Raw genomic sequence first — 49,093 nt, 5'->3', positions numbered from 1 at the left:
TCCTGCGCTCGACTTGCATGTATTAGGCACGCCGCCAGCGTTCGTCCTGAGCCAGGATCAAACTCTCCATAAAAGTTAGTTTGACTTGCTCATTTGCACACCGAATGTGCTTGTTTTACTTCCTTCTTTAGTAGAAAGAAGACTTGACGTACTGGTTGGTTCGTTCAGTTTTCAAAGATCAAATGTTGTTTGCCGCTTCAAAACAGCGACTTAATAAATATATCATTTATAGTTATTTAAGTCAACAACTTTTTTTAAATGATATTTTGCTAATTTGTGTTAGCTGCTGACGCGCTTTTAACGCGACAAGAAATAATATACCATGCGTGAAAAATATACGCAACCCTTTTTAATAAAAAACTATGAAACTTTTAAAAAAGGATCTGTTGCATTTCATTTCTGAGTTGATAAGACCCCTTATCCTGAAGACTCAGTTTCAATATATTCAGTCCGTTTCTGTGACTAAAGATAGTTCTTAAAAGTCCGGTTGGGCGGACGGTGAGCTTCTTCAGGCTGGCGCTTAACAGGATCTCAACATAAGATCGATGAGACTTTTACTTTCCTCGCCCCTCTAAAATAAAACAAGGGCAAATAAAAAACGAGCAGAGTTTTGATCACTCCACTCGTTTTTATAAGACCCATAGATGAATAGCGACAAGAGATAGAACTCCAGGGATCCCCAGGACCGCAGAAGCGATCGCCGTAAAGCCATTGATAGGAATATGAAGTCCAAACTGAGCACCAAATAGATTTACGAAGAATAATAGAATGACTGCAATGACAACTCTCATTAAAGCCTGTCCCAACCACTTAATGGGTGAAGCAGGCATTCCTACAATGAGCAATATAGGAATGGCGAGACCTATCAAAAGAATGACGAGCACCGGATCCATTAAAAAACCCCCTGGGTAAATAGCATTTCTTAGTACAAGTTATGCCTTTCTCCAGAGAGTTATTCCTTTTGCTTATGAAAGAGCGTTCACTTTTCTGTGCCTTGCTTCTCTCAATAGATAAAAATATTTAGCTTTGGCTAGAGATACATCCAGTATACCTTCTTCACTCGGCTCGATACTGTGTTCAATAATATTTTCTAACGTTTCCCACTCGTGCTTCATTCGTTTGATGTCAGCTAAGAGCTGCTGATCCATAGCTTTCTTTTTGGCTTTTTTCTTCGTTAACACGATCCATCCACCCTTTTCCCCAATAGCGGTAAGTACGACCACATTGTTGTACATATAGGAAGAAACACGGAAAAAGCTCCCTTAGCCTGCCGATTGAAATTATAAATCTCTTCTTCCTTCAAGAGCTTTAGATAAAGTGACTTCATCTGCATATTCTAAGTCCCCGCCAACAGGCAGTCCGTGGGCAATCCTTGTCATGCGTATCCCGGACGGCTTCACTAATCGTGAAATATACATAGCCGTAGCTTCTCCCTCGATATTCGGATTGGTAGCTAAAATCAATTCTTCCACACCTTCATCTTTCAGACGGTTGATGAGACTTGGAACATTGATATCCTCAGGTCCAATTCCATCCATTGGAGAGATAGCTCCATGAAGGACATGATATTTACCGGTGAATTCCTTCATTTTTTCCATAGCGATTACGTCTTTAGGGTCCTGGACTACACAGATCACTTTTTGATCACGGCTTTCATCCTGACAGATGGAGCATGGATCCTGATCTGTAATGTGGCCGCACGTAGAACAATGCGTTAGTTCCCTTTTTGCATTAACGAGCGCCTTCCCAAAATCGAGAACATCATCATCTTCCATTTCAAGGACAAAAAAAGCCAGGCGGACAGCCGTCTTAGGGCCGATCCCTGGCAGCTTTGTAAAACTGTCAATCAGTTTTGATATCGGTTCTGGGTAGTACATGAAAACTCCTCCTAAAACATTCCTCCAGGCATACCCTTCGTGAATTCTCCCATAGTATCGTTCGTTTTATCATCAACTTGTTTAATGACATCGTTCATAGCCGTAATAATTAAATCTTGAAGCATTTCAATATCATCAGGATCGACAACTTCTTCATTAATTTCTACATCTGTAATCTCTTTCTTACCATTAGCTGTAACCTTAACCATTCCGCCGCCGGCTGCCGCTTCAAAAGTTTCTTCGTGAAGTTCCTCTTGAGCCTTCATCATTTTCTTCTGCATTTTCTGCATTTGTTTCATCATATTGTTCATGTTTCCTCCGCCACGCATAATAAAACTCCTCCTTTTATTGTTTACCTTTAGTCTTGAATCTCTATAAGATCATCACCAGCTAATTTCCTTGCTTCAGAAATAAGGGGGTCTTCTTCCTCTTCCCCATCTTCAGCCGATGATTGGCTTCCTTCCCCATCACCATCATTTTTTTGCTTGCGTACATATTCTTCACGCAATTCCTTCCACTTTTCTACTGGAATCGGAATGAGGTTCAATGGTTTCCCTGTGAACTCTGTAAGCAGAGGTTCAATCGTTTTCTGGTGCTCTAACGCCAGAGAACAGTGAATGTCATACCGGAACGCTAGAATCAGGGCTTTTGATGAAGCCGCACTCGGTCTGCTGTTCAATAAAGTAGCATGAGCCGGGGCGTTCGTTTGTTTGAGCCGCTCCATAAAAGCGGGCCACTGGGCCTGCACTTGTTTCAATTCTTCCTTAGAAGCTTCACTCAATACAATCCGAATCCGGTCATATGGTACATTATAACCGTTTCTATTCGATCTTGCAGGACTGCGCTTCTGAGGCTGTGCCGCTTGAGCTGGAGCTTGACCTCCAGCTGGGGGATTAGCTTTCAATTCAGCTAATTCTTTCTCCAGTTTATCAAGTTTTTGTGTAAGCTTACTGACGGCTTCCGAATCCATACCGGCTTCTGCAGCCGGCTGGTGGTCGACAATATTCAAGATGGAAATTTCGATAAAAACCTTCGGGCTTGTCGTCCATTTCATTTCCTGCTGACATTGATTCAGTTCACGAATCGTCTGCTGGATCCATCCTGCTGACAAACTTCCTGAAAGAGCCTCAAAAGACTCATCTGGAATCGCCCTCTCTAAATTATGCTTTAAGTCAGGGGCACTTTGATATAACAAAATATCGCGCAAGTAATAAATTAAATCAAATACGAAGCGGCCTGGATCTTTTCCACTCTGGATTAAATCATCCACCGCACCAAGCGCTTCATTCACCTGCTTGTCGTTCAGAGCATGAATGACCTCAGAAAGTTTCGCCTGAGATACAGAACCCGTTACAGCTAATACATCTTCCACGTTGACTTCATCTTCACTGTAAGACACGGCCTGGTCCAATAAGCTGAGTGCATCACGCATGCCGCCTTCTGCAGACAGCGCTACGATTTCCAGAGCTTCACGGCCTATCGTGATTTCTTCGGCATGTGTGATTCTTTCCATACGTTCGACCATCGATTGCTGGGTAATCCTTTTAAAATCGAAACGCTGACAACGGGAAATAATCGTAAGCGGAATTTTATGCGGTTCCGTCGTAGCCAAAATGAAAATGACGTGCTTTGGCGGCTCTTCTAATGTTTTCAGGAGAGCGTTGAAAGCTCCCATAGAAAGCATGTGCACTTCGTCTATGATGTAAACCTTATAAGAGACAGCGCTTGGAGCATATTTTACTTTATCTCTGATTTCACGAATTTGCTCGACCCCGTTATTAGAAGCGGCGTCGATTTCAATGACATCAGAGATCGATCCATCCTGAATCCCAAGACATGCCGAACACTCGTTACACGGCTCCTTGATCGGGGCCTTTTCACAGTTCACCGCTTTAGCAAAAATTTTCGCTGCACTTGTTTTTCCCGTACCACGCGGTCCGGAAAATAAATAAGCATGAGAAAATTTACCCTGCTCAATTGCATTCTGCAATGTACGAGTAATATGAGTTTGTCCAACTACGTCTTCGAAGTTCCTGGGGCGCCAAACTCGATACAGTGCCTGATAACTCATTCAACCGCTCTCCCTTTTTAGTCTCTTTTATATTATAACTGAATTAAGGATTGGATGTGAACCTTAAGAAACGGCCTTAAGATTGCAAATTGAAAAATCCTTACATTAAAAAAAGAACCGCTATGAAAAATCTCATAACGGCTCTTTGTGTGCGTATATGTATACCGTGCACCCACTTTCGATGGCTCGATCCCAAGCGTTACTCATGTTTATGGCTCGACCCAGGCGACCCCGCGGCACACAAGATGATCAGCTTACTGCTGCTTCCTTCCGGATCTGACAGGGTTCACTGGTTCTCGTTGCGCGGGACCTGGGTGTCAACACCACTCTCATGAGGCAGACCTTGAAAACGAACCACCTGGAGTGGGGATTCGGCCTCGCTATAGCGGATTGCGAGTACAGGGCACCGCTACCTCCCCGCTTAGCACGGTATTTCCTAGTATAGCGAGTTTTGTTTAAAATTGCAATGATTTCGAAGGCTTAATTGTTTCCATTTTTATTTCTCTTTCTACTTTCCCGTAATCCTTTGAAAAATGAAGTTAATAGCTCTCCGCACTCTTTTCCTAATACGCCGCTTTCCACTTCTGACTGATGGTTGAATCTTTCTTCCTGTAATAGATTCATAAGAGTCCCGGCGCAGCCCGCTTTAGGATCGAAAGCCCCGAACACGACGCGAGGTATTCTCGATTGAACGATAGCTCCCGCACACATAGGACAAGGCTCAAGCGTTACATACAACGTGCAGTCCTCGAGCCTCCAGCTTCCTAATGCTTGATTTGCTTGTTCAATCGCTATCAATTCCGCGTGTGAGGAGGACCGCTGAGACGTTTCCCTTTCATTATAGGCTGATGCAATCACTTCATCATTATGTATAATCACTGCTCCGATCGGTACTTCTCCAATACTCTGCGCACGATGGGCCTCTTCTAAAGCCAGACCCATATAATGATCGTCCTTATTCAAAAAAATCTCTCCTTTTATAAATGATCCGTATAATTGAACCAAGTTGTTTCATATATTCATTATAGTTGAGGAAGGAGTGCTTGTTATGCAAATTCACGTCGTCTCTGAAGGTGAGTCGGTATTTTCCATTGCCGGTCTATATGAAGCCGTACCTAATCAGATTATTGAAGCGAATGAGTTAGAAACACCGGGAAATTTAGTCATTGGCCAGGCACTTGTAATTCCAATTGACGGCGAGTTTTATTTTGTGCAGCCAGGAGACAGCTTATTTGAAATCGCTCAGCTTTTTAATACGACCGTCGATGAACTTATTCAAGTCAATCAGCTTCAGCCTGGATCTACTCTGCCAGTAGGATTCCGTCTATATATCCCACAAAAACCGAAAACCGATACCACATCGAATGCTTATATTGAGCCGTTCGGGGGAGAGGTTTCCGAGAATTTAGTCAATGCTGCAGAAAGCAGATCAGCATTATTGACGTATTTGGCACCATTCAGCTACCGGATACAGGAAGACGGTTCCTTGGAAGCGCCGCCGCTGGACAATTTCCCTGCTATCGCAGAGGCCAATGATGCGGCACTCATGATGGTCGTGACCAATCTGACGGATGAAGGGTTCAGTGATGAGCTCGGCCGCACTATTTTAACCAATGAACAGCTTCAGGATACGCTTCTTGATAATATCATACAAACTGCCCAATCCGTCGGCTTCAAGGACATCCACTTCGACCTTGAATTTTTACCTCCAGAATTAAAGGAAAACTATAATCAATTTCTTAGAAAAGCGAAACAGCGTCTTGCTGCAGAAGGGTTATTGATTTCAACAGCGCTTGCACCAAAAATAAGCGCCGATCAGGTCGGTGCCTGGTATGAAGCACACGACTATAAAGCGCACGGGGAAATTGTCGACTTTGTCGTTTTAATGACGTATGAGTGGGGCTACAGCGGGGGCCCGCCTATGGCCGTATCTCCTATAAATTCTGTCAGAGAGGTCGTCGACTATGCGTTGACGGAGATGCCTGCGGACAAAATCCTGCTCGGTCAAAATTTATACGGCTACGACTGGACACTTCCTTATGAACCTGGAGGGGAGTTCGCAAAAGCCATCAGTCCACAGCGGGCTATTCAGATCGCTCGAGAAAATAATGTGCCGATTGAATACGATGAAGAAGCTCAGGCTCCTTTTTTCACTTATACAGACGCCGAAGGAAATGATCATGAAGTTTGGTTTGAAGATGCCCGGTCGATCCAGGAAAAATTTGATCTGATCAAAGAGTTGGGATTAAAAGGGATCAGTTATTGGAAGCTCGGCCTGTCTTTCCCTCAGAATTGGGAGTTATTGAATAGCAATTTTAATATTTCAAAAAATGTCTAGACATAAAAAAACAGCGCCTGAAACCTGTACCCCGATGGATAAAATTCATAACCATCAAGGGTACAGGTCAAGGCAGCTGTATTTTTTTATGAAGAATGTATGAAGGTCACCTGACGTTCTTTAACATCCGCTTCATGATAAGCGGCTGCTAATCCTTTCTCTTCAACGGCTTGCTTAGTGACGATTCGATAAGGTACGCGGACTTCAAACGAGCGTTCAAAAGGAAATGGATCGAGGGATACATGACTTTCATCAATCCAATGAGGCATCACTCCATCCGGAGCTATATCGAACTGCTGTCTGAACCCGTCCTTGAACCAGGAATTTTCCTCATCCTTTGAAACGCCTGGCTCCTGCATACAAATATAGAGCGACAGATCATCACCAAATTGCAATCGATCAAAATGGAGCTGATAAATATCTGATGGAACTTCCATTTTCATGAACTGGTGAAGCTGCTGCACCCGTTTTTCTTCGTCTGCGAGAAACTTCATGATCAGCGGGTCACGGCTGTCCTTGGAAAAGAAGGATTGATAATGCTCACTGCATAATATAGCGGCATAGGACGACCGCTCCGCAACCTCTTCAATGCCTTGCTGATAAGCTTCCAGCTTTTCCTTTAAAGGATAATCAATAAAAGAATACGGTCGCTGCTTTTCTTCATTCCAAACAGGCTCCTCATCAAGCGCGATCCAGGCTCGATCGTGTTGAGACACCGCCCAATCAGCTTCCTCCCTAAGTTTGGAACGCAATAAGAATTTGCGTTTCCAATGCAGGACGATTTCCCCTGACACTAAGGCATGATCGTGTTGTGCAATCATTAAGAAATGATCTTTACGTTCGTTCACAATCATTTCTCTCACCCCCATCTTTTTAACATACGTATCCCTATTATAATTTATTCTACGAACAGACTCTATACGACAAACAGAAAAAATAAAACCGCTAAGGAGCAATATCCTTAACGGTTTTACCTCATTCCCATAAGTTTATTCCCTAGCTTAGAAGTTTATTAGCTTCTTCATTGAATGCAGGGATGTCATCAGGCTGACGGCTCGTAACGAGCTGGTTTCCACAGACCACAACTTCCTGGTCTTTGAAATCGACACCTGCATACTCCATATCTACAGCAATGGATTTAAAACCAGTCGCTGAGCGTCCTTCTAAAGCTTTCGCTGTGATAAGCAGCTGAGGACCGTGGCAAATTGCAAATACAGGCTTTTTCTCATCCATGAAATGCTTCGCAAACTTCACGAACTTTTCGTCCCCGCGAAGCTGGTCTGGAGAGAAACCACCAGGTATAAACAATGCATCAAAATCCTCCGCTTTAACATCGTTGATGGAAGAATCAATCGTTACGGTTGTTTGTCCTTGTTTACCAGTTACTTCTGTTCCTGCTTTCCATTCAATAGTAGTCACCTCATGGCCTTGTTTAGAAAAAGCATCTACAGGCTGAGTGTATTCTACATCTTCAAACAATGACGTCATGACGCATGCAATCTTACTCATATCTTTACCACTCCTTGAATGTTTTAATATACGAAGTCACAGAAGTTATGTTCCCCCATACCCCAGCAATAAAACGTAATTATTCAAGAAAATGGATATTATCACTGCATATGATCTTTCATAGAGAACGTTTGAAAAGCCGTCTGCTGTTGATTCTTATAAATTTGTTTCCCAGCTATCGTATTGATGATATGAACGTTCCGGTGTACAGATAAGCCAAGATTGGTGGCCCCGGCACCATGAGAATGGACAAGGTCCGTCAGAGTGAAAAAGCGATGCTCTCTATCATCTTTAAACACCAGCTGATAATCTCGCGTCACCTGATATTTTTTCTCATCTTCCCATTCGATTTCCTCTTGAAAACGATCAAAAAACCATTGGGGAATATGAGGCTTGTACCCTGTTGCTAATATGACTTTATCAGTAGAATAGGAGAACTCGATTTCCTCCTGCCACTGCTCGCAGTGAAGAAGATAACCAGCTCCTTGCTTTTCAATGGATTTAACCTCTGTCATCGGATTGATGAACACTCTGCTCTCCTCACCACCTGCTGTTTTGTGATAAAGCTGAGTATAAAGTCTCGTCAACGTATCAGGATCAATCCCATTTCGTAGGGCTCCCAGTGTTTCCAGGTTTTTCTGGCGCTGGTCAAACGTAAGGGAATGAAAGTAGTCGACATATTCCGGAGTGAAAAATTCCTGAGCGAATTTCGCTTGATCGAGTTGGAACAATCCGCCCGTCCGAGAAAGAAGCGTCAATTTCATATCACTTCGTCTCTGCTCTTCCATTAAGTCTAAAAAGATCTCCAACGCACTTTGGCCCGACCCGACCACTGTGACATGCTTGGAATCGAGAAGGTTATCTTTTTCATAAGTATACCGGCTCGTGTGCAAGACGTCTTCGGGTGGATGTCCATCCATCCCATCTAAGATAATCGGTTCACTTCCTGTTCCAAGGACAACATTTTTAGCAAAAAAGCTTTCCTTACGACCTGTTTCCTTTTTTAAAGCAATGACTTCATAATGAGGTTCGCCAGCCTCTTTATGATCGATCACGTCAATGATCTGCTGGTCAAAATAAAGGTTATCAAGCTGCCTGACTATCCATTGCAGATAATCATTATATTCCTGACGCGGCACTTTAAAAGCCTGATGAAAGAAAAAAGGAAACATGCGATCATTTTCATATAAGTAATTCATAAACGTATAAGGGCTTTTAGGATCTGCAAATGTTGCTGCGTCTGCCAGAAAAGGCACCTGTAAATCCATTTTTTCAATTAACATTCCTGGATGCCATTCAAAATGTGAAGCCCCATCGAAAAAAGCACCAGATAATTCAGTTTGGTCTAATAACGCGGCTAAACCGAGGTTATAAGGTCCGATTCCAATGCCGATGACATCATACACATGCTTTGACAATTCCATCACTTCCTTCACAATCCATCTATAATTTTTTCGTAACTAACTCATGTATCGCTATCAGAGGGCAACGTTATCCTCCGCTCATAAAAGTTCTCATTTAAAAAGGGGTTTTTCATATGAATCACCGCGTCAGATGTTTGCATTATTCTCACAATCGCAAGAAGGTCCGTTTATTAGTCACGCTCTTCTCCCTCTTATAAAAACAACAGCCTTATTTTAAAATAAAAAAACCCCTTCACAAGCGGGGACATAAAAGTCATACACAAAGCTAGTAAGAGCCTCCAAAACGGGTTCTCAAGACTTCTACCTTGTTATTTCCCGAATCGACTCGTGAATATGCCAAAACAATAGAAATACTTTCGGATAATCCCTATTTTTTACCTTTTTCTCTCTCCTATTACAATAATGTTCCACGTGGAACATCATTAGACAAAGAGAAGCACACAGTTACCAACTGTGTGCTTCGATAGAATTATTCTTCCAATGTAGATGTGTCTCCTGTTGGCAGCCCAAGTTCCCAGGACTTCAATAGACGACGCATGATTTTACCACTACGTGTTTTAGGAATCGTATCTTTAATTTCAATTTCACGAGGTGCGGCGTGAGCACTTAATCCATTTTTCACGAACTGACGAATATCTTCAAGCAATTCATCGGACTCGCTATATCCATCTCTAAGCGTAATGAAAGCTTTAATGATTTCTCCTCTTTCAGGGTCCGGTTTTCCGATAACGCCGGCTTCCGCCACAGCTTCGTGTTCAATTAATTTACTTTCTACCTCAAAAGGACCGACTCTTTCTCCAGATGTGTTGATCACATCATCAAGACGCCCCTGGAACCAGAAATACCCATCTTCATCTTTATAGGCACTGTCACCTGAAACGTACCAGCCATTGATGAAATAACTTTCATATTTTCCTGGGTTGTTCCATACGGCACGCATCATAGAAGGCCACCCTTCTTTAATTGCCAGGTTCCCCATTTGATTGGCAGGAAGTTCATTCCCTTCATTATCCACGATTGCCGCTTCAATTCCCGGGAATGGTTTACCCATTGAACCAGGACGCATATCGACCGATGGATAATTACAAATGAGCATTGCTCCTGTTTCCGTCATCCACCACGTATCGTGAATTCTTAAATCGAATGCTTTCAGCCCCCACGTAATGACTTCAGGGTTCAACGGCTCGCCGACACTTAAAATATGTCGAAGCGAAGAAAGATCATGCTTTTGAGCCGCGTCTTCCCCGGCGCTTAGCAGCTTACGGAAAGCGGTTGGCGCAGAATACCAGACACTCACATTTTTTTCAGCGATCGTCCCATACCAATCATCAGGGCTGAAGCGGCCGCCGCGAACAACATTCGTTACGCCGTTCAGCCATGGAGCGAATATCCCATAGCTTGTACCCGTCACCCAGCCAGGGTCAGCCGTACACCAATACACATCGTCGTCTTTAAGATCGAGCACCCACTTTCCTGTCTGATAATGCTGGATCATAGCATTATGAACATGATAAACCCCTTTCGGTTTACCAGTGGAACCTGACGTATAATGAAGAAGCATGCCATCCTCCAATTCGACCCATTCTAAATCGAATTCTTCTGAAGCTTCTTCCATTTCTTTTTCAAAACTGATGTATTCGTCCGATCCTGAGTCTCCTACCAGAATGATTTTTTCCAAGTTTGGAAGTTCACTTTGGGGCACTCGCTCTAATAAATCAGGTGTCGTAATGAGCATTTTCGCTTCACTATCTTCCAGACGGTCTCTTACAGCCTGCTCCATAAACGCCTCAAACAAAGGTCCCGCAATGGCGCCGGTTTTCAAGATTCCAAGGAAAGCAGCGTAAAACTCAGGGCTCCGGTGCATAAATAAGAAAACACGGTCCCCTTTTTCTATATCATGCTTTTTCAGCACGTTAGCAAATTGATTACTCTTTCTCTTTAATTGATCGAAACTCAAGGTTTCTTCACGATCAGGGGAAGAATAAATCAAGGCCGCTTTATCTTTTGTCGCAGGGTCTTCAGCATGCTTATCTATAGTTTCATAAGCGATATTGATTTTGCCGGTTTCACTCCAACTGAAATTCTTCTTTGTTTCATCCCATTTAAAGTTGTTGTACGTTTGCTCGTAATTTTCTAAGTTGTGATTTCCTGATCTTGCTTTGATTGGTTGCATGTCCATAGTATCACCTCATAGAATGAATTTTGTAAACGGTTTCTTTCTTCCCTTGAAAAAAGCTCTGTCTTTTTTTGCATGTTTAAACAGAGCTGTCTTCTTATGATTTGTCTAAAAATTTTGTGAATTAATTACTATTTTAGTGGAAAGTCATCCATTTTTAAAGGGAAACGGTCAAAATTTTACATAATTTGTTCTATACCCATCCCTGATTGACTTATAGAATAGGGATTCATATAATTAAAAGGATTGTGATCTGAAGCTGAGCATTCATCGTCCTCCTTTAAAAAGGGTGACAACAGCCCTTAGAGGATGACTGTATTTCATACAAAAAGAGGAGGATATTCTTGACAGGACGAAAAGATGAACAACTAACCGATTTGACACTGCTTGGAAATCAAAAGAATGAATATTCCTTTGAATATAATCCTGGTGTTTTGGAAACGTTTGATAATCAGCATCCGAACCGCGACTATTTCGTAAAATTCAATTGTCCCGAATTTACGACCCTTTGCCCTAAGACAGGACAGCCGGATTTCGCGACGATTTATATTAGCTATATACCTGACGTGAAGATGGTAGAGAGCAAGTCTTTGAAGCTTTATTTATTCAGCTTCCGTAATCACGGAGATTTTCACGAAGACAGCGTCAATACGATCATGAACGACCTTATTGAACTGATGAATCCGCGCTACATTGAAGTATGGGGGAAATTCACTCCGAGAGGCGGTATATCGATAGACCCTTACTGCAACTACGGAAAACCGAATTCCAAATACGAAGATATGGCGTCCCACCGTTTAATGAACCACGACCTTTATCCTGAAAAAATCGATAATAGATAAACAAGCGATCCTCATTTGAAGAGGATCGCTTGTTTTGTTTCATTATTGCTTATCATTTTTATATTGCATATATACAACTTGTGTTTCAAGGAAGTCTTCCATTCCATGTTTCCCATCTGTACCACCCAGTCCAGACTTGCGCATTCCAGCATGATACCCTTGTACAGCTTCGAAGTTTTCGCGGTTAACAAAAGTCTCTCCGAATTTCAGTTCATTGACGATACGCATAGCTTCGTTTATATCTTCCGTATAAACAGATGAAGAAAGACCGAAGTCGGTATCGTTCCCTTTTTCAATCGCTTCATCAATAGTTTTAAAAGTAGTAATCGGGATGACAGGCCCAAAGATTTCTTCCTGCATAATGGTTGATTCATGATCGACATTGGTCAGAATGGTAGGCTTGTAGAAGAAACCTTTGTCGACATCGCCGCGTTCACCGCCGCAAACGACATTAGCTCCTGCTCCTACCGCTTCTTTCACCATTCCTTCGACACTTTCAAGACGATCTTCACTTACGAGCGGACCAACATCCGCCTCTTTATTTTCTCGGGGATCACCGAGCGTAAGGTCTTCAAACGATTGTTTAAGTTTCTCAATTAATTCTTCTGCCACACTCTCATGAACGTATACACGCTCGGCATTCGTACAAGCCTGTCCGTTATTAGCGAGACGAGAAGTTTGAATACTTTCGGCAGCCACGTCTAAATCAGCATTAGCCGTAACGATAGCCGGCGCCTTTCCTCCGAGTTCCAGGTTAACCTTCGTAATGTTCTGAGCGGCTGCTTCCATCACTTTTGTTCCTGCAGGTACACTTCCAGTCATCGTAATCATATGCACTTTCTCGTGCTTAGCCAGGGCATTTCCAATCTCAGAGCCTGTTCCTGTAATCAGGTTGTAGACACCTTTTGGCACTTCTTCCATACTATCTATGATTTTAGTAAATTCAATAGCGGTATTCGGTGTTTGCTGACTTGGTTTAAGGACGATCGTGCATCCTGTGACGAGAGCTGTTGCTACCTTACGTGCCAGAATGAATACCGGGAAGTTCCACGGCACAATACCTGCCACGACACCTATTGGTTTTTTATAAATAAAAATGTTCTCATTCGGGCGATCACTCGGAACAATTTCTCCTTCAATGCGACGAGCCCATTCCGACATATAACGGAAATAATCAATCGCTAAATCGACTTCCCCACTCGCTAATTCGTAATCTTTTCCCTGTTCCTCTTGAAGAAGGTCAATAAAGGTCGCACGGTTTTCCTCGATTCGATCACCAAGCGCACGTACGATTTTCCCTCTTTCGATATTAGGCGTCAGCTCCCAGCCTTTTTGAGCCTGCGAAGCTGCTTCTACCGCACGGTCCACATCTTCTGTTGTAGCTTTCGGGGTTTTAGAAATGACCTCTTCCGTTGCGGGATTAATGATATCTATCCATTCGTTTCCGTTTGATTCTGTATATTCACCATTTATATAGAGTTTATGGGTTTGCATAAAACATCCTCCTCTAATTAATCTATTGCCACTCATTCCACCATTTACCTTTTATTAAACAAGGGAACATGCTCATTCCAATACGCGTCTCTTTTCGTTATAATGAAAGAAATAGATGTGAGGTGACCATTTTTGAATAAAGAAAATCAGATGTTTATTATACTGAGCTTTGTAGGCTTGGCTAATATAATCGCAGCTATCATTCTGTATTTTGTAGTGGAAAATGCAATGATTGCTGCTTTGCTTATAACCTCAGGAGCTTTGTTGATCGTCGGGGGTTTTGCAGATCGAAAAGAACGTAAAAAAAGAAAAGGAGATACCTGATCTCCTTTTCTTTTTTCTTATTATTCATGAGGGTTTACCATTCTAATATGAATCCTTTGATTTCCTTATAACCCCCATTTTCCGTTTTCTGATCAGCCGTGAAATACGGGTTCTCCTCGTCCAATTCATAAGCGATCGAATCGGGTTCCAAATAAAGCTTGTATTCCAAATCTGTCACCTTATGAAGAGTAATATCAGCAATCGTTTCCTGGTTCTTTTCTTCATCAATCAAAAAAATATCAATACGATCGTATCCTTGACTGATTAACTTTTCTTTTAAATCCATTATAATTCCCCCATCAACCTCATCTTCAATTATTATTTCTATACCCTATATACAGGTCACCAAACTGCTGCGGAGTATTTTAAAAATAGGCTATGGTAAATGTCGTTGTTGATTTGGTTTCGAGATACTTATTAAGCAAGGAGCGGAAGGAAACGGTGAAACTAGCGGGACAAGTGTGATCCCGTTCGAGGAGGCTCAGCTTTCGTCCCTGGATTCCCATTATGTCTCGAAATTAAATCTTTAATAATAGGAAGAGTGTTCGGGGCAGCCAAAAAATAAAAAGAAGCGGGGAATGATCCCCGCTTCTTTATTTAAGAATTAATAGCCGTAACCGCCGCCTGCGTATGCAGCGCCGATGATTACTAGAAGAATGAACAATACTACCAACAGGGCAAATCCGCCACCGTATCCTCCGCTCATTAGAATACCCCCTCTCCTTACTTCTTTACTAATTTATGTGTAAAGAATCATAAGGTAAGGGCTATAGCGGAGTTTTTTAAAAAGATTACCCAAACCCCGTCTCATAAATGCAGACGGTCAGAAAAATCATGACAATATAAACACCCTTTTTAAAGCCAGCCAGGCAAAGTATAAAGATTGTCCAAAGAACAACATTCCCCATAATGGAGCCGGTATAAAAACAACAGCCCTTGCTAAATTAGCAGCATCCCCCGCCTGTCCAGGAGAAAAAATGCTTAACCACATGATTTCAAACGCACTTGTCACCGCTTCAATCATGACTAAGGAAGCTATAAATACAAGCACATATTGGATGACGGCCTGGTTTCCTGTTTTTAAGAGCCAGATAAAACCAGCTCCGAAGGTAATCAGCCAGAACACTCCATAGATGTTTCTCACCCAGAACAGTACGTTAATAATTAAAATTCCAAGCAAGATGTAAACCATCCATTTGTAATGGCCTTTTACGATCAAATAAAAAAATAAAAAACCAACGAACGAGGAGAAAATGTATCCCGATAAACTCGTAAGGAAATGACTCAGCCAAGAAGAATGACCGGTCATCGTCACACCCGAAGTGTTCGGAAATAGAGAGATGTTTCTCACTTCTCCGCCTGTCAACAAGGCGGTCAACGAGTGACCCGTTTCGTGGATCATCGTATTAATCATAGCAAAATATTTACCGATAATGGGAGACTGGGTTAACAGGAAGGCAAGAATAAGGCAGATGATAATTTGTAATTTCACTCGGAAGTCCTCCCTTTCATTAAGCTTGCCTGTTCTTCTATTTTACTTAAAATAACGACATACGTATAATCTAAGTAAATAGAGAGATTAGGAGATTGTACATATGTATACGAAGATGATTGCTTTTTGTTTCAGCTTATTATTTATAACCGGCTGTACAAACGAAGAAAGCCGCGACATAGAACTGACTATTTCCGCTGCTTCCAGCCTCACTGAAGCGATGGAAGAAATTGTCGATGAATTTGAAAGTGATCACGAGGATGTAACGGTTACCGTCAATACAGGAAGTTCCGGTAAGTTAGCCCAGCAAATCCAGCAGGGAGCCCCGGTAGATGTCTTCATGTCAGCCAACGAACACTGGGTGGAACGATTACGTAAAGAAGGACATTTACGAAAAGACTCTGTTAAAGACATTACTCACAATTCCCTGGTACTTATCGCTCCAAGCGATTCTCCCGCAGATATCACATCACTGGAACAGCTGCAGCTCGAAGAAAATGAAACATTCGCTTTAGGGGATCCCGAAAGTGCACCGATCGGCATGTACTCGAAGCAATCCTTGCAAGCTGCTAATCAATGGGATAAATACTTAGAACAATTTGTTTACGCAAGTGACGTCAAACAAGTAGTGGCTTATGTTGCATCGCACAATGCTTCCTATGGACTTGTATATGTAAGTGACGCCATGATATCAGATGACGATGACGTAAAAGTGATAGCCGAGATAGATGAAGAAACACATGACCCTGTAGTCTATCCTGCCGCAGTGACCAACCAAACTACCGAAACCAATACATCAAAAGAATTCATTGAATTTATTGAAGCGGACAAAGCACAGAGCATTCTCAAAAAATACGGATTCAGCTCGAAATAAAACGATTGGAAGGTAATTATGAACTTTTCTCCCTTGACCCTGTCATTACAAACCGCGGGAATTGCTACGTTGATTGTGTTCTTAACCGCCGTACCTTTAGCACGACTCATTTCCAGGAAATTATTTCCCGGGAAAAGTATCGTGGAATCGCTTGTTTTACTACCGATGGTGCTCCCACCTACTGTCGTAGGTTTCCTTTTGCTCTATTTGTTCGGAAATAACGGGCCGATCGGAAAGTTATTGATTGAATGGTTTGGTATTCAAATCGTTTTTTCCTGGTTAGGTGCTGTCATTGCCGCCATTGCAGTTTCCTTCCCTCTTATGTATCAGAGCGCTTCAGCATCGTTCGCGAATTACGATCCTCAAATTGAACAGGCAGCCCTGACGATGGGAGCTTCTAAATGGAAAGTATTTTTTACCATCTCATTTCCTCTCGCATGGCCCGGGTTGCTAGCTGGTTTAGTGTTAACCTTCGCCCGGGCTTTAGGTGAATTCGGAGCAACATTAATGCTTGCCGGCTATATCCCGGGGCAGACAGACACCATCCCTTTAGCTATTTACTTTGCAGTCGAATCCGGAAATATGGAAGCGGCCAGGTTGTGGGTTTTCATTATTTTAGCGCTCGGATTCAGTTCTATCCTCTGGCTGAACTGGTGGAGTAAGAAAAATATACTACGATTCCAGTCAGAGAAATAAGGGGGCTTTACATGCTTTTTGTATCCATACAAAAGAAATTATCCCATTTTCAGTTACAGGCTGCCTTTCAAATAAAAAGTGAGACCGTCATTTTGTTCGGGCCGTCCGGTTCCGGGAAAACGACAATCCTTAATTGTATCGCCGGACTAACTGACCCAGACACAGGTGAGATCAGCCTGGATGATACAATATTATTTAAAAGCAAAAAAAATAAATTACCGATCCAAAAAAGACAAGTAGGGTATGTATTTCAAGACTATGCCCTCTTCCCCCACATGACGGTTCGTAAAAATATCGAGTACGGAGCTTATGACTCACTAGTCACGCAGCAATTGCTGAACCTGCTGCGGATCCATCATTTAGCTGATAAATATCCTCGACAAATTTCGGGTGGAGAAAAACAAAGGGTTGCCTTAGCCCGGGCGCTTGCGACTAAGCCCGGTGTTTTGCTTTTAGATGAACCTTTTTCATCCCTTGATGAAGAAACGAAAAATGAATGTTACCACCATCTGAACCGACTGAAAAAAGAATGGAAGATCCCCATCCTTCTAGTCACTCACGATAAGCAGGAGGCTAAAAAGTTAGGGGATCGTATCCTATCCATTCGAGAAGGAAAATTAAAAAGCCTCCCGCCTGAAGCATTTTGAATGATTCTGTGAAAATTGAAGAAAATATCAAGTGGTTGATCAGAAAAAAATGATTCGAAGCTGGGAGTTTTTCAAATGGATAAAACGTTTATGAAAAAAGTCTTAAAATGGTTTCTGTTGGTCGTCCTCATCTGTATAGCGATATTAGGCGGCCTCCTGGCTTACTTGTTCATAGCCGACCGTTTTTACAATGAAGACAAAGATGAGTTTAATGAAAATAATGAATTGACGATGTCTATTCCATCACCTGTTTTTTATACTACGCCTGAATTCGGCCAAGATCCTTATTCAAGTAAGGATAAGCAGGCATATTCCGACTAATTGACGACCCTTACATATTTATTACTAGCGGTCACATAATAACGAGCACCTTTTGAATTCTCTACTTCATATTGAAAGTAACCATCTACGGATAGTTTTGAAAGGATCACAGGAAATCCGTACCCTTTTTCTAAATAGCCGGCGAGCGACCGGTCCGACCAGGAAGGGTGGTGATAGAATCGTAAACGCCCATCATAAATGGATTCTACTCTCCGTCCTACATATGATGGTTTACGTTTCGCGGAATCGCTGACATATGGCACGCGGAAGAAATCACAAATCCCTTGAGCATGCTCCCTCGCCACTTCTTTCTGAAATTCAGGTTTGATCATATAGAGCGCTTCATCCAGATTATCCATAAATCCATTCTCAGTTAATACAGCCGGCATGGACGTTGTCCGCAAAACTTGAAAATCAGCTTCTTTGATTCCTCGATAATGTTGACTTGTCCCCTTTTTCAGGTGATTCCCAATACTTTCAGCCAGCCTTCCTGCTTCTCTGTTCAGATGACCGGGATAGACGAACAGTTCAATTCCAGAAGGGGCGGGGCTGCTGAAACTGCCGTCATATGCATTATAATGAACAGAAATATAGGCATCGGCTTTCGCTTGATTCGCACGGCTTACTCTCGTGGAGAGCGGAGTATCCTCGTCACCAGGAGCGACAAGAACTGTCTTTAAACCGCTTCGATTCAACTCTTCTTCTAAATTATTGACTACTTTCCTGTTAAATTCATTTTCTTTAATGAACCTGTTTAAACTCGAAATGTACGGTGTCCTTTTTCCCGCGGTACTCATCCCATGTCCATCATCCAATGCGATTAAATATTCCATCATTCATCCCCTGACTTTTTACGCGTATCGCGCAATTAATAAGTTGATTATAAAATTCAGACAGAGATAAGTCAATAAAAATTAAACATATCGCGTAATAAATTTCGCATTTCGCGAAAAAATAATGTATACTTTTTATAAACAAGAGAAACGAAAGGGGGAATTCTGTGGGGTCTTTAGGCGAGCGTCTCAAGCAAGCCAGGGAAAACAAAGGATGGTCCCAAACATACGTGTGCGGGGTGTTGCAGATCTCAAACTCTCGTTTATCGGGGTATGAGAGAAATTACAGAGAGCCTGATACGAAGATGTTTACGGCCTTATCCAGTCTGTACGAGGTTTCAATTGATTGGTTAATGGGGAAAAACATTCAGCCCATTCCTTCTTCCTCTGCATTAGAGTCAAATCATTTATTCCGTGATCCTGAATTACAGAAATGGTATAAAGAACTGCCGAACGCAAATGAAGAAGATGTGCAGAAGCTTATGAAAATATGGGGAATCATAAGAAATGAGTAAATTTTATAACTGTTATGTACAGAAAAAAGAGGCCAACAACCTCATCAGCTGTTGGTCCGAGCAAATGGGCTTAGATTCAATCTTTCATTGATCAAGGTCGTTCTTATCCGAACCACAATCTGAACCGTTCTTTGAACGCTTCGTGAATCCTTGACTGCGATTCATGACTTCAAATAACCCAGTACCCGACAACCCTGCACCAGCTCCAGCCCATAAACGCAGGGCCAAATCCATATCCGTCAGTGGATAAGCTAATGCTCCAATCACTAATCCCGTTCCTGCACTGATCAAGGGCAAGTAATTTTTCGGTAAGTTGATTGTACGCTTCATGACTTCTACACTTCCTGTAACAAAAGGACAGAGTATGGTGGCAAAGAGCAATACCTGTTGCATAATGTCATTCTCCACAGGTCTCACCTCTCTAAAAAATAAAGACAGCTTCTAAAAGACTAATCTCACTCGTCTGAAGAACCTGTCTTATCCTTTATAATATGTACTTGAGTTGCGTGGTGTGTGTGCAGCAAACAACACTTTTTTTCAAAATATGATAAGGAGATTGATATGCCTAACTTCTCAAAACGTCCTAAGCTGGCTGTTTTTTATGAGACATTCCTGATTCTCTTAGCTTTGGCTTCCGTATTATTTATATGGACGGACCATCCGGTTCTTCAGTTTATCGATCGTTTCATTTGGATCATTTTTTTACTGGACGTCCTCATACGAATCGCTAAAGCAGACCATAAACTGCACTACATAAAACATAATCCTTTCGACTTCATTGCAGCTATACCTTTAGATAGTACATTCCAGCTCGCAAGAATAGCTCGTTTAATAAAGATCATTAAATTTCTGCCTTTCTCGAAACGTTACCTGAGGTCCGCTTTTTCCATTTTACATACGAATGGTCTTGACCGCGTGCTTACTGTATCATTTCTGCTCATCTTTGGTTCTGCAATTGTTGTGAAAATGGTCGAGCCTCGAATCGACACTTTCTCAGATGGAGTGTGGTGGTCAATTGTAACAACAACGACGGTAGGGTATGGTGACATTTCCCCTGAAACATCTCTCGGCCGGCTGATCGCAGTTATTTTGATGCTCGTAGGAATCGGGTTAATCGGGATGCTGACTGGTTCGATTACCACGTTTTTTGTAAAAGAAAATAAATCCAGTCACCCGGCGGTAACTTTCATAAAAGGTCAGTTGAATCGTTATGAAGACCTGTCGTGGCAGGAATTGCAGCAGATTTCTGTACTTATCGAAGAAATGAAGGAAGAAAAAAAAGAAAAATGAGGATTAGATAGAGAAATACTGCATTAAAAAACACCTCTTCCGTACTTGTGATCACAAGAACGGAAGAGGTGTTTTCGTAACGTTCTCCACCGTTTAAACTCAGCCTTTACTTTCGCTAAAGTTAAAGCAGTAGAATTGTTAATATAAACGCCCCCGGCAGGATTCGAACCTGCGGCACACGGTTTAGGAAACCGATGCTCTATCCCCTGAGCTACGGGGGCACGTGAATCATATTATACAAAAATACGAGCTGATTGAAAAGGAATTTATTTTAAAATGGAGATAAACGTATTACTTCCTCCATCTCACTATGGTAAAATGGTACTTGTCTGTCAGAACGTATCGAATTTTGTTTTCACCTGATATAAGGAGGAGAAAAGATGGGACAATTACCTTTCATAGCCGTTGAAGGCCCTATCGGGGTTGGTAAAACGTCTCTGTCTAAAAAGCTCGCCTCCCAGTTTGATTTTCATTTACTGAAGGAAATCGTTGAGGAGAATCCATTTTTAGGCAAGTTTTATGAAAATATAGATGAATGGAGCTTCCAAACGGAAATGTTCTTCCTATGCAACCGTGTGAAGCAGCTGGAAGACATTGATAGGGATTACCTGAAGCTTGGGAAGCCTGTAGTTGCCGATTATCATATCTTTAAAAATATGATTTTTGCCCAGCGTACTTTACGAGAAGAAAAGTTCCTGAAATATACTCAGATCTTTGAAATATTATCACACGATATGCCAAAGCCCAATATGGTCATTTACCTGGATGCCAGCTTAGAAACTCTGCTGGAGAGGATCAGACTGAGGAATCGGGATGTCGAAGTGAATATCCAGCCATCCTATTTAAAGCAGCTTTCTCAGGATTATGAGGACTATATGAATCATTTTGAAGAAACACACCCTGACGTTCCGGTCATTCGATTGAACGGAGACAAGCTGGACTTTGTAAAGCATCAAGATGATCTCCTCTATATTGTCGAACAGGTAGAGAATCACTTGAATAAAGGAGAAGTTTTAAATGAACGCACGTGAACGCTACGGAATTCCACATGATAGTGTCATTACTATTGCAGGGACGGTCGGGGTAGGGAAGTCTACAATGACCAATGCATTAGCTGATGCTCTCAAATTCAGGACTTCCTTCGAAAAAGTCGAAACCAATCCTTACCTTGATAAATTTTATAACGATTTTGAGCGCTGGAGCTTCCACTTACAAATATATTTCCTTGCTGAACGATTCAAGGAACAGAAGAAAATCTTCGAATACGGTGGTGGATTTATACAAGACCGCTCCATCTATGAGGATACGGGTATTTTTGCGCGTATGCATTATGAAAAAGGAACGATGTCTGAAATAGATTATAATACGTACACTAATTTATTCGATGCTATGGTCATGACTCCTTACTTTCCTCATCCTGATCTACTCATCTATTTAGAAGGGTCTTTCGATGATATCTTAAGCCGTATTAAAGAACGAGGGCGTGAGATGGAACAGCAGACTCCTGTAGAGTACTGGGAAGAGATGTTCAAGCGTTATGAAAACTGGATCGATAATTTCAATGCTTGTCCTGTGCTGCGTCTGAATATTGCTGATTATGATGTTCTGAATGATCAAACAAGCATAGAACCTGTTTTAGAAAAAATCGGTCACTTTATCCAGCAATCGCGTAAATGGCGTTCAAGTCACTTACTGACGTAATGGCTTGTCTTTTCCCCATAACGTTATAATGCCCGAGCCTGTAGAAGGCTCGGGCATTTTTGTATAGATTACAAATAAAAAACCGCTGCACGAGGCAGCGGTTTTTTTGTTCTATAATCTCCAATATTTATGCGCTATTGTTGATGTTAAAATGGAGGAGGAAGAGGGATTCGAACCCCCGCGGGCCGTGAAGCCCCTGTTGGTTTTCAAGACCAATCCCTTCAGCCAGACTTGGGTATTCCTCCGTTTGACGACAATTAATAATATATCACGGCTCGCAAAATCCGTCAATATTTTTGCCAACTTTTTTTAAAAAAAGTTGTTTCAGTCCTTTGACTGCTTGACTATTATACTAATAACCTGCTTTTGAGTCAACAATATCTAAAAAAATTCGGCTCAGAATTTATATTATTTCCTCGGAAATAATCATATGTCTATGTGAGTAAAAAACTGGCTCATTATATGAGCCAGTTCACTATCCTCTTTATTTAATAACTTCTTTTCCACCCATATATGGTTGAAGTACTTCTGGAACAGCAACAGATCCATCAGCCTGCTGATAGTTCTCTAATATCGCGGCAACGGTACGTCCGATCGCCAGTCCGGAACCATTTAAGGTATGGACGTATTCCGGCTTGCCTTTTTCTTCGCGGCGGAAACGGATGCCCGCTCGTCGCGCCTGGAAATCTTCAAAGTTTGAGCAAGAGCTGATTTCACGGTATGTGTCGTTGCTTGGAATCCAAACCTCGATATCGTATTTCTTAGCGGCTGTGAAGCCTAAATCTCCTGTACACATGCTCATGACACGGTAAGGAAGCTTTAATAACTGCAGCACTTTTTCAGCATGTCCGGTCAGTTCCTCCAATACATCATAAGAATCTTCCGGCTTTGCAAATTGAACGAGCTCGACTTTGTTGAACTGGTGCTGGCGGATAAGGCCGCGTGTATCACGACCGGCAGAGCCTGCTTCAGAACGGAAATTCGTGCTGAATGCGACAAATTTCTGCGGAAGTTCGTCTATTTTTAAGATTTCGTCCCGATGATAATTGGTCACTGGAACCTCTGCTGTCGGCACGAGGAAGTAATCCCAGTCTTCCACTTTAAAAGCGTCCTCTTCGAATTTAGGCAGCTGTCCAGTCCCTGTCATAGATGTACGGTTTACCATTTGAGGAGGAAGCATTTCCTGGTAGCCATGCTCGTCAGAATGCAAGTCCATCATGAAGTTCAGTAACGCGCGTTCCAAACGGGCACCTAAGCCTCTATAAAAGACGAAACGGCTTCCTGTAACTTTAGCAGCTCGCTCAAAATCAACGATGTTCAAATCCGTAGCTACATCCCAGTGCGGCTTAGCTTCAAAATCAAATTTCGGCAGATCGCCCCACGCTCTAGCCTCTACGTTATCTTCTTCGTCTTCACCTACAGGTACGCTTTCGTGCGGGATATTCGGAATAGATAAGAGAAGAATGTCCAAACGTTCCTCTACCGTCTTCAGCTCGGTATCCAATTCTTTAATACGGTCGCCCACTTCACGCATTTCTGTGATTTTAGAATCGGCATCCTGCTTTTCTTTCTTCAAGAGAGAAATTTCTTTAGATACGTCATTTCGACGTGCTTTCAAATCTTCCGTTTCTTGAATCAGCTCACGGCGGCGGCTGTCTAAATCGCCGAACGTATCAAGCTCAGATAAATCTTCCCCTCTTTTTTGGAGCTTTTGTTTCACTTCTTCGAAATTCTGACGCAAATACTTCATGTCTAACATCGTACATTCCTCCTTCGTAAATTGGCCCATCAGATATGTTTTGATCAAATCAGCCATATAGCATCACGCCAGGCCCATGACCATCGATAAAAATAAAAAAACTCCCGCCCCTTTAATTGAATAAAGGGACGAGAGTTTGTTATACATTCCCGCGATACCACCCTGATTGAAGATACAAAGATCTTCCGGCTTAGCTCATAACGGCGAGGACCGGTTCACCCTACTTTATTTCAGGCAAACAACTCAAGGATGGATTCTCAGCACTCTTTTATCAGTTTTCACCAGCCACTGACTCTCTTCAAAAAAGAGTAAACTGTTACTAGTTCCTATCATCGCGTTTAACGTTTTAATTTTAGTAAACGAAGATCAGCTTCGTCTTTCAAATAAGAATAGCGGAATGTCTCTTAAGATGCAAGAGATTTTTTCGCTTCTTCCACCATTTTTACAAAATGCTCGGTGATTCTATGATCATCAGTCAGCTCTGGGTGGAAAGAACAGGCTAAGAAATTGTCTTGTTGAGCGGCCACGATATTGCCTTTATACGTAGCTAACACGGAAGCTTCTTTTCCGACCCCTTCAATATAGGGTGCTCGAATAAAGACAGCATTATACTGGTCGGCTACGCCTTTGATATCAAGATCCGCTTCAAAACTCTCACGCTGACGTCCAAATGCGTTTCGGCGGACGCGGATATCCATCAGACCTAAATGCACATCGTAGGAGCCATCAATTTCGGATGCTAACAAGATTAATCCAGCACAAGTCCCGAAAATCGGTTTTCCCTGCTTTCCAAACTGACGAATGGGTTCTAAGAAATTATATTTATCGATCAGGCGGCGGATCGTCGTGCTTTCTCCGCCCGGTATAATCAATCCATCAATTTCATCCAGTTGTTCAATTCTTTTCACAAGTATTCCTTTGGCTCCGGATGCTTCTACGGAACGGATATGTTCACGAAAAGCTCCCTGGAGCGCTAATACACCAATCGTCGTCATGATGCATGTCTCCTTTTTGTTTATGCTTCTCGTAGCTGACAGGATCTCTCCGTTTTATGAAGACCTACTGACTTCTATCCTGCATGCGCTGATCTTGACTAAGAGTGTTCATTTCAAGACCTTTCATCGCCGTACCCAGGCCTTTAGAAATTTCTGCGATCAGTTTGTAATCGTCATAATGTGTTGTCGCTTCAACAATGGCACGAGCAAATTTAGCAGGGTTATCTGATTTAAAGATTCCTGAACCGACGAATACACCGTCTGCTCCTAACTGCATCATAAGAGACGCATCTGAAGGTGTAGCGATACCGCCAGCCGCAAAGTTTACGACAGGAAGACGTCCTTCTTCGCGAATCTCAAGCAGAAGGTCGAATGGAGCGCCATGTTCTTTAGCGTACACCATCACTTCATCATCAGACATGCTCTGCAGCTGACGGATTTGAGATTGAATCTGACGCATGTGGCTTACAGCTTCTACAATGTTTCCTGTACCTGGCTCACCTTTTGTACGAAGCATGGAAGCTCCTTCACGAATACGACGAGTCGCTTCGCCGATATTACGGCATCCACATACGAATGGCACAGTATAATCATCTTTTTTAATGTGATAAATTTCATCAGCAGGAGTTAATACTTCACTCTCATCGATGTAATCCACACCCATAGATTCCAATACACGAGCTTCAGTAATATGGCCGATACGCGCTTTTGCCATAACAGGGATGGATACAGCGTTCATAACTTCTTCTACGATTGTAGGATCAGCCATACGAGCTACTCCGCCTGCTGCACGGATATCAGATGGAACACGTTCCAGTGCCATAACCGCAACTGCACCTGCTTCTTCAGCGATTTTTGCTTGTTCTGCGTTTACTACGTCCATGATGACGCCGCCTTTTTGCATTTCTGCCATTCCGCGTTTAACGCGATCTGTACCTGTTTGAGCCATGATAATTCCTCCCAATGTGATCTATAATAGTCGATCATTTTTTAATTAAACAAAAAATTCCCTTACGTTCTATTGTAACGCATACGCAAACTAAATCCTACTAAATAAATTGGGTATTTGGCCTAGAACCAGCCTTTTACCATACTTACTGCACTAGAAAAGATATCACTGAAGAAATCACCGATTCCTCCAATAGTGAGCATGAACCAATTCGCTTTTTCCACACTTGAAACCGTAACAACATCTACTTCTGTTCTTAAGGGTTCCCCTGTTTGAAGATCTTTATAAGATTCTTCCCCATTATAAACGAGTTCAGCGGTTCCCACTTTTTCTCCCTGATCAAAAGGGGCTTCCAATTTGCCGTTTTTATCTAAGGCTTCTTCTGAAAGGTTCACAGTGACTGCGTATTGTTCTTCTTCTCCTTCTTTAACTGGAGCCGTGATGCCCTCTGCGATTTCCAATTCTACGGAATCTTCTTTTCCTTTAGATACTTCAACTGTGGAATTGTCATCCACTTGGTGACCGGCCTGGAACAATTCTTGTTGACTGAACTCATTGAAGCCATATTCAAAAAGTTTCTTTGTTTCTTCAAACCTTGCCTCTTCACTATCTGTTTTCATGACGACAGAGATTAGACGACGGTCGTCACGCTCGGCAGTTCCAGTGAAGCTGAATCCGGCAAGATCCGTAAATCCTGTTTTTAATCCATCTACACCTTCATAACTGCCGGCTGCCAACTGTCCCGGCATGCCTGGAAGCATCCGGTTCCAGTTGATGATTTCCTGTCCATCGAATTCTGTCGTTGGTATAGACGAGATTTCAAGAGATTCAGGGTAATCATTCACTAGGTGATAGGCTAAAATAGCTGAAGAACGAGCGGATAGTAGATTCGTATCTTCTCTTTCTGTACCTTCAGGATAATTTTCACCTAAATCTTCATTTTCAAGACCCGTTGAGTTTACAAATTGGTAATCTGTCATCCCTAATTCTTCTGCTTTTTCATTCATCATATTTACAAATTCGCCTTCTGAACCTGCCACTAATTCTGCTAAAGCAATTGATGTTCCGTTATCAGAATTAATTGCCATAGCTTCGTAAAGTTCACGAACTGTGTAATCCTGACTTTGTGTTAAGCCAACTCCAGAAAACGTAGCGTTAGCCGAAATACTATATGGATAATCACTTATTTGAGTCGTTGTTTCCCATTCTATGTCGCCTTCTTCAATAGCCTCTAATACGAGATATTCTGTCATCATTTTCGTCATACTGGCTGGAGGTAATGTTAGATCAGCTTCTTTTTCAAATAAAATTTTACCGGACTGTGCGTCCACTAATATGGCTGATTCTGCTTCCACTTCTACCGAGTCTGCATATGTAGCCTCAGGATTTCCAAAAACCGCAAAAATGCTTAAAACTAGGACCATGACGATGGCCGCTGATGCTTGTAAACTTTGTTTCAAATTTTTCAACCTCCACGGAATAATAATATGCATCCTTATTATTCTACCATAGGCGTTTATAAAAAAATAGACAGGGAATAGTCCCTGTCTATAGTATTTTTTTTGGATCAAATGGAGTAGTTAGGTGCCTCTTTCGTGATTTGCACATCATGAGGATGGCTCTCGCGGAGACCTGCCCCGGTAATTCTAATAAATTTGGCATCCTTACGAAGCTCTTCAATTCCTCTCGCTCCGCAATATCCCATGCCTGAACGCAATCCCCCTAATAATTGATGGATAGAATCGCTCAGCGGTCCTTTATAAGGCATGCGGCCTTCGATTCCTTCAGGCACAAGTTTTTTCGATTCGGAATCGCTTTGGAAATAACGATCCTTGGATCCGGATTCCATTGCACTGACTGAACCCATGCCGCGATAAACTTTAAAGCGGCGGCCCTGAAAAATTTCCGTTTCGCCAGGACTTTCTGAAACACCGGCAAGTAGGCTTCCAAGCATAACAGCATGTCCGCCAGCGGCAATGGCTTTCGCGATGTCGCCGGAATATTTGATCCCGCCGTCAGCAATCACAGGAATACCGTACTTTTCCGCTTCCATAGCACAGTCGTTGACTGCTGTAATTTGAGGAACTCCGACACCGGCAACAACACGCGTCGTACAAATCGATCCCGGACCAATCCCTACTTTTACAACATCGACACCCGCTTCAATCAGTTCACGAGTCGCTTCAGGTGTCCCTACATTACCTGCGATGATGTTGATATCCGGATACTTAGCCCGAATCCGCTTCACCTGTTCGATTACCCCCTGCGAATGTCCGTGAGCTGTATCGACCACTAAGGCATCGACATTTGCTTCGACAAGCTTATCAATTCGTGTCATCGCATCCGCCGTAACGCCGACAGCTGCACCGACCAGCAGACGCCCTTGTTCATCCTTAGCTGATAAAGGAAACTCAATAACTTTTTCGATATCTTTAATGGTGATTAATCCTTTAAGGATGCCATTATTATCGACCATCGGCAGTTTTTCGATCTTATGCTGCTGCAGGATTTTCTCTGCTTCATCAAGCGTTGTTCCTACAGGGGCAGTGACGAGGTTGTCCCGTGTCATCACTTCGCTGATCGAACGTGAGTAATCATCCATGAATCGAAGATCACGATTGGTAAGAATACCTACGAGCTTCTGGTTCTCTTCGTTATCGACGATCGGTACTCCAGAAATCCGGAATTTCCCCATCAAATGCTCCGCATCATACACTTGATGCTCTGGTGTCAGGAAAAATGGATTCGTGATGACTCCGCTCTCTGACCGCTTCACACGATCCACATGTTCTGCCTGCTCTTCTATCGACATGTTTTTATGAATGATGCCAAGGCCTCCTTGACGAGCCATTCCAATCGCCATAGGCGCTTCTGTCACCGTATCCATGCCGGCACTTAAAATCGGCATATTAAGCTTTAACGTAGGTGATAATTCTGTTGCTAAGGAAACGTCCCTTGGGAGCACATCCGATTTAGCCGGAAGCAGCAGAACATCATCAAACGTTAATCCTTCTTTCGTAAACTTATCCTCGCGCATGCTTGATCCTCTCCTTAAATAGTTTGGGTAATTATGGGGAAAGTAAGTGGGTAATGGTTTTATTCACTTTCTTATTGTTATTTACAATACGACAACAGCAGTGCTTTTTCAAGGATAAAAAATCAGCGGAATACGCTGAAATCATAAGAAAGGAGAACAATATTGACGAATGAAACGACAACCTACCTCAATTACTTAAAATCGACTTCCCATACTAGGGAATATTTACTAATGAGATACCAGGCAGCAGGTGTGGATCAAGCAAAGCTCCACGCCTATCAAAATGCTGAACGTTTCTCTTATGGTTTGCAATTAGGAGAAGAATATTTATCAGCTGCAAAGAACACCACTTTCAGCGTACAGCCGCTCCTTTATTATTATAGTCTCACCCACTTTTTAAAAAGCTGTATCATTACCGTTGACCCCGAATATCCTGCTTCCGCGCGGGTTCTGGCTCATGGGCTTTCTACAAGGAAAAGGAAAAAACAGCATTACCGTTTTTTAGAAGATGAGATTCGCATTCAACCGGATGGTCTTTTTCCTTACGCAGCGAAAACAATGTTCAACATTTCTGAATTTCCAGCGAAAGTGATGATGAACGACCTTTTAAAACCCCTCTCCTGTATGAAAAAAATGTATGAATTTAAAAAAGACACAACCGAACAAGCACCGCTATTTCCAGAATTGGCAGCAGAATTCGCCGTACTCTACAATTTAAGTATGCTCGTCCGTTATGAAGGAGAATGGTGGGGGGAAATGAATCAATTACGCGACCGTGAAGATTACGTGTTCATTTTTCATTTTTTAGAATCGATGGCCGACCGGATCTCCCTTTCTATTTCTTCATGGTTAAAAGACCGGTCTTAATAAGACCGGTCTTTTTCATGACTCTACTACTTCGTCTATATGCACATGCGACTGCTGGCTAAGAGCGATGATTTCACCGTTTTCCTCAAGCTGAACCATGGGGCGTGTAGGGTGAGCGGGATCAATGAAGATGATCTCCCCCCTTTGACTTGTCGTCAATCTCACTTTCGTTCCTGTAGAAAAGTTCGTCATCTCTTTGACGAAAAGCTGAATGACGGTATGATCATATCGTCCGAACTGTTCTTTTATAATTTCTTCCAGCACTTTATAAGGAGACTGTTTTTTTCGGTAAACTCTTTCTGATGTCATTGCGTGATACATGTCGCTTACCGCAATGATCTGAGCGAATTGATGGATTTTATTCTGTCGTAAACCAAGCGGATACCCGCTTCCATCCAGCCGCTCATGATGCTGGAGGATGCCCAGCTTCGCCTGGCTGCTTAATGAAGGAATGTTTTCTACTAGACGATAAGAGTAGGCTGCATGTTTTTTGATTTCTTCATACTCCGCTTCATCGAGGGCGTTTGTTTTATGTAAGATCCTCGTATCAATCCGTGCCATGCCGCAATCACTTAACAATCCAGCCAGCCCCGCCTGCAGCCACTCTCCGCGGGAATAACCGAGCTTCGCCGTCAAATAGGCGGAAATCAAGCCCGTGGCTACGCTGTGATGAGCTAAGTAATTGGTTTCTGTTGAATAGTGATGAAGTAAGAAAACATCTCTAGTGGAGTGAACCGCCTGTTCGATCAAAGGGACCATAAAGGTGCGGATTTCCTTCATATCAATAGAGGAACCACCCTGCCAATGCTCAAACCATTGTTCATAAGTTTTTACTGCTTCCAGGTAGTATTCATGAAAGGGGAGATCTTTGGGTATTGCAGTTTTTTTCGTGTAGGTGTCTTGTCGTGGTGGGGGATTTTCTTTTTTATCAGGCACAAATGGCTGGCCGTTTGAAAGCTTCGGGCCAACTTCTACAGAAGCGATAAGAAATTCATGTAAAACGTTGATATGTATAGGATCCAGTACCGTATGCTTAGGAATAATGGGAGAGTTTGTTTTTCCCATCACGTCTTTCGTAAGGATGCACCCTGATATTAATTGGGAAGGATGGACTTCCATGGATTTCACCTCTTCTTTACGATGTAAATATGTAAAAAAGAAGCCGCACTGCCTCATAAATGGCAGGCGGCTTCTTATAATAATGGATTACTCTTCTTCAGGCTTATCTTCTGGTAATACCGGATCGTTTCCATCTTCTTGAGTTGTTTCTTGGGCTTCTTGCGCCTCAAGAGCTTCCTCAATCAGCTCTTCTTCCTCTTTTTCAGACTCAATACGAGCAACGGTCGCGACTTCTTCTTCGTTCTGAAGACGAATAAGCCTGACCCCTTGTGTATTTCGTCCTGTCTCAGATATGCTTTCCACCGGCATACGGATGAGCACACCTTGAGCAGTAATGATCATGACATCTTCTTCACCCGTCACTGCTTTGGTAGCGACGACACGACCGTTTTTCTCGGTCAGATTACAAGTGATAATCCCTTTACCGCCACGGTTCGTAATTCGATAATCTTCAGCAGGCGTACGTTTACCGAACCCTTTGTTCGTGACCGTAAGAACTTGAAGATCGTCGTGGATGATTTCCATGGACACGACTTTATCGTCTTCTCTGAGAGAGATTCCTTTAACTCCAGCAGCTGAACGACCCATTGTACGGATTTGATCTTCATTAAAACGGATCACATAACCGTTTTGCGTTCCGATCATAATATCCTGCTCACCGTTTGTCAGCTTCACAGAAATCAATTCATCATCTTCGCGAAGACCTAGTGCGATCAGTCCGCCTCTACGGATGTTAGCGAATTGAGAAATGCTTGTCCGCTTCGTGATTCCATTTTTCGTTGTGAAAATGAAATACCAGTCATCGACGAAATCTTCGACCGCGATTACGGCGTTGATCCATTCATCTCGTTCGATGTTCAGCATGTTGATGATTGGAATCCCCTTGGCTGTACGGCTGAACTCTGGAACTTCATATCCTTTAGCTTTATATACTTTTCCTTTATTGGAGAAGAACAGCAGCGTATTGTGCGTCGAGGTCGATAACAAGTGCTCGACGAAGTCTTCCTGGTGAGTTCCCATTCCCTGAACACCGCGGCCGCCTCTGCGCTGAGAACGATACGTACTGGCAGGCAGACGTTTCACGTAACCCTGGTGGGTTAGTGATACGATGACGGTTTCTTCCGGGATCAAGTCTTCATCTTCAATAAAGTCTGTCCCGCCAAGCATGATTTCTGTACGACGCTCGTCATTGAAACGCTCTTTAATCTCAAGAAGCTCTTCCCGAATGATTTCGAGAACTTTTTCTTCATCAGCTAAAATAGCTTTCAATTCATCAATCAGCTTTTTAAGTTCTTGATATTCTTCTTCAATTTTTTCACGTTCTAAACCTGTAAGACGCTGCAGACGCATGTCTAAAATCGCTTGAGCTTGTTTTTCAGAAAGTCCGAAGCGCTCAATCAAACCGTTTCGAGCGATTTCAGTCGTTTGGGAACCACGGATCAGTTTGATCACTTCATCCAAATGATCAAGAGCGATACGCAGCCCTTCTAAAATATGAGCTCTCGCTTCAGCCTTCCGCAGTTCGTAAGCGGTACGGCGTTTGATGACGACTTTCTGGTGTTCTAAATAATATTCCAGGCACTGTTTTAAATTCAGGACCTTCGGCTGGCCATCTACAAGTGCGAGAATATTAATTCCAAATGACGTCTGCAAGGCCGTCATTTTATATAAGTTATTCAGGAGTACGTTTGGATTCGCATCACGGCGAAGTTCTATGACGACACGCATACCGTTACGATCGGATTCGTCACGAAGATCGGTAATCCCATCGATTTTCTTATCGCGGGCCAGATCAGCGATTTTCTCTACTAGGCGGGCCTTGTTCACCTGGTAAGGAAGCTCTGTCACAATAAGGCGAGATTTTCCATTCGCCTGCTCCTCGATATCCACTTTTGCACGGATAGTAATCGAGCCTTTCCCAGTTTCATAGGCTTTCCTTATCCCGCTAATTCCAAGGATTTGGCCATGAGTAGGGAAATCAGGACCATAAATATATTCTTCCATCAGTTCCTGTACCGTAATATCAGGATCTTTACTTACAGCCAGCACACCATCAATCACTTCACCGAGCTGATGTGGCGGAATGTTCGTAGCCATTCCGACGGCAATACCCGCTCCACCATTTACAAGGAGGTTAGGGAACCTTGCCGGCAATACGACAGGCTCTCTTTCTGTGCCGTCATAGTTATCTGCATAATCAATCGTATCTTTATTGATATCACGCAAAATCTCCATGGAAATCTTGGACATGCGCGCTTCCGTATAACGCATCGCAGCTGCCGCATCTCCATCGACAGAACCGAAGTTCCCATGTCCATCCACGAGCATGTTCCGATAAGCAAAATCCTGGGCCATACGCACCATCGTGTCGTATACCGCAGAGTCCCCGTGGGGGTGGTACTTACCGATAACCTCTCCTACGATACGAGCTGATTTCTTATAAGCTTTGTCCGAATGCATACCTAAGTCATGCATTGCGTACAAAATCCGCCGGTGAACCGGTTTTAAACCATCGCGCACATCAGGAAGGGCACGAGCAACGATTACACTCATAGCGTAATCCAGAAATGAGGTTCTCATTTCATTGCTTATATTCACTTCCTCGACGCGCTTGCGTTCGGGTTGATCGACCATCTCATTACCTCCTAGTTAACCTGCAGGGTCCACGTTAAAGCCGCCCTTATATTTCTTATATATCTCTTATATATCTAAGTTCTTCACGTACTGTGCGTTTTCTTCGATAAAATTACGACGAGGCTCTACTTTATCGCCCATCAAAATATCAAATGTTTCATCAGCACTGATCGCATCCTCAAGGTTTACTTGAAGAAGCGTCCGCGTTTCAGGATCCATTGTCGTTTCCCACAGCTGTTCAGGGTTCATCTCACCAAGACCCTTATAGCGCTGGACACTTGGTTTTGGTGAGCTTGGCAGCTCTTTATAGATGTCATCCAGCTGTTTATCACTGTACGTGTAATAGATCGATTTACCTTGCTGAATTTTATACAACGGCGGCTGGGCGATATAAATATAGCCATACTCGATCAATGGACGCATATAGCGATAGAAGAATGTAAGCAGCAAAGTCCGAATGTGAGCACCATCAACATCGGCATCCGTCATGATGACGATTTTATGATATCGGGCTTTTGCAATATCGAATTCTTCACCGATGCCTGTACCTAAAGCCGTTATGATCGTACGTACTTCGTTATTCGATAAAATTTTGTCGAGACGGGCTTTCTCTACGTTGATGATTTTTCCACGTAACGGAAGAATCGCCTGGAAATGACGGTCTCGCCCTTGCTTAGCGGATCCTCCGGCGGAGTCACCCTCAACGACGTAAAGCTCGGATATATTCGCATCTTTAGAAGAGCAGTCCGCCAGTTTCCCTGGAAGGTTGGACACTTCAAGCGCGTTTTTCCGGCGAGTCAGTTCACGGGCTTTTTTAGCAGCCATACGTGCTCTGGAAGCCATCAATCCTTTTTCTACAACCTTCTTGGCAACATCAGGATTTTCAAATAAGAATTTTGATAATCCTTCAGAGAATAAACCGTCCGTAATCGTACGGGCTTCACTATTCCCTAATTTCGTCTTCGTCTGACCTTCGAACTGTGGATCCGGATGTTTGATAGAAACAATAGCCGTTAATCCTTCGCGTACATCATCTCCGGTCAAATTAGGATCCGTTTCTTTGAACATATTATTTTTACGGGCGTAATCATTGATCACTCGAGTCAATCCCGTTTTAAAACCAGATTCATGAGTTCCGCCCTCGTACGTATGAATGTTATTAGCATACGAATAAAGATTGCTCGCAAATCCATCGTTGTACTGCATCGCGATTTCAATTGAAATACCGTCCTGTTCATCTTCAATGAAAAATGCATCATGAAGAGGTTCACGTGTACGGTTCATATGTTCAACGTATGAAACGATCCCGCCTTCGTAATAATAAGCTTGTGGCTCCTGATCGCTCCGCTTATCGTCGATCGTAATCGTAAGTCCTTTGTTCAGGAAAGCGAGTTCGCGAATACGGTTAGCTAATGTCTCGTAATTGTATTCCTTAGTCTCAGAGAAAATCTCTTCGTCCGGTACAAAGTGGATACGCGTCCCTGTAATCTCTGTATCACCGATTACTTTCAGATCTTCTTGAGGCACGCCTCGGTGGTATTCCTGGTAATGGATTTTCCCGTCTCTATGAACAAAGATTTCAAGCTTAGAAGAGAGCGCGTTTACAACAGAAGCCCCGACACCATGCAGTCCGCCGGAGACCTTATAACCGCCGCCTCCGAATTTACCGCCTGCGTGAAGTACGGTCATAATAACTTCCACTGCCGGGCGGCCAGCTTTTTCGTGCATTCCTACAGGTACACCGCGCCCGTTATCCGTGACGGTAATACTGTTATCCTCTTCAATGATGACTTGAATTTGATCACAGTGACCGGCCATTGCTTCATCGATACTGTTATCGACGATTTCCCAAACAAGGTGATGGAGACCTTTCTCGTTCGTTGAACCGATATACATACCCGGGCGTTTTCGTACGGCTTCCAGCCCTTCGAGTACCTGTATCTGATTCTCATCATAAGCCTGGTTTCCCTCTAAAATATCTTCTTTCATGGTACGTCACCTACATTTCTCAATTGGTATATGCTCAAGCTTCAAATTCATCAGAAAAATCTTCTAATCTATTTAGAGTCGTCATCATATTTGCGCGTTTTTTCAACGTGTAAACAGATAACGGACTGAAATATATATAATCTTTTGTAATAACGATGGCTTTAGGGTCCGATTCTTTGGACTCTATCACTCGTTTTTCCTTCCTCTGGTTAAACACCATCTCTTCGATGATCGAGGAGGAACTCAACAAACTATGATCTACTATACTTACGACATCCTTCGACTGGATCACGTGATCATCCCCAATGTGAATGAACAACTTGTCACCTCATTTCTGAACTTCGATCGTGCCTTCTTTCACATGAAAAATCTCTGCCTCTTTCAAGGCTTCATGCTCTATACCATCGATGCTCGTTGTCGACACAAACGTTTGTACTTTTCCCTGGATGGTATGCAGTAAGTGGGACTGACGATAGTCATCAAGTTCACTTAACACATCGTCCAGCAATAGAATCGGATATTCTCCCACTTCGCTGTGAATCAATTCTATCTCAGCAAGTTTTAAAGAAAGGGCAGTCGTGCGCTGCTGGCCCTGGGATCCGAAAGTCTGTACATCTTTTCCATTTACATAAAAAACTAAATCGTCCCGATGTGGTCCAGCTAATGTTGTCCCGCGGTCGACCTCTTTATCTTCTATCTCTTTGAACTTTTCTTCAAAGCTTGCTTTTATTGTTTCCAAATTCATATGCTCTGATACTTTCACACTAGCAGAATAGGCGATTTCCAACGTTTCTAAGTCCCGGCTGATGCCTTTATGGATGGGGGCAGCCCACGTCCTTAGAAGGTGGAGGAATTTAAAACGTCGCTCGACAATCGTCGTGGCATGCTCAATGAGTTGATCTGTCAGTACACGCAGCATCGTCCGGTCAGCTCCCGGTTTTCTTTGAAGCTCTTTCAAGGAGTGGTTCCGCTGTCTGAGAATTTTCTGGAATTGACCGAGGTGGTAAATATACCTCGGCTGAATTTGGCCGATTTCCATGTCAATAAACCGACGACGCACCTGAGGGCTCCCTTTGACAAGGTTCAAATCCTCAGGTGCAAACATGACGACATTGAGTGCGCCTATATAATCACTCAACCTTTTCTGTTCAATATGATTAAGCTTCGCTTTTTTCCCTTTTTTTGAATAGATGATCTCAAGAGGAAAGCGTCGATTCCGTTTATAGATACTACCTTTTATTTTAGCATACTCAGCGTCCCAGTGTATGAGTTCTTTATCACGAGGCGTTCGATGTGAACGAGTGAAAGCTAATGCATAAATGGCTTCCATCAAATTGGTTTTCCCCTGGGCGTTTTCACCAATGATGACATTGATCGTGTGGTTAAAGGTCAATGAGAGCTGATCATAATTTCTGAATGATCGCATCGACAATTCATTTAAGTACATCAGAAAAGGAAGCTGCCGGGACTATTCCTCCCGGACAACCTCATATGCTCCAAATGCAGGAATATTCACAACATCTCCCAGGTAAAGTTTTCGTCCGCGGCGCTGCTCTCGTTCACCATTGACGTAGACTTCAAATTCGTCTAGAAAAATTTTGACCATTCCTCCTGATTCCACTACGTTGCTCAATTTCAGAAACTTCCCGAGTGGAATGTATTCCGTAGATATTTCAATTCGTTCGCTCATATGTTCACCCTATTTTTCATGGTTTGTCTTATCTCTATTTTACTAAAGATATTGCTTTAAGAAAAGCAAACCGAAGAATATAACAGAAAATAGCTAAAATATCCGGTAATTTTTGGTGAAAACTAAAAAACCGCTATGATTTTTTAGTTCATAACGGATTTTTATATAACCATATTAAAAGTCGTTGTAGATTTTCATGAAAAGTTTTTCAAGGATATGGCAGGGGTGTTGAAGATTTGATTTCAATTCATTAAGTGAGTGGATCAGGGCGGCGGGGAATGGCTCGCCGCCCTTCACTATATACGGACTTCATAGCTTGAATAAGAACCTTTTTATTAAAAGAAGGGTAAATATACTCCACTGTAGTGGTTATCACGTTTGCAGCTTTTTAAATTCAAATCGCCAGCTCAGTCCAGTCCCTAGAATGATGAAAGAAGTGCTTCCAACTATATAAAAAGAGTCTCCTGCTCCCTTCATCCATGTACTATTAGCTAGTCATTTGATATGAAGGGTGTAGTGTCATTGGATTTACTGTTTGCCAGTTGTTTCGAGATACTTACTAGGCAGAGGGGCTACAGGAAACGGCGAGACTCCTGTGGGATTAGCGGGACAGGTGAGACCCCACAGAGCGAAGCTCGAGGAGGCTCAGCGCCCGCCCCACGGAAAGCGAACCGTTTCCTGTAGCCCCTGAACCTCCCCTTAAGTCTCGAAACTAAACCTTCCACATCAGGGAGCTTACATGAATAGTAAAACTGAAATTTATCAGAACCTTATATAAAAATTAGTAAGTTCTCACTGGGAGAATCAATTGTAAGATTTGTTCATCATCGATCGGACGAATGAGGAATGGACGCATTGCCCCAGTAAACTCTATTTTCACTTGATCGTAATTGATAGCTTTTAAAGCATCCATCATATATTTCGCACTGAAAGATATCTTCAACTCTTCTCCATCAATTGAATCAGCGACGACTTCTTCTACTACGTTCCCTACTTCAGGAGAGTTTCCGTTGATTTCGATTTGATTCCCTTCCTGAGTAATCAAGCGAACGACATTATTCCGGTTTTCTTTAGCAAGTAAAGAAGCGCGGTCAATCGACTGCAATAGTTCCTTCGTGTCGATTTTTACGGTCGTTTTACTCTCTTCTGGAATTAAACGTGACGTCTCAGGATAATTGCCGTCCAGTAAACGAGATAAGAAATAGAGATGTTTAGTTCTAAATAAGACCTGATTCTCCGTCACACTGATTTCAATAATATCTTCAGAGTCGGCAAGAATTTTATTCAATTCATTCAAGCTTTTACCTGGGATGACCACTGCAGGAATTTCTCCCTGCCCTTCCCTCTTCTCTAGTGGAATATTACGTGCTGCCAGACGGTGACTGTCTGTCGCTGTGAAATGAAGATGACCATTTTCAAGCTTCACGTGTACTCCCGTCAAAATAGGACGAGTTTCTGAGGAGGAAACGGCGAATACGGTTTGGCGAATCAAACTTTTTAATAGATCGATAGGTAATTCAAAACTGTCCTCCGTATGTAATTGAGGCAGTTGTGGATATTCTTCTGCGTCCTGGCCATTTAAGTGAAATTCAGCTTTACCAGAGCGAATCGTTACATTACGTTTATCATCACTTTCAATATCTATATCTTTTTGAGGAAGTTTACGTACGATATCTGGGAAATATTTAGCCTGAAGTACAATGCTTCCTGGTTCAATATTTTCTACATACACAATTCCATCTTCTTCTGCAGGAATGAAAGATTCAATCGAAATATCTGAATCACTACCTGTTAATTTCACTCCATCTTGAGTGGCTTCTAATTTTATGCCTGTAAGAATTGGAATCGTCGTTCTCGACGATATGGCTTTCATTACATTTTGTACGCTCTCCATTAATTGTTCTCTTTGAATTGAAAATTTCATGGAAGAAACTCCTCCTGTATATATATTAATTATTATTAAAAAAGTAGTAATAGAAGTAATAGGCGCTGTGGATTTGTGGATAACCTTTATTTTAACATGTCACCCGCGTCTATCCACATGTGGATAGACTGTTGATGGGTGTGTTCTACTTATACACATTATCCAGAACTAGTGAGCTTTCAATTGTTCTGTGATTTCATCCAGCTCTTTTTGCAGCTTTTGGTCCGTCGCCATTAATTTTGAAATTTTCTCATGGGCATGGATGACTGTCGTATGGTCTCTGCCTCCGAATTCTTCACCGATCTTCGGCAGAGAGAAATCTGTTAGCTCTCTTGATAGATACATAGCTATTTGACGTGGAAATGCTATAGATTTTGTACGTTTCTTAGCTGGAAAATCCTCTAAACGAATATTATACTTTTCCCCGACCATCTCCTGGATCGCCTCAATAGTAATGACTCGTGGCTTAGAGCTTGGGATAATATCTTTCAACGCTTCCGCAGCAAGTGACGCATTAATATCGCTATTGATCAGTGAAGAATAAGCAACGACACGGATAAGCGCACCTTCTAATTCGCGAATGTTCGTATCAATCTGGTTGGCGATATAGAGCATCACTTCATTAGGAATATCAAGACCTTCTGCTTTCGCTTTTTTCCGTAGGATAGCGATTCTCGTTTCTAAATCAGGAGGTGTGATATCCGTAATCAATCCCCATTCAAAACGAGAACGCAGGCGGTCTTCTAATGTTGGTATTTCTTTTGGCGGACGATCACTGGAAATGACGATCTGTTTACTTTCTTCATGGAGTGTATTGAACGTATGGAAAAATTCTTCCTGTGTTTGTTCTTTTCCTGCCAGGAACTGAATATCATCAATGAGAAGAACGTCGACACTACGGTATTTATTCCGAAAATTGACCGCTCTGTTGTCTCGGATCGAGTTGATGAACTCATTTGTGAATTTTTCAGACGATAAATAGACAACCTTCGCATTCGGATTGTGATCGAGCACATAATGACCGATCGCATGCATCAAGTGGGTTTTACCCAGCCCGACTCCCCCGTAAATAAACAAAGGATTATAAGCTTTTGCCGGAGCTTCTGCGACTGCAAGGGAAGCGGCGTGCGCAAAACGGTTGCCTGAACCAATGACAAAGGTATCGAAAGTATACTTGGAATTCAGCATACTTTGAGTAGATTCTTCATTACCGTTTCTAACATTAGGCACCTTTTTATCAGCAAGCTTCACATCTTCCAGCTGGTCGTCCTTTGATTCCGGGATGATGAATTTAGTCGATAATTCTGCTCCAGTCACCTCTTGAAGAGTCTCCGTAATCAATCCTTCATATTGATTTTCCAACCAATCCCGTGCGAATTCATTTGGAGCTACAATGGTCAAAGTATTCTCATTGAGAGAATCGGCTTTAGTCGCCTTCAACCACGTTTCAAAGCTGGGTTTACTTATTTTTTCTTTCATTTGTTCTAAGGTGTTATCCCATAGTTCATGTATATTCTCCAAGTTTTCACCCCTTCCGCCTATCTTTTTAAAAAATAAAAAAACCTTTCGTTCTCTTTTTCGAACGTAATCAAAAGATCGAAAGGACATTGTATAATATTTGTGCAATGCTGGATACCCTGAAACTCGAGAGGATCTGTGGACGTTTGCACACTTTTATAAAAAGGTTTTTTAATGTTGTTATCATTATCCACATAACTGTTGATAAGTTTTTAAACAAGGATGTTAGTAAATGTCCACACGTTATCCACAACCTGTGAATAGTTTTACTTGCCGTTTCTTGTCATTCACAGTTAAACACAAATATAATACCAGATAAAGACACTTCTTGCAATGGTTCACGGCAACTTATCCACAACCTCAACAACTTGTAGATAATATCTTTCCACAGTACTAGATTTTGTGATTAACTTGTCGATATTTGTTGTGGATACTCTGAAAAGCTCTAAAAAACTATACACACCCCCTGTGAATGTTCTTTAAAAAAGTTCATAAATCGACAAAAAATCTGTTGTGTAACAGTATCTGTTATATAACGCCTTTTGCTTTTAAAAGATTAATAGAAGGAATATAGTGATTGACATAAAGTTGAGGATTGATTATAATTGTCGGGACTGCCTTTTAAATGTATGTATTGGAATTTTTTCAGGAGGTGTATATATAATGAAACGCACATTTCAACCAAATACTCGTAAGCGCAAGAAAGTACACGGTTTCCGCAGCCGCATGAGCTCAAAGAATGGTCGCAACGTTCTTGCTCGTCGTCGTCGTAAAGGAAGAAAAGTATTATCAGCCTAGGCCACTGAAGCAATCAGTGGTCTTTTTTCTAGTTTAAGTTTAAATTGAGCGTGAGCGCTTTTCTTTTCGGAGGTTCAGGAGTCCATGAAGAAAACTTATCGAATCAAAAAAAATAAAGAATTCCAGAAAGTATTTCAACATGGTCAGTCATTCGCCAATAGACAGCTTGTCCTCTATTATTTAAAGAAGGATCAGAGCCATTTTCGTATCGGATTATCGGTCAGTAAAAAGATCGGACATGCCGTGATGAGAAATCAGATCAAAAGGTACTTAAGGCAGGCTTTTCATGAATTGGAAGAGAACATTAAGCCTGAATATGATTTAGTAGTCATTGCCAGAAAACCGACCCACCAAATGGACTTTCATGAAATTAAGAGTAGCTTGACCCATGTTTTGTATAAGTCAAAGCTTTTAGATAAGAAGTCGCGAAACTGACAAAATGTTATAGTCATTCCCTATGGAAAAGTGCTACACTATTCTATAGTGAAATGTGAATGTGTAAGGAGGAAGGACGTTGCGTAACAAATGGATAGCATTACTTGCGATGACAGGTGTGCTTACGTTCTTATCCGGGTGTACCGAGGTCAATCAGGAAATCACCGAGGATAGTACAGGTTTTTGGAATGAATATATAGTTTTTCCGTTATCTCAAACGCTTCAATTTTTTGCCGATTCTACGAATGGAAGCTATGGCTTATCGATTATTATCGTGACTATCATCATTCGTCTGGTATTGTTGCCTTTGAACGTCAAACAGTTGAAAAGTTCGAAAGCTATGCAGGAGATTCAGCCTCAATTGCAGGAGCTTCGTTCTAAGTACAGCTCAAAAGATGCTCAGTCTCAGCAGAAACTGCAGCAGGAAACGATGCAGCTTTTCCAGAAAAATGGGGTCAACCCACTGGCTGGTTGTTTGCCAATTATTGTACAAATGCCGGTATTGATCGGGTTTTACCACGCGATCATGCGTACGGAAACCATTCAAACACACGATTTTCTATGGCTGCAGCTAGGTACAGCTGATCCGTTCTTAGCGATTTTGACAGCAGCTACAACATTCTTACAGCAAAAATTAATGATGGCCGGAGGGGCCGCAGCGCAAAACCCGCAAATGCAGATGATGCTTTATATTATGCCGCTTATGATCGGGACATTTGCATTCTTCTTCCCTTCAGCCCTAGCTTTATACTGGATCGTCGGTAACATCGTTATGATTTTACAAACCCTGTTCATTCGTAAGCCAATGATGAAAGATACGACAGGAGGCGCAGCTAAGTGAAGCAATTGACTGCTACTGGAACTACAGTTGAAGATGCGGTCCAATCAGCACTAGACCAGTTACAAACATCAAAGGACCAGGTAAACATAGACGTCATTGATGAAGGTAAAAAAGGATTTTTTGGAGTTTTTGGAACGAAGCCTGCTATCGTGAAAGTTTCAATTGCGAAGGATCCCGTGCAGGAGGCCGAATCATTCATCTTAGAAGTAGCAGAGCAGATGGGGGCACCTGTCCAGGTCAAAACCGAATCGAACGGCCGCGAAATTTCCATCGAAATGATCGGTGAAAAAATCGCTATGTTGATCGGAAAACGTGGACAAACGTTGAACTCATTGCAATCTCTTGCGCAGCTAGCTGTTAACCGGGATACCGACCAGTTTTATACGGTCATCCTGGACGCTGAGAATTACCGCGCCAGGCGTAAAGAAACATTGGAAACCTTAGCCCAGCGTCTCGCTGATAAAGCGGTACGAATCGGGGAACCGGTTAACTTAGAACCTATGCCGTCGTATGAAAGAAAAATTATTCATGCGGCCCTGCAAAACAATCAAAACGTCGAGACGGATTCTGCTGGGAGAGATCCTAAGCGCCACATTGTCATCCGTCCGTTATAGTTTAAAATACTTCTGTCAAACACTTTGGCAGGAGTATTTTTTTGTTTTCTATTTTAGATACTAATTTCTGTGTTGATGATGTTCGTACTGTTTTCGTTATGTTTGACAGCGTTTGGAGATCCGGGAAATCACTCGCTTTCCGTGGGAGCGCGGTGAGCCTCCTCATGCTAACAATCTGCGGGTGCTCACTAAGCACTCTTCACCGTTTTTTAAAACCAACATGCTCTTGGTAGGTTCTCTAAACGAAATTCAAGTGTAGGAGTATTTAAAACTATAAAGCTATAACCAAATCACTGGACTAGGATAATCCGTAAATTATTAAGAAGGTTGTTATTCAAGCGATTTCGATAAGTAAATATATTCTGAGGGTATTACTTCCTTTGAGATGGGAGGATTTTCGTTCAGCGGCTTCCAATATATTTATTATTGTAGAGGATCCTCTCAACTGAAGCTAAAGGTGTTTCCGTTCCTCTTAACTATTGCAAGAAGGGTCGGGAAATTGCGAGACTCCTATGAGAAAATAGTACATGGTGAGATCCCGGAGGGCTTTAGCCCGAGGAAGCTCACCGTACGCCCATGGAAAGCGAGTAATTTCCCGGCCCTTAAGACTCTATTTTTGATAACGGAAACTTATTATTTAGTAAAGCTTATAAAATTTCAACACGGAAATTTAAAAGCCTATATAAATAAAAAGGGAATAAAAAGAAAAAAGTTATACACATGTGGATAAAATGAATAATAGACTTCCCAAAACACCCTGACATATGTTAATCTAATTTGTTAGTGAGTTTAATTTTACCCCCGTGTGGATAACTATAAATAAAAAGTTCAGAAAAGGAGGTGACCGCCTGTGGAAATGGATACGATTACTGCGATATCGACTCCAATGGGAGAAGGTGCGATCGCAATCGTCCGATTAAGCGGTCCAGAAGCTGTATCGATAGCAGCTACCCTTTTTCAAGGGAAAGATTTAAAAGAAGTGGATTCTCATACGATGCACTACGGAAAGCTGATCGATAGAAAAACGGAAGAAGTCGCGGAAGAAGTCATGGTTTCTGTTATGAAAGCCCCGAAAACATTCACTCGTGAAGACGTAGTTGAAATCAACTGCCATGGCGGACTAGTCTCCGTTAATCGTGTACTTGAAATCGTACTCGAAAGCGGCGCACGCTTGGCCGAGCCGGGAGAATTTACGAAGCGGGCATTCATGAATGGACGAATCGACCTTTCCCAGGCGGAAGCCGTCATGGACTTGATCCGGGCCAAAACCGATCGTGCGATGAGTGTAGCTTTAAAACAGATGGACGGACGTTTATCGAATCTCATTCAAGAGCTCCGTCAAAAACTGCTGGAAACTCTCGCTCACGTTGAAGTGAACATCGACTATCCCGAGTACGATGATGTCGAAGAAATGTCGAATGAGATGATGCGTGAGAAAACAAAAGAAGTCCTTGAAGAAGTTGAAAAATTACTTGCAACCGCTCGCCAGGGAAAAATTTTGCGAGAAGGACTGGGAACAGCGATCATCGGCCGGCCAAATGTCGGAAAATCCTCGCTCATGAATGCCCTCGTCCATGAAAATAAAGCCATTGTCACCGAAGTGCCAGGAACGACGAGGGACGTCATCGAAGAATACGTCAACGTTCGTGGAGTACCGCTCCGCCTCATCGACACAGCCGGCATAAGAGAAACAGAAGACATCGTCGAACGTATCGGTGTCGAACGATCAAGACAAGTATTAAAAGAAGCGGACCTCATCCTTCTCGTGTTAAACTATGGAGATGAGCTCACCGAAGAAGATAAGAAACTTTTTGAAGCGGTAGAAGACTTGAATATTATTGTCATCGTCAACAAGATGGACTTAGAACCAAAGCTTGACCTTGACGAAGTGAAAAGGTTGGCAGCTGATCATCCGGTTATTTCAACAGCACTCATTCGTGAGGAAGGCATCGATCAGCTCGAAAACGCTATCGCTGATACGTTCTTTGAAGGTGATTTGGATACCGGCGACATGACCTACGTCTCGAACGTCCGTCACGTGCAATTATTGAAGCAGGCGAAGCAATCCCTCGAAGATGCCCAGGAAGGCATGGAGATGGGCGTGCCGATCGATGTTGTGCAAATAGACGTGACGAGAACGTGGGAACTGCTCGGAGAAATCATCGGTGATGCTGTTCATGAAAGCTTAATTGACCAACTGTTTTCACAGTTTTGCTTAGGGAAATAAATTATTTAAAGGAGAGACGACCAAAATGACTTACGATGCAGGGCATTATGATGTAATTGTTATTGGTGCCGGTCATGCTGGAGTGGAAGCTGGGATTGCCGCTGCAAAACGCGGAGCAAAAACCCTTATGCTGACACTAAATTTAGATTTGGTTGCGTTCATGCCGTGTAACCCGTCTATTGGCGGGCCGGCCAAAGGTGTAGTAGTCCGGGAAATTGACGCTCTTGGCGGTGCAATGGGGAAAGTGATTGATAAAACACATATCCAAATGCGCCTGTTGAATACGAGAAAAGGACCTGCCGTCCGTGCATTACGCGCGCAGGCAGACAAGCCTCTTTATATAAAAGAAATGAAACGTGTACTAGAGACGCAGGAAAACTTAACCTTGCGTCAAGCAATGGTTGAAAAGCTGCTTGTAGAAGACGATCAAATCAAAGGGGTTGTCACGGAAACGAAAGCCGTCTATTACGCTCCGACCGTCATTGTGACGACAGGAACGTTCATGCGCGGCCGCGTCATCATCGGAGACCTGTCTTATGAAAGTGGACCGAATAACCAGCGTACTTCTGTTTCTCTTTCTGAACAGTTAGAAGAGCTTGGGATCGAAATGGTCCGTTTTAAAACAGGTACGCCGATGCGTGTGAACAGCCGTACAATCGATTATTCAAAAACCGAAATACAGCCTGGTGAACAAGAACCGCGCTTCTTTTCTTATGAAACGACAGAATTCATCACGGATCAGATTCCATGCTGGTTGACGTATACAAACGAGCATACACACAAAGTGATTAACGATAACCTCGGACTGTCGGCGATGTATTCAGGAATGATTAAAGGGACTGGACCGCGATATTGTCCATCTATTGAAGATAAAATCGTCCGTTTCAACGATAAGCCCCGTCACCAAATTTTCTTAGAGCCTGAAGGAAGAGACACGGAAGAAGTATACGTGCAAGGTCTTTCTACATCATTGCCTGAGTATATTCAAAAGGAAATGATGGAGACTGTTCCTGGTCTTGAGAATGCGGAAATTATGCGAGCGGGCTATGCGATTGAATATGATTCTGTCGTACCGACGACTCTATGGCCTACGCTTGAAACGAAAAAAATAAGCGGCCTGTTTACTGCAGGTCAACTTAATGGAACGTCTGGCTATGAGGAAGCGGCAGGTCAAGGCTTGATGGCAGGAATTAATGCAGCGGCAAAAGCATTGGATCTTGAATCATTAATTCTCGACCGTTCTCAAGGATATATCGGTGTCATGATCGATGACCTTGTCACAAAAGGAACGGATGAACCTTACCGACTGCTGACTTCTCGTGCAGAATTCCGTCTGATGCTTCGTCATGACAATGCCGATATGCGCTTAACAGAAATCGGCCATCAAGTAGGAACGATCTCAGACGAGCGTTACGAGCGCTTCTTAGAGAAAAAACGTTTGATTGAAGAAGAAAAAAACCGCTTAGATCAAGTGATGCTGAAACCGACAGAAGACGTTCAAGCGGCGATTGAGTCATCAGGAGGCAGCCCATTAAAAGAAGCGGTTCGAGCTCTTGATTTACTCCGCCGTCCGGAAATGAAATATGATGTCATTGCAAGTGTGACGCCTAGTGAGCGTCCTTTAGCCGAGGATGTTACCGAGCAAGTGGAAATTCAGGTGAAGTACGCTGGCTATATTAAAAAAGCGCTGGAGCAAATAGAACGCATGCGTAAAATGGAATCGAAAACGATCCCTGAAGACATCGATTACGATGATATTAATGGATTGGCTACGGAAGCACGCGACCGTCTGAAGAAAGTCCGTCCGCTTTCTGTCGGCCAAGCCTCCAGGGTATCAGGCGTGAATCCAGCTGACGTTTCTATCCTCCTCGTTTATATTGAACAAGGCAAAATCGCCCGCGTTTCTGGCGAGTAGTGAAAGGATGACTCCATGGATATCAACACCTTTCTATCTGCCTTGCAAAAGCAAGGCATTGAACTAGACGAACATCAGCAAAAACAGTTCGAGCAATATTTTGAGATTTTAGTAGAGTGGAACGAAAAAATGAATTTAACAGCGATCACCGATCAGGAAGGTGTTTATTTGAAACACTTTTATGATTCGCTGACAGCCGCGTTTTATCATGATTTCACAAAGCCACTGCGTATTTGCGACGTAGGTGCAGGGGCCGGATTTCCAAGTCTCCCATTAAAAATCGCATTTCCGCAATTGAAAGTGACAATTGTCGACTCCCTCAAGAAGCGGATCACCTTTTTGAATCACTTAGCCCATGAACTTGGGCTGAAAGATGTCGCTTTTTATCATGACCGTGCTGAAAATTTCGGAAAAAATCCTAAGTTTCGTGAAGGCTATGATCTCGTCATGGCTAGAGCTGTGGCACGCATGTCCGTACTGAGCGAGCTTTGCCTGCCGCTTACTGCAAAAGGCGGCCATTTTCTAGCGATGAAAGGCCCGAACTTAGCGGAAGAAATGGAAGATGCGAACGTCGCGATTCAAACGGTGGGTGGAGAAGTGGTCAGTGTAAATACGTTCAAGCTGCCTGAAGAAGACAGTGAACGCAACATCGCGCTGATTGAAAAACGCCGTAAAACGCCGAAGAAATATCCAAGAAAAGCTGGTACGCCCAATAAAGAACCGATCGAATAATGAAAACCCCTCTATTTCCCAGGAAATAGAGGGGTTTTTTGTGGAAGATTTTTTGGAGCGCTCTTATCTTTTTTCAATCAATTTAAGCAGCTCTTCGTTGAATTTATCGCGTTCATCATAAATCAGGCCGTGTCCGCTTTCTTCAAAAGAAATCAACGTTGAACTAGGAATTCTCTTCTCAAGTTCCAGAGCGAAGTTATATTCACAGATTTCATCCAGCTTACCGTGCATGATCACAGTTGGAACTTTGATTTGATCCAGTTCACCACGTAAATCTTCGTCCCTTAAGGAAGCAGCACAGGCAATCGTGCCGTGGGCAGAGGCTTGTAACCCTAACCCGAGGAACCATTCTTTTAATGGTTCTGAAACGCGAGTATTGTAGAAATTTGTTCCGAAATCTGCCAAAGCGGCCGGGCGATCCTGCTTAATTCCATAAATCAGACCATCTACTTCTTCCTTATGCAAACCGTACGCGTACCCATCACGCTGTGTAAAGCTTGGGGCAGCCGCTCCGATCAAAATTAGTTTAGCAAACTGAGCATTTGCATATTTTGTCGCATAGCGAATGGAAATAGGGCCTCCCATTGAGAAACCTGCCAAATAAAAATTCTCCAGCTGTAAGTATT

General features: G+C 42.6%; 49 protein-coding genes, 2 tRNA genes, 1 rRNA gene, 1 other RNA gene and 1 other annotated feature (1 of these 54 running past the window's edge). Of the genes, 19 read left to right on the top strand and 34 right to left on the bottom strand.

Annotated features, from left to right (window positions below; translation table 11 throughout):
- From O2Q26_RS09750 to tadA, 8 genes are all read right to left on the bottom strand, one after another.
- Positions 1 to 73, bottom strand: a 16S ribosomal RNA gene (locus tag O2Q26_RS09750); the annotation flags it as partial.
- A 556-nt stretch (positions 74 to 629) separates the two neighbouring features.
- Complete coding sequence (locus tag O2Q26_RS09745; protein ID WP_253936255.1) at positions 630 to 893, bottom strand: pro-sigmaK processing inhibitor BofA family protein; 264 nt, start codon at positions 891 to 893, stop codon at positions 630 to 632.
- Between the two features lie 72 nt (positions 894 to 965).
- On the bottom strand, positions 966 to 1,181 hold the full coding sequence (locus tag O2Q26_RS09740; protein ID WP_289215708.1) for a YaaL family protein: 216 nt from the start codon (positions 1,179 to 1,181) through the stop codon (positions 966 to 968).
- A 99-nt stretch (positions 1,182 to 1,280) separates the two neighbouring features.
- Entirely contained in the window at positions 1,281 to 1,877 is a 597-nt protein-coding gene (gene recR / locus O2Q26_RS09735) for a recombination mediator RecR (protein WP_253936253.1), read from the bottom strand.
- Between the two features lie 11 nt (positions 1,878 to 1,888).
- Positions 1,889 to 2,206: a YbaB/EbfC family nucleoid-associated protein gene (locus tag O2Q26_RS09730; RefSeq protein ID WP_253936252.1), complete on the bottom strand. Its 318-nt coding sequence runs from the start codon at positions 2,204 to 2,206 to the stop codon at positions 1,889 to 1,891.
- A gap of 29 nt (positions 2,207 to 2,235) precedes the next feature.
- The gene (gene dnaX / locus O2Q26_RS09725) at positions 2,236 to 3,948 is read right to left on the bottom strand and encodes a DNA polymerase III subunit gamma/tau (protein WP_289215707.1); all 1,713 of its coding nucleotides are present in this window, start codon (positions 3,946 to 3,948) and stop codon (positions 2,236 to 2,238) included.
- A gap of 164 nt (positions 3,949 to 4,112) precedes the next feature.
- Positions 4,113 to 4,378, bottom strand: an RNA gene (gene ffs / locus O2Q26_RS09720) — signal recognition particle sRNA large type.
- Between the two features lie 50 nt (positions 4,379 to 4,428).
- On the bottom strand, positions 4,429 to 4,911 hold the full coding sequence (gene tadA, locus O2Q26_RS09715; RefSeq protein WP_289215706.1) for a tRNA adenosine(34) deaminase TadA: 483 nt from the start codon (positions 4,909 to 4,911) through the stop codon (positions 4,429 to 4,431).
- A gap of 85 nt (positions 4,912 to 4,996) precedes the next feature.
- Between tadA and O2Q26_RS09710 the strand changes: the two genes are divergently transcribed.
- Positions 4,997 to 6,286, top strand: coding sequence for a glycoside hydrolase family 18 protein (locus O2Q26_RS09710; RefSeq protein WP_289215705.1), 1,290 nt, complete (start codon positions 4,997 to 4,999; stop codon positions 6,284 to 6,286).
- 86 nt (positions 6,287 to 6,372) lie between these two features.
- Here the strand turns inward: O2Q26_RS09710 and O2Q26_RS09705 are convergent, their stop codons facing one another.
- From O2Q26_RS09705 to acsA, 4 genes are all read right to left on the bottom strand, one after another.
- Positions 6,373 to 7,140, bottom strand: coding sequence for a DUF3891 family protein (locus O2Q26_RS09705; protein WP_289215704.1), 768 nt, complete (start codon positions 7,138 to 7,140; stop codon positions 6,373 to 6,375).
- A 142-nt stretch (positions 7,141 to 7,282) separates the two neighbouring features.
- Positions 7,283 to 7,795, bottom strand: a complete 513-nt coding sequence (locus O2Q26_RS09700; RefSeq protein WP_289215703.1) for a type 1 glutamine amidotransferase domain-containing protein — start codon at positions 7,793 to 7,795, stop codon at positions 7,283 to 7,285.
- A gap of 101 nt (positions 7,796 to 7,896) precedes the next feature.
- On the bottom strand, positions 7,897 to 9,213 hold the full coding sequence (locus O2Q26_RS09695) for a lysine N(6)-hydroxylase/L-ornithine N(5)-oxygenase family protein (protein ID WP_289215702.1): 1,317 nt from the start codon (positions 9,211 to 9,213) through the stop codon (positions 7,897 to 7,899).
- Positions 9,214 to 9,688: 475 nt separating this feature from the next.
- Positions 9,689 to 11,398 carry an acetate--CoA ligase gene (acsA, locus tag O2Q26_RS09690; protein WP_289215701.1) on the bottom strand — a complete coding sequence of 570 codons (1,710 nt, stop codon included), beginning with the start codon at positions 11,396 to 11,398 and terminating at the stop codon, positions 9,689 to 9,691.
- 341 nt (positions 11,399 to 11,739) lie between these two features.
- Between acsA and queF the strand changes: the two genes are divergently transcribed.
- A complete protein-coding gene (gene queF / locus O2Q26_RS09685) occupies positions 11,740 to 12,237 on the top strand; it encodes a preQ(1) synthase (protein WP_253936244.1) in 498 nt (165 codons plus the stop codon).
- Between the two features lie 42 nt (positions 12,238 to 12,279).
- Here the strand turns inward: queF and aldA are convergent, their stop codons facing one another.
- Positions 12,280 to 13,731: an aldehyde dehydrogenase gene (gene aldA, locus O2Q26_RS09680; RefSeq protein ID WP_289215700.1), complete on the bottom strand. Its 1,452-nt coding sequence runs from the start codon at positions 13,729 to 13,731 to the stop codon at positions 12,280 to 12,282.
- 132 nt (positions 13,732 to 13,863) lie between these two features.
- On the opposite strand from aldA, the gene O2Q26_RS09675 reads away from it, so the two are divergent.
- On the top strand, positions 13,864 to 14,055 hold the full coding sequence (locus O2Q26_RS09675; protein WP_289215699.1) for a hypothetical protein: 192 nt from the start codon (positions 13,864 to 13,866) through the stop codon (positions 14,053 to 14,055).
- Positions 14,056 to 14,089: 34 nt separating this feature from the next.
- Here O2Q26_RS09675 and O2Q26_RS09670 read toward each other — a convergent pair whose 3' ends face one another.
- The 3 genes from O2Q26_RS09670 to O2Q26_RS09660 form a co-directional block, all read right to left on the bottom strand.
- On the bottom strand, positions 14,090 to 14,341 hold the full coding sequence (locus tag O2Q26_RS09670; protein WP_289215698.1) for a hypothetical protein: 252 nt from the start codon (positions 14,339 to 14,341) through the stop codon (positions 14,090 to 14,092).
- 318 nt (positions 14,342 to 14,659) lie between these two features.
- Positions 14,660 to 14,761 (bottom strand): YjcZ family sporulation protein, encoded by a 102-nt coding sequence (locus O2Q26_RS09665; RefSeq protein ID WP_253936240.1) that lies wholly within the window; start codon positions 14,759 to 14,761, stop codon positions 14,660 to 14,662.
- A gap of 126 nt (positions 14,762 to 14,887) precedes the next feature.
- Complete coding sequence (locus O2Q26_RS09660; protein WP_289215697.1) at positions 14,888 to 15,547, bottom strand: M50 family metallopeptidase; 660 nt, start codon at positions 15,545 to 15,547, stop codon at positions 14,888 to 14,890.
- Between the two features lie 103 nt (positions 15,548 to 15,650).
- Here O2Q26_RS09660 and modA point away from each other — a divergent pair, with 103 nt between their 5' ends.
- The 4 genes from modA (at position 15,651) to O2Q26_RS09640 (ending at position 18,085) form a co-directional block, all read left to right on the top strand.
- Positions 15,651 to 16,421, top strand: a complete 771-nt coding sequence (gene modA, locus O2Q26_RS09655) for a molybdate ABC transporter substrate-binding protein (RefSeq protein WP_289215696.1) — start codon at positions 15,651 to 15,653, stop codon at positions 16,419 to 16,421.
- Positions 16,422 to 16,439: 18 nt separating this feature from the next.
- Positions 16,440 to 17,117, top strand: coding sequence for a molybdate ABC transporter permease subunit (modB, locus tag O2Q26_RS09650; RefSeq protein WP_289215695.1), 678 nt, complete (start codon positions 16,440 to 16,442; stop codon positions 17,115 to 17,117).
- An 11-nt stretch (positions 17,118 to 17,128) separates the two neighbouring features.
- Positions 17,129 to 17,764 (top strand): ATP-binding cassette domain-containing protein, encoded by a 636-nt coding sequence (locus tag O2Q26_RS09645; protein WP_289215694.1) that lies wholly within the window; start codon positions 17,129 to 17,131, stop codon positions 17,762 to 17,764.
- Positions 17,765 to 17,839: 75 nt separating this feature from the next.
- A complete protein-coding gene (locus tag O2Q26_RS09640) occupies positions 17,840 to 18,085 on the top strand; it encodes a hypothetical protein (protein ID WP_289215693.1) in 246 nt (81 codons plus the stop codon).
- Here the strand turns inward: O2Q26_RS09640 and O2Q26_RS09635 are convergent.
- Complete coding sequence (locus O2Q26_RS09635; RefSeq protein WP_289215692.1) at positions 18,082 to 18,918, bottom strand: N-acetylmuramoyl-L-alanine amidase family protein; 837 nt, start codon at positions 18,916 to 18,918, stop codon at positions 18,082 to 18,084. The genes O2Q26_RS09640 and O2Q26_RS09635 overlap by 4 nt on opposite strands.
- Positions 18,919 to 19,085: 167 nt before the next feature.
- Between O2Q26_RS09635 and O2Q26_RS09630 the strand changes: the two genes are divergently transcribed.
- On the top strand, positions 19,086 to 19,433 hold the full coding sequence (locus tag O2Q26_RS09630; protein WP_289215691.1) for a helix-turn-helix domain-containing protein: 348 nt from the start codon (positions 19,086 to 19,088) through the stop codon (positions 19,431 to 19,433).
- 84 nt (positions 19,434 to 19,517) lie between these two features.
- Here O2Q26_RS09630 and O2Q26_RS09625 read toward each other — a convergent pair whose 3' ends face one another.
- The gene (locus O2Q26_RS09625; RefSeq protein ID WP_253936232.1) at positions 19,518 to 19,826 is read right to left on the bottom strand and encodes a holin; all 309 of its coding nucleotides are present in this window, start codon (positions 19,824 to 19,826) and stop codon (positions 19,518 to 19,520) included.
- A gap of 168 nt (positions 19,827 to 19,994) precedes the next feature.
- On the opposite strand from O2Q26_RS09625, the gene O2Q26_RS09620 reads away from it, so the two are divergent.
- Positions 19,995 to 20,723 (top strand): potassium channel family protein, encoded by a 729-nt coding sequence (locus O2Q26_RS09620; protein ID WP_289215690.1) that lies wholly within the window; start codon positions 19,995 to 19,997, stop codon positions 20,721 to 20,723.
- A gap of 148 nt (positions 20,724 to 20,871) precedes the next feature.
- Here O2Q26_RS09620 and O2Q26_RS09615 read toward each other — a convergent pair.
- Positions 20,872 to 20,944: transfer RNA gene (locus tag O2Q26_RS09615), tRNA-Arg, on the bottom strand.
- A 159-nt stretch (positions 20,945 to 21,103) separates the two neighbouring features.
- On the opposite strand from O2Q26_RS09615, the gene O2Q26_RS09610 reads away from it, so the two are divergent.
- Positions 21,104 to 21,754 carry a deoxynucleoside kinase gene (locus tag O2Q26_RS09610; protein ID WP_289215689.1) on the top strand — a complete coding sequence of 217 codons (651 nt, stop codon included), beginning with the start codon at positions 21,104 to 21,106 and terminating at the stop codon, positions 21,752 to 21,754.
- A complete protein-coding gene (locus tag O2Q26_RS09605) occupies positions 21,741 to 22,424 on the top strand; it encodes a deoxynucleoside kinase (RefSeq protein WP_253936229.1) in 684 nt (227 codons plus the stop codon). Before O2Q26_RS09610 ends, O2Q26_RS09605 begins: the two co-directional genes overlap by 14 nt.
- A gap of 152 nt (positions 22,425 to 22,576) precedes the next feature.
- Here the strand turns inward: O2Q26_RS09605 and O2Q26_RS09600 are convergent.
- From O2Q26_RS09600 to guaB, 6 genes are all read right to left on the bottom strand, one after another.
- Positions 22,577 to 22,669 (bottom strand) — tRNA-Ser (locus tag O2Q26_RS09600).
- A 239-nt stretch (positions 22,670 to 22,908) separates the two neighbouring features.
- Complete coding sequence (serS, locus tag O2Q26_RS09595; protein WP_289215688.1) at positions 22,909 to 24,183, bottom strand: serine--tRNA ligase; 1,275 nt, start codon at positions 24,181 to 24,183, stop codon at positions 22,909 to 22,911.
- Between the two features lie 121 nt (positions 24,184 to 24,304).
- Positions 24,305 to 24,525, bottom strand: a binding site (T-box leader).
- 62 nt (positions 24,526 to 24,587) lie between these two features.
- Positions 24,588 to 25,178: a pyridoxal 5'-phosphate synthase glutaminase subunit PdxT gene (pdxT, locus tag O2Q26_RS09590; protein WP_253936228.1), complete on the bottom strand. Its 591-nt coding sequence runs from the start codon at positions 25,176 to 25,178 to the stop codon at positions 24,588 to 24,590.
- Positions 25,179 to 25,242: 64 nt separating this feature from the next.
- Positions 25,243 to 26,127 carry a pyridoxal 5'-phosphate synthase lyase subunit PdxS gene (gene pdxS / locus O2Q26_RS09585; protein ID WP_289215687.1) on the bottom strand — a complete coding sequence of 295 codons (885 nt, stop codon included), beginning with the start codon at positions 26,125 to 26,127 and terminating at the stop codon, positions 25,243 to 25,245.
- 122 nt (positions 26,128 to 26,249) lie between these two features.
- Complete coding sequence (locus O2Q26_RS09580; RefSeq protein WP_390216174.1) at positions 26,250 to 27,587, bottom strand: serine hydrolase; 1,338 nt, start codon at positions 27,585 to 27,587, stop codon at positions 26,250 to 26,252.
- 107 nt (positions 27,588 to 27,694) lie between these two features.
- Positions 27,695 to 29,164: an IMP dehydrogenase gene (guaB, locus tag O2Q26_RS09575; protein WP_253936226.1), complete on the bottom strand. Its 1,470-nt coding sequence runs from the start codon at positions 29,162 to 29,164 to the stop codon at positions 27,695 to 27,697.
- A gap of 162 nt (positions 29,165 to 29,326) precedes the next feature.
- Here guaB and O2Q26_RS09570 point away from each other — a divergent pair, with 162 nt between their 5' ends.
- Positions 29,327 to 30,031, top strand: a complete 705-nt coding sequence (locus O2Q26_RS09570; protein ID WP_289215686.1) for a YaaC family protein — start codon at positions 29,327 to 29,329, stop codon at positions 30,029 to 30,031.
- A 15-nt stretch (positions 30,032 to 30,046) separates the two neighbouring features.
- On the opposite strand, the gene O2Q26_RS09565 is transcribed toward O2Q26_RS09570, so the two are convergent.
- The 8 genes from O2Q26_RS09565 to dnaA form a co-directional block, all read right to left on the bottom strand.
- Positions 30,047 to 31,150 carry an HD-GYP domain-containing protein gene (locus O2Q26_RS09565; protein ID WP_289215685.1) on the bottom strand — a complete coding sequence of 368 codons (1,104 nt, stop codon included), beginning with the start codon at positions 31,148 to 31,150 and terminating at the stop codon, positions 30,047 to 30,049.
- Between the two features lie 87 nt (positions 31,151 to 31,237).
- Positions 31,238 to 33,784: a DNA gyrase subunit A gene (gene gyrA, locus O2Q26_RS09560; RefSeq protein WP_289215684.1), complete on the bottom strand. Its 2,547-nt coding sequence runs from the start codon at positions 33,782 to 33,784 to the stop codon at positions 31,238 to 31,240.
- Between the two features lie 66 nt (positions 33,785 to 33,850).
- Complete coding sequence (gene gyrB / locus O2Q26_RS09555; RefSeq protein ID WP_253936222.1) at positions 33,851 to 35,773, bottom strand: DNA topoisomerase (ATP-hydrolyzing) subunit B; 1,923 nt, start codon at positions 35,771 to 35,773, stop codon at positions 33,851 to 33,853.
- Positions 35,774 to 35,807: 34 nt separating this feature from the next.
- Entirely contained in the window at positions 35,808 to 36,092 is a 285-nt protein-coding gene (gene remB / locus O2Q26_RS09550; RefSeq protein WP_253936221.1) for an extracellular matrix regulator RemB, read from the bottom strand.
- A 9-nt stretch (positions 36,093 to 36,101) separates the two neighbouring features.
- Positions 36,102 to 37,220 (bottom strand): DNA replication/repair protein RecF, encoded by a 1,119-nt coding sequence (recF, locus tag O2Q26_RS09545; RefSeq protein WP_289215683.1) that lies wholly within the window; start codon positions 37,218 to 37,220, stop codon positions 36,102 to 36,104.
- A gap of 21 nt (positions 37,221 to 37,241) precedes the next feature.
- The gene (gene yaaA, locus O2Q26_RS09540) at positions 37,242 to 37,463 is read right to left on the bottom strand and encodes a S4 domain-containing protein YaaA (protein WP_253936219.1); all 222 of its coding nucleotides are present in this window, start codon (positions 37,461 to 37,463) and stop codon (positions 37,242 to 37,244) included.
- Between the two features lie 781 nt (positions 37,464 to 38,244).
- Positions 38,245 to 39,387, bottom strand: coding sequence for a DNA polymerase III subunit beta (gene dnaN, locus O2Q26_RS09535; protein WP_289215682.1), 1,143 nt, complete (start codon positions 39,385 to 39,387; stop codon positions 38,245 to 38,247).
- 168 nt (positions 39,388 to 39,555) lie between these two features.
- A complete protein-coding gene (gene dnaA / locus O2Q26_RS09530; protein ID WP_253936217.1) occupies positions 39,556 to 40,908 on the bottom strand; it encodes a chromosomal replication initiator protein DnaA in 1,353 nt (450 codons plus the stop codon).
- A 660-nt stretch (positions 40,909 to 41,568) separates the two neighbouring features.
- Between dnaA and rpmH the strand changes: the two genes are divergently transcribed.
- The 7 genes from rpmH (at position 41,569) to rsmG (ending at position 48,467) form a co-directional block, all read left to right on the top strand.
- Positions 41,569 to 41,703, top strand: coding sequence for a 50S ribosomal protein L34 (gene rpmH, locus O2Q26_RS09525; RefSeq protein WP_253936216.1), 135 nt, complete (start codon positions 41,569 to 41,571; stop codon positions 41,701 to 41,703).
- Between the two features lie 84 nt (positions 41,704 to 41,787).
- Positions 41,788 to 42,138: a ribonuclease P protein component gene (gene rnpA, locus O2Q26_RS09520; RefSeq protein WP_253936215.1), complete on the top strand. Its 351-nt coding sequence runs from the start codon at positions 41,788 to 41,790 to the stop codon at positions 42,136 to 42,138.
- A gap of 79 nt (positions 42,139 to 42,217) precedes the next feature.
- Positions 42,218 to 42,979 (top strand): YidC family membrane integrase SpoIIIJ, encoded by a 762-nt coding sequence (spoIIIJ, locus tag O2Q26_RS09515; protein ID WP_289215681.1) that lies wholly within the window; start codon positions 42,218 to 42,220, stop codon positions 42,977 to 42,979.
- A complete protein-coding gene (jag, locus tag O2Q26_RS09510) occupies positions 42,976 to 43,593 on the top strand; it encodes an RNA-binding cell elongation regulator Jag/EloR (protein ID WP_289215680.1) in 618 nt (205 codons plus the stop codon). Before spoIIIJ ends, jag begins: the two co-directional genes overlap by 4 nt.
- 850 nt (positions 43,594 to 44,443) lie before the next feature.
- Positions 44,444 to 45,820: a tRNA uridine-5-carboxymethylaminomethyl(34) synthesis GTPase MnmE gene (gene mnmE, locus O2Q26_RS09505; RefSeq protein ID WP_289215679.1), complete on the top strand. Its 1,377-nt coding sequence runs from the start codon at positions 44,444 to 44,446 to the stop codon at positions 45,818 to 45,820.
- 25 nt (positions 45,821 to 45,845) lie between these two features.
- On the top strand, positions 45,846 to 47,735 hold the full coding sequence (gene mnmG, locus O2Q26_RS09500; RefSeq protein ID WP_253936211.1) for a tRNA uridine-5-carboxymethylaminomethyl(34) synthesis enzyme MnmG: 1,890 nt from the start codon (positions 45,846 to 45,848) through the stop codon (positions 47,733 to 47,735).
- A gap of 15 nt (positions 47,736 to 47,750) precedes the next feature.
- Positions 47,751 to 48,467, top strand: coding sequence for a 16S rRNA (guanine(527)-N(7))-methyltransferase RsmG (gene rsmG, locus O2Q26_RS09495; RefSeq protein ID WP_253936210.1), 717 nt, complete (start codon positions 47,751 to 47,753; stop codon positions 48,465 to 48,467).
- A 63-nt stretch (positions 48,468 to 48,530) separates the two neighbouring features.
- Here the strand turns inward: rsmG and O2Q26_RS09490 are convergent, their stop codons facing one another.
- Positions 48,531 to 49,093, bottom strand: partial view of an alpha/beta fold hydrolase gene (locus O2Q26_RS09490; RefSeq protein ID WP_289215678.1) — the 3' portion only. It continues 247 nt past the right edge of the window; the window shows 563 of its 810 coding nt (coding positions 248-810); the start codon falls outside the window, past its right edge; its stop codon occupies positions 48,531 to 48,533.

Origin of the sequence: Halobacillus campisalis, from assembly GCF_030345335.1 — a bacterium.
Classification (GTDB): domain Bacteria; phylum Bacillota; class Bacilli; order Bacillales; family Halobacillaceae; genus Halobacillus_A; species Halobacillus_A campisalis.
This window is presented reverse-complemented; position numbering and strand designations above follow the sequence as displayed.

Coding starts and splice junctions, on each gene's coding strand:
- O2Q26_RS09610 (WP_289215689.1), top strand. CDS start 21,104: ATGGGACAATTACCTTTCATAGCCGTTGAAGGCCCTATCGGGGTTGGT.
- recF (WP_289215683.1), bottom strand. CDS start 37,220: ATGTACTTAAATGAATTGTCGATGCGATCATTCAGAAATTATGATCAG.
- recR (WP_253936253.1), bottom strand. CDS start 1,877: ATGTACTACCCAGAACCGATATCAAAACTGATTGACAGTTTTACAAAG.
- O2Q26_RS09745 (WP_253936255.1), bottom strand. CDS start 893: ATGGATCCGGTGCTCGTCATTCTTTTGATAGGTCTCGCCATTCCTATA.
- O2Q26_RS09670 (WP_289215698.1), bottom strand. CDS start 14,341: ATGGATTTAAAAGAAAAGTTAATCAGTCAAGGATACGATCGTATTGAT.
- pdxS (WP_289215687.1), bottom strand. CDS start 26,127: ATGGCTCAAACAGGTACAGATCGCGTTAAACGCGGAATGGCAGAAATG.
- O2Q26_RS09640 (WP_289215693.1), top strand. CDS start 17,840: ATGGATAAAACGTTTATGAAAAAAGTCTTAAAATGGTTTCTGTTGGTC.
- O2Q26_RS09635 (WP_289215692.1), bottom strand. CDS start 18,918: ATGGAATATTTAATCGCATTGGATGATGGACATGGGATGAGTACCGCG.
- gyrB (WP_253936222.1), bottom strand. CDS start 35,773: ATGAAAGAAGATATTTTAGAGGGAAACCAGGCTTATGATGAGAATCAG.
- aldA (WP_289215700.1), bottom strand. CDS start 13,731: ATGCAAACCCATAAACTCTATATAAATGGTGAATATACAGAATCAAAC.
- O2Q26_RS09625 (WP_253936232.1), bottom strand. CDS start 19,826: ATGCAACAGGTATTGCTCTTTGCCACCATACTCTGTCCTTTTGTTACA.
- serS (WP_289215688.1), bottom strand. CDS start 24,183: ATGTTAGACATGAAGTATTTGCGTCAGAATTTCGAAGAAGTGAAACAA.
- O2Q26_RS09645 (WP_289215694.1), top strand. CDS start 17,129: ATGCTTTTTGTATCCATACAAAAGAAATTATCCCATTTTCAGTTACAG.
- O2Q26_RS09700 (WP_289215703.1), bottom strand. CDS start 7,795: ATGAGTAAGATTGCATGCGTCATGACGTCATTGTTTGAAGATGTAGAA.
- O2Q26_RS09605 (WP_253936229.1), top strand. CDS start 21,741: ATGAACGCACGTGAACGCTACGGAATTCCACATGATAGTGTCATTACT.
- gyrA (WP_289215684.1), bottom strand. CDS start 33,784: ATGGTCGATCAACCCGAACGCAAGCGCGTCGAGGAAGTGAATATAAGC.
- guaB (WP_253936226.1), bottom strand. CDS start 29,164: ATGCGCGAGGATAAGTTTACGAAAGAAGGATTAACGTTTGATGATGTT.
- O2Q26_RS09705 (WP_289215704.1), bottom strand. CDS start 7,140: ATGATTGTGAACGAACGTAAAGATCATTTCTTAATGATTGCACAACAC.
- O2Q26_RS09665 (WP_253936240.1), bottom strand. CDS start 14,761: ATGAGCGGAGGATACGGTGGCGGATTTGCCCTGTTGGTAGTATTGTTC.
- modB (WP_289215695.1), top strand. CDS start 16,440: ATGAACTTTTCTCCCTTGACCCTGTCATTACAAACCGCGGGAATTGCT.
- rsmG (WP_253936210.1), top strand. CDS start 47,751: ATGGATATCAACACCTTTCTATCTGCCTTGCAAAAGCAAGGCATTGAA.
- dnaN (WP_289215682.1), bottom strand. CDS start 39,387: ATGAAATTTTCAATTCAAAGAGAACAATTAATGGAGAGCGTACAAAAT.
- dnaX (WP_289215707.1), bottom strand. CDS start 3,948: ATGAGTTATCAGGCACTGTATCGAGTTTGGCGCCCCAGGAACTTCGAA.
- O2Q26_RS09565 (WP_289215685.1), bottom strand. CDS start 31,150: ATGGAAGTCCATCCTTCCCAATTAATATCAGGGTGCATCCTTACGAAA.
- modA (WP_289215696.1), top strand. CDS start 15,651: ATGTATACGAAGATGATTGCTTTTTGTTTCAGCTTATTATTTATAACC.
- acsA (WP_289215701.1), bottom strand. CDS start 11,398: ATGGACATGCAACCAATCAAAGCAAGATCAGGAAATCACAACTTAGAA.
- yaaA (WP_253936219.1), bottom strand. CDS start 37,463: ATGAGCGAACGAATTGAAATATCTACGGAATACATTCCACTCGGGAAG.
- O2Q26_RS09730 (WP_253936252.1), bottom strand. CDS start 2,206: ATGCGTGGCGGAGGAAACATGAACAATATGATGAAACAAATGCAGAAA.
- O2Q26_RS09620 (WP_289215690.1), top strand. CDS start 19,995: ATGCCTAACTTCTCAAAACGTCCTAAGCTGGCTGTTTTTTATGAGACA.
- mnmG (WP_253936211.1), top strand. CDS start 45,846: ATGACTTACGATGCAGGGCATTATGATGTAATTGTTATTGGTGCCGGT.
- O2Q26_RS09710 (WP_289215705.1), top strand. CDS start 4,997: ATGCAAATTCACGTCGTCTCTGAAGGTGAGTCGGTATTTTCCATTGCC.
- rnpA (WP_253936215.1), top strand. CDS start 41,788: ATGAAGAAAACTTATCGAATCAAAAAAAATAAAGAATTCCAGAAAGTA.
- rpmH (WP_253936216.1), top strand. CDS start 41,569: ATGAAACGCACATTTCAACCAAATACTCGTAAGCGCAAGAAAGTACAC.
- pdxT (WP_253936228.1), bottom strand. CDS start 25,178: ATGACGACGATTGGTGTATTAGCGCTCCAGGGAGCTTTTCGTGAACAT.